At 73.4% G+C, this 48,777-nt stretch carries 43 protein-coding genes and 2 CRISPR repeat arrays; of the genes, 32 read left to right on the top strand and 11 right to left on the bottom strand.

The annotated features are described in order from the left end of the window. Both AB0E96_RS05290 and AB0E96_RS05285 read right to left on the bottom strand, forming a co-directional pair. The coding region (locus tag AB0E96_RS05290) for a YbaK/EbsC family protein (protein WP_359818735.1) at window positions 1-608 on the bottom strand (608 nt) is incomplete at its 3' end. Between the two features lie 47 nt (window positions 609-655). Next, the gene (locus tag AB0E96_RS05285; protein ID WP_359818733.1) at window positions 656-1,540 is read right to left on the bottom strand and encodes a universal stress protein; all 885 of its coding nucleotides are present in this window, start codon (window positions 1,538-1,540) and stop codon (window positions 656-658) included. A 293-nt stretch (window positions 1,541-1,833) separates the two neighbouring features. On the opposite strand from AB0E96_RS05285, the gene AB0E96_RS05280 reads away from it, so the two are divergent. The 10 genes from AB0E96_RS05280 (at window position 1,834) to AB0E96_RS05235 (ending at window position 12,630) form a co-directional block, all read left to right on the top strand. Next, on the top strand, window positions 1,834-3,111 hold the full coding sequence (locus tag AB0E96_RS05280; RefSeq protein ID WP_359818731.1) for an ABC transporter substrate-binding protein: 1,278 nt from the start codon (window positions 1,834-1,836) through the stop codon (window positions 3,109-3,111). Window positions 3,112-3,203: 92 nt separating this feature from the next. Next, window positions 3,204-4,055 (top strand): sugar ABC transporter permease, encoded by an 852-nt coding sequence (locus AB0E96_RS05275; RefSeq protein WP_359818746.1) that lies wholly within the window; start codon window positions 3,204-3,206, stop codon window positions 4,053-4,055. After that, entirely contained in the window at window positions 4,052-4,885 is an 834-nt protein-coding gene (locus tag AB0E96_RS05270; RefSeq protein WP_359818729.1) for a carbohydrate ABC transporter permease, read from the top strand. The genes AB0E96_RS05275 and AB0E96_RS05270 overlap by 4 nt, the downstream gene beginning before the upstream one ends. 48 nt (window positions 4,886-4,933) lie before the next feature. Further along, the gene (ugpC, locus tag AB0E96_RS05265; protein ID WP_359818727.1) at window positions 4,934-6,127 is read left to right on the top strand and encodes a sn-glycerol-3-phosphate ABC transporter ATP-binding protein UgpC; all 1,194 of its coding nucleotides are present in this window, start codon (window positions 4,934-4,936) and stop codon (window positions 6,125-6,127) included. Between the two features lie 86 nt (window positions 6,128-6,213). Beyond that, window positions 6,214-7,947, top strand: a complete 1,734-nt coding sequence (locus tag AB0E96_RS05260) for a multicopper oxidase domain-containing protein (RefSeq protein WP_359818725.1) — start codon at window positions 6,214-6,216, stop codon at window positions 7,945-7,947. 291 nt (window positions 7,948-8,238) lie between these two features. Continuing rightward, entirely contained in the window at window positions 8,239-9,147 is a 909-nt protein-coding gene (locus AB0E96_RS05255; RefSeq protein WP_359818723.1) for a SigB/SigF/SigG family RNA polymerase sigma factor, read from the top strand. A 188-nt stretch (window positions 9,148-9,335) separates the two neighbouring features. Beyond that, window positions 9,336-9,644, top strand: coding sequence for an STAS domain-containing protein (locus AB0E96_RS05250; RefSeq protein WP_359818721.1), 309 nt, complete (start codon window positions 9,336-9,338; stop codon window positions 9,642-9,644). A 25-nt stretch (window positions 9,645-9,669) separates the two neighbouring features. Beyond that, a complete protein-coding gene (locus AB0E96_RS05245) occupies window positions 9,670-10,119 on the top strand; it encodes an ANTAR domain-containing protein (protein ID WP_359818718.1) in 450 nt (149 codons plus the stop codon). Between the two features lie 3 nt (window positions 10,120-10,122). Then, on the top strand, window positions 10,123-12,126 hold the full coding sequence (locus AB0E96_RS05240; RefSeq protein ID WP_359818743.1) for a SpoIIE family protein phosphatase: 2,004 nt from the start codon (window positions 10,123-10,125) through the stop codon (window positions 12,124-12,126). 141 nt (window positions 12,127-12,267) lie between these two features. Next, a complete protein-coding gene (locus AB0E96_RS05235) occupies window positions 12,268-12,630 on the top strand; it encodes a hypothetical protein (protein ID WP_359818716.1) in 363 nt (120 codons plus the stop codon). A gap of 182 nt (window positions 12,631-12,812) precedes the next feature. Here AB0E96_RS05235 and AB0E96_RS05230 read toward each other — a convergent pair whose 3' ends face one another. Further along, window positions 12,813-13,391, bottom strand: coding sequence for a hypothetical protein (locus tag AB0E96_RS05230; RefSeq protein ID WP_359818713.1), 579 nt, complete (start codon window positions 13,389-13,391; stop codon window positions 12,813-12,815). Between the two features lie 324 nt (window positions 13,392-13,715). Here AB0E96_RS05230 and AB0E96_RS05225 point away from each other — a divergent pair, with 324 nt between their 5' ends. The 3 genes from AB0E96_RS05225 to AB0E96_RS05215 all read left to right on the top strand — a co-directional run bounded on the left by AB0E96_RS05225 (window position 13,716) and on the right by AB0E96_RS05215 (window position 16,112). Then, entirely contained in the window at window positions 13,716-14,657 is a 942-nt protein-coding gene (locus AB0E96_RS05225) for a DUF5133 domain-containing protein (RefSeq protein WP_359818710.1), read from the top strand. A 141-nt stretch (window positions 14,658-14,798) separates the two neighbouring features. Then, window positions 14,799-15,248 carry an SRPBCC family protein gene (locus AB0E96_RS05220; RefSeq protein ID WP_359818707.1) on the top strand — a complete coding sequence of 150 codons (450 nt, stop codon included), beginning with the start codon at window positions 14,799-14,801 and terminating at the stop codon, window positions 15,246-15,248. 198 nt (window positions 15,249-15,446) lie between these two features. Next, window positions 15,447-16,112, top strand: coding sequence for a restriction endonuclease (locus tag AB0E96_RS05215; RefSeq protein ID WP_359818704.1), 666 nt, complete (start codon window positions 15,447-15,449; stop codon window positions 16,110-16,112). Window positions 16,113-16,360: 248 nt separating this feature from the next. Here AB0E96_RS05215 and AB0E96_RS05210 read toward each other — a convergent pair whose 3' ends face one another. Beyond that, window positions 16,361-17,287 carry an SMP-30/gluconolactonase/LRE family protein gene (locus AB0E96_RS05210; protein WP_359818702.1) on the bottom strand — a complete coding sequence of 309 codons (927 nt, stop codon included), beginning with the start codon at window positions 17,285-17,287 and terminating at the stop codon, window positions 16,361-16,363. A gap of 91 nt (window positions 17,288-17,378) precedes the next feature. On the opposite strand from AB0E96_RS05210, the gene AB0E96_RS05205 reads away from it, so the two are divergent. The 9 genes from AB0E96_RS05205 to AB0E96_RS05165 all read left to right on the top strand — a co-directional run bounded on the left by AB0E96_RS05205 (window position 17,379) and on the right by AB0E96_RS05165 (window position 29,270). Further along, on the top strand, window positions 17,379-17,819 hold the full coding sequence (locus AB0E96_RS05205) for an Lrp/AsnC family transcriptional regulator (RefSeq protein ID WP_359818740.1): 441 nt from the start codon (window positions 17,379-17,381) through the stop codon (window positions 17,817-17,819). A 152-nt stretch (window positions 17,820-17,971) separates the two neighbouring features. Next, window positions 17,972-18,643: a hypothetical protein gene (locus AB0E96_RS05200; protein ID WP_359818699.1), complete on the top strand. Its 672-nt coding sequence runs from the start codon at window positions 17,972-17,974 to the stop codon at window positions 18,641-18,643. A gap of 272 nt (window positions 18,644-18,915) precedes the next feature. Next, a CRISPR array of direct repeats spans window positions 18,916-19,554; the repeat unit is 29 nt; unit sequence CGGCTGACCCCCGCGGGTGCGGGGAGGAC. 291 nt (window positions 19,555-19,845) lie between these two features. Then, window positions 19,846-20,616, top strand: a complete 771-nt coding sequence (locus AB0E96_RS05195; RefSeq protein ID WP_359818697.1) for an ABC transporter ATP-binding protein — start codon at window positions 19,846-19,848, stop codon at window positions 20,614-20,616. A 5-nt stretch (window positions 20,617-20,621) separates the two neighbouring features. Beyond that, window positions 20,622-22,604 carry a hypothetical protein gene (locus AB0E96_RS05190; RefSeq protein ID WP_359818694.1) on the top strand — a complete coding sequence of 661 codons (1,983 nt, stop codon included), beginning with the start codon at window positions 20,622-20,624 and terminating at the stop codon, window positions 22,602-22,604. Continuing rightward, on the top strand, window positions 22,601-24,052 hold the full coding sequence (locus AB0E96_RS05185) for a sensor histidine kinase (protein WP_359818692.1): 1,452 nt from the start codon (window positions 22,601-22,603) through the stop codon (window positions 24,050-24,052). The genes AB0E96_RS05190 and AB0E96_RS05185 overlap by 4 nt, the downstream gene beginning before the upstream one ends. Further along, window positions 24,016-24,672 (top strand): response regulator transcription factor, encoded by a 657-nt coding sequence (locus AB0E96_RS05180; RefSeq protein ID WP_359818691.1) that lies wholly within the window; start codon window positions 24,016-24,018, stop codon window positions 24,670-24,672. The genes AB0E96_RS05185 and AB0E96_RS05180 overlap by 37 nt, the downstream gene beginning before the upstream one ends. A gap of 83 nt (window positions 24,673-24,755) precedes the next feature. Next, window positions 24,756-25,327: direct repeats of the CRISPR family, unit length 24 nt; unit sequence GGCTGACCCCCGCGGGTGCGGGGA. Window positions 25,328-25,802: 475 nt separating this feature from the next. Further along, window positions 25,803-26,072, top strand: coding sequence for a hypothetical protein (locus tag AB0E96_RS05175; protein WP_359818689.1), 270 nt, complete (start codon window positions 25,803-25,805; stop codon window positions 26,070-26,072). Next, window positions 26,065-26,718 (top strand): DUF6879 family protein, encoded by a 654-nt coding sequence (locus AB0E96_RS05170; RefSeq protein ID WP_359818686.1) that lies wholly within the window; start codon window positions 26,065-26,067, stop codon window positions 26,716-26,718. Before AB0E96_RS05175 ends, AB0E96_RS05170 begins: the two co-directional genes overlap by 8 nt. A 113-nt stretch (window positions 26,719-26,831) precedes the next feature. Then, window positions 26,832-29,270, top strand: a complete 2,439-nt coding sequence (locus tag AB0E96_RS05165; RefSeq protein ID WP_359818684.1) for a tetratricopeptide repeat protein — start codon at window positions 26,832-26,834, stop codon at window positions 29,268-29,270. Window positions 29,271-30,173: 903 nt separating this feature from the next. Here AB0E96_RS05165 and cas6e read toward each other — a convergent pair. The 5 genes from cas6e to AB0E96_RS05140 are packed head-to-tail and all read right to left on the bottom strand — an operon-like array spanning window position 30,174 to window position 35,231. Continuing rightward, window positions 30,174-30,923, bottom strand: a complete 750-nt coding sequence (cas6e, locus tag AB0E96_RS05160; RefSeq protein WP_359818682.1) for a type I-E CRISPR-associated protein Cas6/Cse3/CasE — start codon at window positions 30,921-30,923, stop codon at window positions 30,174-30,176. Then, complete coding sequence (gene cas5e, locus AB0E96_RS05155) at window positions 30,920-31,762, bottom strand: type I-E CRISPR-associated protein Cas5/CasD (protein ID WP_359818679.1); 843 nt, start codon at window positions 31,760-31,762, stop codon at window positions 30,920-30,922. Before cas5e ends, cas6e begins: the two co-directional genes overlap by 4 nt. Then, window positions 31,759-33,120, bottom strand: a complete 1,362-nt coding sequence (locus AB0E96_RS05150) for a type I-E CRISPR-associated protein Cas7/Cse4/CasC (RefSeq protein ID WP_359818677.1) — start codon at window positions 33,118-33,120, stop codon at window positions 31,759-31,761. The genes cas5e and AB0E96_RS05150 overlap by 4 nt, the downstream gene beginning before the upstream one ends. A 4-nt stretch (window positions 33,121-33,124) precedes the next feature. Next, complete coding sequence (casB, locus tag AB0E96_RS05145; RefSeq protein ID WP_359818676.1) at window positions 33,125-33,721, bottom strand: type I-E CRISPR-associated protein Cse2/CasB; 597 nt, start codon at window positions 33,719-33,721, stop codon at window positions 33,125-33,127. Further along, the gene (locus AB0E96_RS05140; protein WP_359818673.1) at window positions 33,714-35,231 is read right to left on the bottom strand and encodes a type I-E CRISPR-associated protein Cse1/CasA; all 1,518 of its coding nucleotides are present in this window, start codon (window positions 35,229-35,231) and stop codon (window positions 33,714-33,716) included. Before AB0E96_RS05140 ends, casB begins: the two co-directional genes overlap by 8 nt. Before the next feature lie 175 nt (window positions 35,232-35,406). Here AB0E96_RS05140 and cas3 point away from each other — a divergent pair, with 175 nt between their 5' ends. The 4 genes from cas3 (at window position 35,407) to AB0E96_RS05120 (ending at window position 41,454) form a co-directional block, all read left to right on the top strand. Continuing rightward, window positions 35,407-38,406 carry a CRISPR-associated helicase Cas3' gene (cas3, locus tag AB0E96_RS05135; RefSeq protein ID WP_359818671.1) on the top strand — a complete coding sequence of 1,000 codons (3,000 nt, stop codon included), beginning with the start codon at window positions 35,407-35,409 and terminating at the stop codon, window positions 38,404-38,406. Window positions 38,407-38,736: 330 nt separating this feature from the next. Next, window positions 38,737-39,558 carry a lipase family protein gene (locus AB0E96_RS05130; protein WP_359818669.1) on the top strand — a complete coding sequence of 274 codons (822 nt, stop codon included), beginning with the start codon at window positions 38,737-38,739 and terminating at the stop codon, window positions 39,556-39,558. A 131-nt stretch (window positions 39,559-39,689) separates the two neighbouring features. After that, window positions 39,690-40,490, top strand: coding sequence for a metal-dependent hydrolase (locus AB0E96_RS05125; RefSeq protein ID WP_359818666.1), 801 nt, complete (start codon window positions 39,690-39,692; stop codon window positions 40,488-40,490). Between the two features lie 175 nt (window positions 40,491-40,665). Beyond that, window positions 40,666-41,454: an SDR family oxidoreductase gene (locus tag AB0E96_RS05120; RefSeq protein ID WP_359818663.1), complete on the top strand. Its 789-nt coding sequence runs from the start codon at window positions 40,666-40,668 to the stop codon at window positions 41,452-41,454. A gap of 50 nt (window positions 41,455-41,504) precedes the next feature. On the opposite strand, the gene AB0E96_RS05115 is transcribed toward AB0E96_RS05120, so the two are convergent. After that, the gene (locus AB0E96_RS05115) at window positions 41,505-42,248 is read right to left on the bottom strand and encodes a TetR/AcrR family transcriptional regulator C-terminal domain-containing protein (protein ID WP_359818660.1); all 744 of its coding nucleotides are present in this window, start codon (window positions 42,246-42,248) and stop codon (window positions 41,505-41,507) included. A gap of 150 nt (window positions 42,249-42,398) precedes the next feature. Between AB0E96_RS05115 and AB0E96_RS05110 the strand changes: the two genes are divergently transcribed. Beyond that, on the top strand, window positions 42,399-42,803 hold the full coding sequence (locus AB0E96_RS05110) for a cupin (protein WP_359818658.1): 405 nt from the start codon (window positions 42,399-42,401) through the stop codon (window positions 42,801-42,803). 234 nt (window positions 42,804-43,037) lie between these two features. Here AB0E96_RS05110 and wecB read toward each other — a convergent pair whose 3' ends face one another. Further along, window positions 43,038-44,186: a UDP-N-acetylglucosamine 2-epimerase (non-hydrolyzing) gene (gene wecB, locus AB0E96_RS05105; protein ID WP_359818655.1), complete on the bottom strand. Its 1,149-nt coding sequence runs from the start codon at window positions 44,184-44,186 to the stop codon at window positions 43,038-43,040. A 371-nt stretch (window positions 44,187-44,557) separates the two neighbouring features. On the opposite strand from wecB, the gene AB0E96_RS05100 reads away from it, so the two are divergent. From AB0E96_RS05100 to AB0E96_RS05080, 5 genes are all read left to right on the top strand, one after another. Next, window positions 44,558-44,785 (top strand): hypothetical protein, encoded by a 228-nt coding sequence (locus AB0E96_RS05100; protein ID WP_359818653.1) that lies wholly within the window; start codon window positions 44,558-44,560, stop codon window positions 44,783-44,785. Window positions 44,786-44,876: 91 nt separating this feature from the next. After that, window positions 44,877-45,494, top strand: a complete 618-nt coding sequence (locus AB0E96_RS05095; RefSeq protein WP_359818650.1) for an archaeosortase/exosortase family protein — start codon at window positions 44,877-44,879, stop codon at window positions 45,492-45,494. Then, entirely contained in the window at window positions 45,491-46,858 is a 1,368-nt protein-coding gene (locus AB0E96_RS05090; protein WP_359818647.1) for a glycosyltransferase, read from the top strand. Before AB0E96_RS05095 ends, AB0E96_RS05090 begins: the two co-directional genes overlap by 4 nt. Window positions 46,859-47,058: 200 nt before the next feature. Next, complete coding sequence (locus AB0E96_RS05085; RefSeq protein WP_359818645.1) at window positions 47,059-47,811, top strand: choice-of-anchor P family protein; 753 nt, start codon at window positions 47,059-47,061, stop codon at window positions 47,809-47,811. Window positions 47,812-48,170: 359 nt separating this feature from the next. Next, window positions 48,171-48,647: a hypothetical protein gene (locus AB0E96_RS05080; RefSeq protein ID WP_359818737.1), complete on the top strand. Its 477-nt coding sequence runs from the start codon at window positions 48,171-48,173 to the stop codon at window positions 48,645-48,647. Window positions 48,648-48,777 lie beyond the last annotated feature (130 nt).

The raw sequence follows: 48,777 nt of genomic DNA, 5'->3' as shown, positions 1-48,777 counted from the left end.
CGCGGAGGCTGAGGCCCTTGCCGCCAGGGTCTTCCAAGTTGCTGTAGTGAATGGACTGCTGCAATGCCGTGGCCGCCGGGCAGCCGCGCCAGCGCCCACCCGGGCAGGATGAGCTTGCCCCGGCGCCGGCCGCTGCCGACCAGGACGTACGGCGCCTCGGCCACCGCCCCGTCGATCAGCAGCGGCCACCCGGCGGGCAGCCCGACGGGCGTGATGCCCCCGTACTCCATGCCGGTCAGCTCGACCGCGGTGTCCATCGGCGCGAACGACGCCTTGCGCGCCCCCAGGTGGGTGCGCACCGCCTTGTTGACGTCCACCCGCGTGGTGGCCAGGGCCAGGCACGCGGCCAGGGTCACCTCCCCGGCACGCTTGGCGGCGACCACCACGCAGTTCGCGGAGAGCTCCGGGGGAGCGTCGTAGGCCGCGCAGAACACGGCGGTGTCCGCCAGCTCCGGATCGGTGTCCACGTAGAGGACCGAGGCGGCCGCCTCCTGGGCGGCCCAGTTCTTCAGCGCGTCGGCGACGGGCGCGGCGAGCTCCGCGCAGACCTCCAGCGCGGGCGCGGCGGAGACGAAGTTCCCGAAGGGCGGGCGTACGGACTCACTCATGGGGCCGGACTGTAGCGCCTTCCCGGAACCGTCAGTCCCGGAACCCGTCAGCCGTACGGGACGACCGCGACCGGGCAGTGCACGTGGTGGATCGCGGCGTGCGCCACCGGGCCGACGTGGTGGTGGCGCAGCGGCAGGTGCCGGATCCGGCGGCCGACCACCAGCAGCCGGGCCGTCGCCGCGGCGTCCACGAGGTCCACCGCGGGCTTTCCCCGGATCAGCTCGGTGGTCACCTCGACGCCGGGATAGTGGACCCGCCACGGCGCCAGGGCCCCGGCGAGCCCGCTGTCCTCGGCCGCGGACGCCTCGCGCTCCAGCCCGCCGATCGCTCCGTAGGACATGTACTCGCTGCCGGCCGGCGGCGACCAGACGTGCACCACCCGCAGCGGCGCCGAGCGCAGCGCGGCGGCCTGGAAGGCGAAGGCCAGCACCGGCTCCGCCGGGCGCCCGAGGTCCAGGCCGACCATCACCTCGCCGTCCGGCTCGTCCCCGCCGGCCCGGACCAGCACCACTGGGCAGGCCGCCCGCCGCAGCACCTCCTGGCTCACCGAGCCGATCAGGAACCCGCGCAGGGTGCCCAGTCCGCGCGAGCCGACCACCAGCACGGATGCGCTCTGCCCGGCGGCCTCCAGCGCCTCGACGGGATCGGCGGCCACCGAGGAGGCGGCCACCTCCACCGCGGGCGCCAGGGGCCTCAACTCGCCCTCGCGTTCGGCGAGTTGCGCCAGCGCTGGGTGGTCGCCCGGTCGGCTCCCGGGGGCGACGTGCTTGGGCCGGGGCCACGCCTGGAGGACGTCCAGGCGCAGGCCGCGGCGCTGCGCCTCGCGGGCGGCCCAGGCGGCGGCGGCCAGGCTCTCGGGCGAGCCGTCGAATCCGACGACGACGGGCCCGGTCACGGCGTGGGGCCCGGTCACGGCGTGGGGTCCGGTCACGGCGTGCTCCTCGGTTCCGGCGCGGCCGGAGGTCTCGGCGCGTGCGCCCAGTATCCGGCGGCTCCCCGGCCCGCGCCTCCCGGACACCCGCCGCCGTCCCGGCTCCGGGAGTCGTCCTGCGCGGCGCACGCACCCCGACGCGCCCTGGTCCGGGGCCGATCGACAGGACGCTCCCCGGGCCGCCGGTTCGGCCGTCCGGCTGATCGCCCGCCCGGCGGCGCGGCACGCCCCCGGCCCGGCCGGGGCGTCGGGCTAGGGTCTCCCGGACCGGTCCGTCCCACTCCGGGAGAACGATGCCGAGGCTCCCCGATCTCCGCTCGCGCTGGGCGAGCGCCGCCGCCGGACTGGCCGTGCTCGCCTCCGCCCTGGCGGGCTGCGGGGGCGGCGGCAGCGGCGGCCCCGTCACCCTGAACTGGTACAACTTCCCGGACGACTCGGGCGCCCTCCAGCAGGCCGCCGACCGCTGCGGGCAGGAGTCCGGCGGCCGCTACACGATCCGCTACAACAAGCTGCCGCGCGGCGCCGACGGCCAGCGCCAGCAGCTGGTGCGCCGGATGGCGGCGCACGACGCCGACGTGGACGTCCTCGGCCTGGACGTCACCTGGCCCGCCGAGTTCGCCGAGGCCGGCTGGATCCGCGAGTGGACCGGGGCGATGCGCGAGCGGGCCACCGCCGACACCCTCGACGCGGCGGTGCGCACCGCGACCTGGCGGGACCGGCTGTACGCGGTGCCGTACAACTCCAACACCCAGTTGCTCTGGTACCGCGACGACCTGGTGCCGACCCCGCCCCGGACCTGGGCGGAGATGCTCTCGGCGGCGAAGGAGCTGGCCCGCGAGGGCAGGCCGCACCTGGTGGAGATCCAGGGCGCCCAGTACGAGGGGCTGACGGTCTGGTTCAACACGCTGGTCACCAGCGCGGGCGGTTCGATCCTGACCCCCGACGCCCAGGCGCCCTCGCTCGGGGCGCCGGCCGTCACGGCCGCCGGGGTGATGCGCGACCTGGCGGCGTCGGTGGCCGCCGACCCCTCGCTGCCGAACCAGATGGAGGACCAGAACCGGCTCGCCATGGAGTCCGGCACGGCCGCCTTCGAACTCAACTACCCCTTCGTCTACCCCTCGATGAAGGCCAACCGGCCGGAGCTGTTCCCGCACTTCCGCTGGGCCCCGTACCCCGCGGTGAGCGCCGACCGGCCCGCCAGCGTCACCATCGGCGGGATCGACCTCGCGGTGGGCGCCTACAGCCGCCACCCCGACCTCGCCGCCGAGGCCACCCTGTGTCTGCGCGACCGGGACAACCAGCTCACCAACGCGCTGAAGGGCGGCCTGCCTCCCTCGCTGCGGAGCCTGTACGGGACGGCCGAGCTCACCGCCAGCTACCCGTTCGCCGCCGACGTGCTGGCCGCCCTCGACTCCGCGAGCGTGCGTCCCCAGACCCCGGCCTACCAGAACGTCTCCATCGCCGTCTCGCACACCCTCTCCCCGCCCGCCGGCATCCGTCCGGAGAAGGACGTGGCCGACCTCCGCGGGCAGATCCAGGCCGCCCTCGGCTCGAAGGGGCTGATCCCGTGACACCGTCCACCGAGGCCGCCGCCGCGGCCGGGCCCGAACCGGCCGGACCGGAGCCGGCCGGGCCCTCGCGCGGGGCCCGCCAGGAGAGCCGGCTGGGCCTGCTGCTGTGCGCCCCCGCGGTGATCGTGATGCTCGCCGTCACCGCCTACCCGATCGGCTACGCCGTCTACCTGTCCCTGCAGCGCTACGACCTGCGCTTCCCCGCGCAGGCGCACTGGGTCGGCCTCGCCAACTACGGTGCGGTGCTGACCTCGCCGTACTGGTGGCAGGCGCTCGGCGTCACGGTGCTGATCACGGTGGCGTCGGTCACCGTGGAGCTGGTGCTCGGCCTGGCGCTCGCGCTGGTGATGCACCGGACGGTCTTCGGGCGCGGCACGGTGCGCACCGCGGTGCTGGTGCCGTACGGGATCGTCACCGTGGTCGCCGCGTACTCCTGGCAGTACGCCTGGACCCCGGGCACCGGCTACCTGGCGGCGCTGCTGCCGGAGGGCAGCGCCCCGCTGACGGAGCAGTGGCCGGCCGTCGGTCTGATCGTCCTCGCGGAGGTGTGGAAGACCACCCCGTTCATGGCGCTGCTGCTGCTCGCCGGCCTGGCCCTCGTCCCGGAGGAGACCGTCCGGGCGGCGATGGTGGACGGCGCGAGCGCGGGCCAGCGGCTGCGGCTGGTGGTCCTGCCGCTGATGAAGCCGGCGATCCTGGTCGCGCTGCTCTTCCGGACCCTGGACGCCTTCCGGATCTTCGACAACATCTACGTGCTGACCAGCGGCGCCAACGGCACCGGCTCGGTGTCGATCCTCGGCTACGACAACCTCTTCACCGCGCTCAACCTGGGCATCGGCTCGGCGATCTCGGTGCTGATCTTCGTCTGCGTGGCGCTGATCGCCCTGGTCTTCGTCAAGCTGTTCGGCGCGGCCGCGCCCGGCGCCGACCCGGAGCACCGGTGAGCGGCCGGCCCGCCCGGGCGCTGACCGGCTGGGGCGTCGCCAACCTGGTGGTCGTGCTCTACGCGCTCTTCCCGGTGTGGTGGATCGTGGCGCTCTCCTTCAAGGACCCGAGCACCCTCTCCGACGGCGCCTTCGTGCCCCGCCGCTGGACCCTGGCCAACTACCGGGGCATCTTCCAGACCTCGGAGTTCACCCGCGCCCTGGTCAACTCGATCGGCATCGCGGTGATCGCCACCACCGTCGCCGTCGTGCTGGGCACCATGGCCGCGTACGCGGTGGCCCGGCTGCGCTTCCCCGGCAAGCGGCTGCTGATCGGGGTGTCGCTGCTGATCGCGATGTTCCCGCCGATCTCGCTGGTCTCGCCGCTGTTCGACATCGAGCGGGCGCTCGGCCTGTTCGACACCTGGCCCGGGCTGATCATCCCGTACATGACCTTCTCGCTGCCGCTGGCGATCTACACGCTCTCGGCGTTCTTCCGGGAGATCCCCTGGGACCTGGAGAAGGCGGCCAAGGTGGACGGTGCCACGCCGTGGCAGGCGTTCCGGCTGGTCATCGCGCCGCTGGCGGCGCCGGGGGTGTTCACCACCGGCATCCTGGTCTTCATCTTCTGCTGGAACGACTTCCTGTTCGCGATCTCGCTGACCTCCACCACCTCGGCCCGGACGGTCCCCGCGGCGATCGCCTTCTTCACCGGGAGCTCCCAGTTCGAGCAGCCGACCGGATCGATCGCGGCCGCCGCCGTGATCATCACGATCCCGATCGTGGTCTTCGTGCTGCTGTTCCAGCGCCGCATCGTCGCCGGGCTCACCGCCGGCGCAGTCAAAGGCTGAACCCGAGTCGATGAACCCGCCCCACCCGGCGGGCCAGGAAGGCGGATCGTGGCCGAGATCGTCCTCGACGGCATCACCAAGCGCTACCCCGACGGCGCCGTCGCCGTCCGCGACGTCAACCTCACCATCGCCGACGGGGAGTTCGTGATCCTGGTCGGCCCCTCCGGCTGCGGCAAGTCCACCACCCTCAACATGATCGCCGGGCTGGAGGACATCACCGAGGGCACCCTGCGGATCGCCGGGGAGGTGGTCAACGACCGGGCCCCCAAGGACCGCGACATCGCGATGGTCTTCCAGAGCTACGCCCTCTACCCGCACATGAGCGTGCGCGACAACATGGGCTTCGCGCTGCGCCTGGCCAAGGTCGACAAGCCGACCATCGCCGCCAAGGTCGAGGAGGCCGCCCGCATCCTGGACCTGACCCAGCACCTGGACCGCAAGCCCGCCAACCTCTCCGGCGGGCAGCGCCAGCGGGTCGCGATGGGCCGGGCGATCGTCCGCGACCCCAAGGCCTTCCTGATGGACGAACCGCTGTCCAACCTGGACGCCAAGCTGCGGGTCCAGATGCGCACCCAGATCGCCGCCCTCCAGCGCAGGCTGGGCACCACCACCGTCTACGTCACCCACGACCAGGTCGAGGCGATGACGCTCGGCGACCGCGTGGTGGTGATGCGCTCCGGCGTCGTCCAGCAGGTCGGCTCGCCGCAGGAGCTGTACGACGAGCCGGTGAACCTCTTCGTCGCCGGCTTCATCGGCTCACCCGGGATGAACTTCCTCGGCGCCACCCTGGAGCAGGACGGCCCGCACACCGCGCTGCGCACCTCCCTGGGCGACCTCCCGCTGGACGACCGCACCCGGCGCGCCCTGGAGCGCGCGGACGCGCCGCGCGAACTGATCGTCGGCATCCGCCCCGAGGACTTCGAGGACGCGGCGCTGGTCGAGGGGCACACCGGCGGGGTCACCGTCACCGTGACCGTCGAAGTGCGGGAGTCCGTCGGCTCCGACGTCTACGTCCACTTCGCGGAGGAGGGCGGACCGGCGGTGACCGAGGAACTCGCCGAACTCGCCGCCGACTCGGGCCGGGCCGACACCGGGATGCGCGAGCACCGGGTGGTCGCCCGGCTGAGCACCGCCACCCGGGCCGCCGAGGGCGGGCCGCTGGACCTGTGGGTGGACACGGCGCGCGTCCACGTCTTCGACCCGCGCGGCGGGGCGAACCTGACACACCCGGAACACCGGTAGCGGGGTACTGCGGAAGGCCCAACACCGCCTCGGCCGACGGTGTGCCTGACCGTAGCCGTGCGGAAGTCGCCCTACATTGCCCGGCTATGAGAGAAAATGCCGGAATCAGTCGCCGATCGGTGCTCAAGGCCCTCCCCGCGGCCGCCGTCCTCGCGGCGGGCTCCGACGGGCTCCTCGCCCGGCCGGCGAGGGCCGCGGCCACCTTCCCGCAGCCGGCCGTCCGGAGCTCCCCGTCGGTCGCCGGCGGATCCTCGGCCGGGGCCTCCGCGGTCACGAGGGCGGTGCTGGAGCAGACGCTCGACGTCCGGTTCACCAGCACCGCCGTGCCCGGCTACGGGACGGTCACCACACGCACCTACAACGGGACGATCCCGGGGCCGACCCTGCGGGTGCGCGCCGGCGACGCACTGTGGCTGCACCAGGTCAACGGCCTGCCGCCGAACCCGCCGGACCCGATGCCCGCCTCCGGCCACGGCGGCCACAACCGGCCGCACCGCCTGAACAGCTTCAACCTCCACACCCACGGCCTGCACGTCTCGCCCTCCGGGGAGGCCGACAACATCCTGCGCGAGTTCCCGCCGCGCACCGCCGAGGAGGTCGCGGCCGGCGTCCCCGAGCCGCGGTACCTGACCACCGTCGAGATCCCCGCCGGCCACCCCGCCGGGACGTACTGGTACCACCCGCACGTGCACGGCGCCACCGCCCAGCAGATCGCCGGAGGGATGGCCGGGGTCCTCATCGTCGAGGGCGACGTCGACGAGGTGCCGCAGATCAAGGCCGCCGCCGACGTGGTCGTCTGCGTCAACGAGCTCCGGCTCAAGGACGACAAGGTCGCCGAGTTCACCGCCGGCGACGCCCTGGCCGCCGCCCAGCCGACCTTCACCGTCAACGGCTCGGTCAACCCCACCCTCACGCTGCGCCCCGGGGAGGTCCAGCGCTGGCGCCTGGTCGCGGCGACCGCCTTCACCGCCTTGAAGCTCCAAGTGATCAGTGGCGAAAAGAAATTGACGATGCATCAGATCGCCATGGACGGGGTGACCTTCCCCGCGGTGGTCGCCGCCGAGACGGTGTCGCTGGCCGTGGGCAACCGGGCCGACGTGCTCGTCCGGGGCGGCGACGCCGGGACGTACGAACTGCGGGCCACCGGGGTGCCCGGCCCGCTGATGACGATCGAGGTGGCGGGAGAGGCCGTCCGGCCGCCGATGGAGCTGCCGACCGCGCTCCCGCAGGGCAAGCCGTTCCTCGACGAGAAGGACGTCGCCGACCCCGACAGCGACCGCAGGATCGTCTTCCACGTCGACGCGGGCGCCTTCCCCAAGCCGTTCCCCAACGCCTACCGCGTCCTCGGCAGCCACCCCACCCCGGCCGCCTACCCGGAGGGCGACCTCACCCGCGACCCCGCCTACGGCCTGTTCGACCCGGAGTACGTCAACCACACCCTGGAACTCGGCACCGTCGAACGGTGGACCCTGCACACCGACGACAGCATGCCCGCCTTCCACCACCCCTTCCACCTGCACACCAACCACGTCCTGGTCACCCACCGCAACGGCGTGCGGCTCGACCCGCCGGTCTGGCAGGACACCGTCGACCTGAGCGGCGGCAAGCCGGGGGACACCGTCACCCTCCTGGTCAGGTACGAGGACTTCACCGGCCGCACCGTCCTGCACTGCCACCAGCTCCAGCACGAGGACCTCGGCATGATGCAGCTGGTCGACCTCGTCCAGCCGCGACGGCCCCGGGGGCCGCGCCGGCAGGCCGGAAAGAACGGGCCCGGTCGGCCCGGGGAGCCGGTGCGGCCCCGTCCGCTCGACCACTGAGCGCTCCTGCGCCGCCCCCGTGGAACCGTCGGCGGAACCGGGGGGCGGAACCGGCGGCGGAACCGGCGCAGGAAAAACATCCGGAACAGGAGTTCGGACCCGCCTCCCGGGGTACAACCAGTCATGCAGCGGCCGTGACCGTTCCGGCTGCTCCCGCACCCGATCGGGTGCCACCGGGACCGCGCTTGAAGAAGCCGGGCACAGGTCCTGGGGGAAGAAGTCCGCGGCGCGCACGAGGTGCGAGCCCGTAGCCGTCGCCGGGCGTCCACCCCGATGTCCTGGAGCGATCACGTGTCCATCCACCTGGAAACGACCGAGACGGAGCCCGCGACCCGGGGCCTGCCGCCCGACCTGCCGCGAAGACCGACGGCGGCCGAGCTGCGCCGGATGGGGAAGACCGAGGCCCGCGAACTGAGCGACGCGCTGTTCGAACGGCTGGCCGCGCTGGCCCGCGAGTCCCACGCCTACAGCTACGTCCGCGGCACGATCATCGAGCTCAACATGCCGCTGGTACGCTTCATCGCCGCCCGCTTCCGCCACCGCGCCGAGGACATGGAGGACATCCTCCAGGTCGGCACGATCGGCCTGATCAAGGCCGTCGACGGCTACGATCCCGGGCGCGGCGTCGAGTTCGTCACCTACGCCATCCCCACCATCACCGGCGAGATCAAACGGTTCTTCCGCGACACCTCCTGGCCGGTGCGGGTCCCACGCAGCATGCAGGAGCTCTACCTCTGCGTCGCCCGCGGCTCCGACCGCCTGGAACAGGAACTCGGCCGCCTCCCGCAACCCGAGGAGATCGCCGAGGACCTCCACCTCACCATCGAACAGGCCACCAAGGGCCTGATGGCCGGCCGGGTCTACCGCCCCAACTCCCTGGACGCCCTGCGCGACCAGGACACCGACGAGAGCGGCAGTGCCCTGTTCGACCGGCTCGGCGGCTGCGACCCCGGCATCGAACTCGCCGACTTCCGGATCGCCGTGCGCCCGCTGCTGGCCCGGCTGCCCGAACGCGAACAGACCGTCCTCAAACTGCGGTTCTGGGACGGGTGCACCCAGTCCCGGATCGCCGAGCGGATCGGCGTCTCCCAGATGCACGTCTCCCGGCTGCTCGGCGCCACCCTGGCCTGGCTGCGGGAGGAACTGGAGGACCGCGACGCCCCCGGCTGGGCCGGCGACGGGCCGGAAGCCCGCGGCTGAGACGGCCGGGCGGCCGGGCGGGCAGGGGGGGGCAGGGGGGCAGGCGGGCGGCCGGGCAGGCGGGCAGGCGGGCGGGCAGACGGGGGCGGAAGCCGCAGGAGCGGGACAGCTCTAGCCTGGAAGGGAGCCCGGGCGGGGGCGGTGACCGGGCCCAGGCATCGAGGGCGGTCCGGATGAAGGACTTTCTGGTGACCAACGGGTGGACGGTCGTCCCGCTCCACGGGGACCTCGACGACTTCTCGTCCCGCGACGTACGACGCCTGTTCGACGCGCTCACGGACGAGGGCGCCACCCGGGTGGTCGTGGACCTCACGGCGGTGGGCTTCCTGGACTCCACCGGCCTCAACGTGCTGCTCGGCGCCGCCCGGCGGGCACGCCTCGAACGGGGCGCGCTGCGGCTGGCCGGGGCCGTCCCCAGGGTGCGGGACCTGGTGGAGCTGAGCGGCGTCGCCACGGTGCTGCCGCTCTACCCGGACGTGGCAGCGGCCTGTGTCTGACGACCGGGCCCCCGGGGAGCCCGCCGTGCGCGACGACACGGCGGTGCTGCGCGAAGCCGTCGACCGGCTGCGGGCCGAGGCCGAGGGCCTGCGGCGGGCGATGCGCACCAGGGGCGTCATCGAGCAGGCCAAGGGCATGCTCGCCGAGCGGCTGGACTGCACGCCGGAGGAGGCCTTCGAGCACCTCGTACGGCTCTCGCAGGACACCAACCGCCGGCTCGTGGACCTCGCCGCGGGCCTGGTCGGGATCGCCGCCCCGCTGACGGACCCGGAGGAGCGGACCGGCCCCGCGCCGCCGGCCGCCGCGTCGCAGGTCTCCGCGCCGCCGCCCCCGCCGCTCTTCGAGCCCCCGCCCCCGTTCCCCGTGCCTCCGCCGGGCACCGTGCCTCCGCCGTTCCCCGTGCCTCCGCCGGGCACCGCGGCCCCGGCCGCCGCGGTGCCCGGCCTGGCCGCGCGCTACCACCTGGCCGCCTAGGCCCTGGCCGGCGCGGAGACGCCCGACGAACTGGCCCGGCTGCTGCACGAGGCGGCCCTCGCCCCGCTCGGTGTCGTCGCCGTGGTGCTGGGCCGGCTGGAGCCGGACGGCGCGCTGATCCTCGTCGCCAGCCACGGTGTGGAGCCCCGCCGGGTCAGCCAGTGGCAGCGCATCCCGCCGGAGACCGGGGTGCCCCTGGCGGCCGCCGCCCACGGCGGCGGCCTGGTCTGGGAGTCCGGACGCGGTCGGCGCGGCGGGCGCTCGCCGGGCAACGGACGGATCGTCCCCGGCCGCAGCGCGTGCGCCGTACCGCTCCGCAGCGGCGAGCGGATCGTCGGGGCGATGAGCCTCGGCTGGGACGTACCCGCCGTCCGGGCCCGTGCGGCGACCCGGTACGTCGACGCGCTGTCCGGGCTCGTCTCCGGGCACCTGCTGCGGTTCGACGCCCCGGGCGAGGGCGGGCCGGTGACGGCGGTGCCCGGCGGCGAGCACTGGTTCCGTGTCGTGCTGGACACCGTGTTCGACCCCGTCCTGGTGCTCTCGGCCATGCGCGGGACCGCCCCCGGCGCTGCGATCAGCGACCTGCGGGTCCGGTACGCCAACACCGCGGCCGGCCTCGGCGCGGTGACCGGCCGGCGCCTGAGCGAACTCCACCCCGGACTGGTGGCGACCGGCGACTTCGGCCGGATCCTGGCGGCCGCCACGAGCGGCACCCGGTACGAGGGGCGCACGGAGGACTTCACCGGCGCCGGACCGGACCGCACGCTCGTCCTGCGGGCGGAGCCGTTCCTGGACGGCGTGCTGCTCACCTGGCGCCCCGGCGACGGAGCCGAGCGCGCGGCCCGGCTCCACCGGGCGCAGCGGCTGGCCGGACTGGGCAGCTTCGCCTGGGCCCCCGGATCGCCGCCCGAGCTGTCCGGGGAGGCCCTGCGGCTGCTCGGCCTCGACCCCGACCGCACCGAACCGGTCACGCCCACTGAACTGGTGGCCCGGGTGCACCCCGCCGACCGCCCGGCGGCCCGGCTGTTCCTGCGCCGCCTGCTGGCCGGGCGCCGGACGGCGGCCCTGGAGTTCGACGTCGGGCGACCCGGCGAGGCCCCTCGCACCGTGCGGGTCACGGCGGAGGCCTCCGGAGACCGGGAGACCGGCCGCCCGCCGGTCATCCGGGGGGTCCTGCAGGACGTCAGCCGGTGGCACCGCACCGAACAGGCCCTCGTCGGCGCCCGGGCCCGGCTCGCCGAGCAACGCCGCCGGGCCGGAGCCGAGCACCGCACCGTACGGGCCCTGCAGAACGCGCTGATGTCCGGGCCCACCGAGCCCGAGCCCGACCCCGCCGTCCTCGACCACGCCGCCCGCTACCTGCCCGCCGGAGACCGCCCCAGGGTCGGCGGGGACTGGTACGACCTGGCGTCCCTCGCCGACGGCCGGATCCTGCTCGCCGTCGGCGACGTCAGCGGCCACGGCCTCACCGCCGCCGTCGGCATGGCGGAGCTCCGGCACGCGCTGCACGGCCTCTGCTACACCGGCCAGGGGCCGGGGGAGATACTCGGACGGCTCAACACGATGCTCTGCCACCAGGGCGGCAGCCGGATCGCCAGCGTGCTGTGCGGACTGCTCGACCCGCGGGCGCGGACGCTCACCTGGAGCGCGGCCGGGCACTCGCCTCCCGCCGTGCTGCGGGGAGCCACCGCCGTCCTCGCCCAAGGCCCCACCGGGACCGTCCTCGGGGCGCTGCCGGAGACCCGCTGCCGCGAGGCCGTACTGCCGCTGCGGCCGGTCGAGGACACCGTGCTGTTCTGGACCGACGGCCTGCTGAACCGCCGGGACGACGGCACCGTCCGCCCGGACCGGCTGCTGCGGGCGGCCGAGGAGTGCGGCGCGGGCGGGCTCGCGGACTGCCTCGACCACATCGCCGCCCGGCTCGGCGGACCGAACCCGGACGACGACAGCTGTCTGCTGGCCGTGCGGCTGGGGGCGGGGGCGGGGGCGGGGGCCGGGCGGGAGTGAGCGCGGGGCGCGGTTGGGGGTTGGGTCGGGGCGGGGCTGGGGCTGGGGCTGGGTCGGGGGGGCTGGGCGTTAGCGATCGCGGATTCGGGGTACTCGCAGCGGGCGGACCACGGGGGACGACACTGCGAGGAGGCGGACGGCATGACCGGCACGGACGGGCGCGAGCGGACGGAGCCAGGCGGAACCGGTCGGCGGACGCGCCGCGACCGCGACCGCGACCGCGACGGCGTCCGGCTTCCCGCCCCGGAGCCGCGGCTGCACAGGGTCCTGCTCGGCCTGCGCGGCCGGGCCTGGGACATGGTGCGCGGCGTGCGGCCGCGGACCGTCCTCGGGCTCGCCCTGCTGTCGCTGGTGCTGCTGTCGCTGGCCCTGCTGGCCGCCGGTCTGGGGGCGTCGGCGGCCCCGTCCCGGTGGGTCCTCGCGGGAGGCTGGGCCCTGGCGCTGGCCGCTGCCCTCGCGGTGCTCCGCGCCTGCGCCGACGGGCGGCGCGGGGAGGAGCGGTGAGGAGCGGTGAGGAGAGCGGTGAGGATCCGACGCCCCTTCGGGGACGTCGAGGAAGCGGGACTCCCCGCTCTCATCTGCGATGAACACATCGACCGACATGCTCATGCGCGAAGCGGACCGTGTCTTCGCGCCAGGTGGTCCACGTGTTTCGCGTCGGCCACTCGAGACCGGCGCAGGCATGGTCACGGGCGAACGGCGCGGACGTGATCGGGTGAAAGGTGGAGCTCGTACGGCAGGCAGCAGTCGGAGCAGAGCGTCGCGACGAGGGTTCCGCAAGCGCACAGCTGGTTCATGCCGCCGTCCGGGGTCGCTCCGCAGCAGGCAGCGGACGCGTGCTGCAGTTCCAGACCGCGAGCGTCATCCGGGTTGATGACGATGTTTCCCCTCGGCCCCTGCGACACCACCGGCTTGCCATCCGCGTCGTAGCGGAGCCCATGGCGTGGCATCACCGGCCCCGGCACCTCGGTGACGACCAGGGGTGCGCCGTACGGCTCCGTCTCGATCGCACAGCGGCCTGAGGGCACGGTCGCCGGCGACGGACCGGGTTCGTCAGCTTCCCACCATGCGTAGGACGGCGCCTCGGGAACCGCAGGCAACCACGTGAGCGGCCCTGTCAGCGGGACGCCACACGTGACGCAGACGAACACCACCGCTTCACCTCCGGCGCCCGTGTCGGCGACATCGCCAGGCAGGGCGGCGGCCTGCCCGCGCTCCGGGCTGTCATCGCCCTGACCCCATACCTGCTCTCGCCGTTCGCGCATGTGCTGACCGTACGCGGCACGCGGCCAGGCACGGCACCCGACCCGGCACGAGGACGACCCGGCGACGCGCGAGGCGACTCCCGACCTCCCCGAGCAGGCCGCGTTCGCCATCCGGCGCAGGCGGTCCTCGTGGGCCCGTGGTGAGCAGCGGCAGAGAGCGGACACCTGAGTCCGGGCCAGGGGGCCGGCAGCAGCACAGTGCTGTCGGGATTCCCAACGGGTCGGGTCGGGTTGGGTCAGGCCGGGTTGGGTCGGTGGGCGGACCGGTGGCGTGGTTTCGCTGCGTGATCGGCGCATACTTTCCGTAAACACACGGAGGTGCTCATGCCCATGGTGGATGTCGCTGCTCTCGGCCGACTGGTCGCCGAGTACGAGGCCCTGTCCCCGTCCAGCTCGCCGGAAGCCGGGCGGCGGCTGCGCGACGTCTGCTACACGATCGGCATCTACACCGGCGAGGCCGACGCGGCCCGCGCCGTCGCCCGGGCCCGCCTGCTGCTGGACCGGCAAAGCCCTGCCGAAGGCGGCGCGGCGGCTCCCGGAACCCCGGCGAGCGACCGGGCCCGCGCGGCACTGCTGGCCGAACTCGGCGACCTCGCGGCCCGTGAGCGGACGCGGTCCACCCCCTTCCCGGGCCTGCACGAGGTGGTGCAACAGACCCGCGTCACCGTCCCGCACTGCGTCGGTGCCGCCGTCAGCACCTGGCACGACGACGGCTCGGTCGAGACCTTCGCGGCGACCCCGTCGTACCTGCTGGCCCTCGAACGCGCGCAGGGCGGAGCCGGGGAGGCGGGACCGCTTCCCCGGCTCCGCCGACAGGGCGAGGGGCAGGTCGTCGTCCGGCTCGACCCGGGCCGCCCGGACCGGTTCGGCGACCGCGCCCGGCGCTGCGGCGTACGCGCCGTCGCCGGCGCCCACCTGCGCACCCACCCGCACGGCTGCACCGTCTTCAGCGCCTACCTGCGCACACCGGTCGAACCCGGCACACCCGCCCTCGGGCTGATCGAGGTGCTCGCCCTCCAAGCGTCGGCCGCCCTCGACCGTTTCGCCCTGTCCAGGGCGGTCGCCGACCTGCTGGACCGCCGGCACGCCACCGGCCTGGCCATCGGCATCACCGCCGAGCGGTTCGACGTGACCCCGCACACCGCACTGAGCCTGCTGGTCGGAGCCGCCCAACGACTGGGCACGGACCTCGACACCGTGGCCCGGCACCTGGCGGACGGCGACCGGCCGCCGTCGGGGCGGACCGGTACGCAGCCGGGGCCGTGACCGGCTTCGCGGCCGATGGCGTGGCCGGTCGCGCGACCGACTGCGCGGCCGGTTGCTTTGGACGACTGCGCAGCCGGTTTCGCACCCGGTCCGTCGCCCCGCCGCCGAGCGGCTCCGATCACACCGAACGAGGAGGACCTGATGAGCATCGTGAAGGAGTCCGTGGAGGTGGCCGTGCCCCTGCACGCCGCCTACCACGAATGGACGCTCTTCGAGGAGTTCCCCCGTTTCATGGAGGGCGTCGACTCGGTGACCCGGCTGGACGCGCGCCACACCCACTGGCGCACCACCATCGACGGGGTCACCCGCGAGTTCGACGCCGAGGTCGTCGACCAGGAACCGGAAGAACTGATCGCCTGGCAGACGGCGGACGGCGGGATCTACCGGAAGAGCACCGTGACCTTCCGCCGGCTCGACGCGGGCCACACCCGGGTCTCCCTGGCCGTCGACCTCCGCCCCGGCGGCGGCGGAGGCGCGGCGAAGCCGACGGCGGAAGCCCGGCGCGCGCTCGACCACCGGGTGAAAGGGGACCTGCGGCGATTCAAGGAGTACGCCGAGGACCGCGCCCGGGGCCGGATCGATCCGGCCTGAGGCCCGTACGACGGGCGTACCCCTCGACGCCCCCCGAGCCGCGGCTCCTCCCCGCACACGCCGGGGTTCGGCCGCCGGTCGCCGGGATCCGGTCAACTGGGCTTCCCGGCCGGTGGAGTTCGCCGGGATCGCCCGCGCCTCGTGACCGCGCACTCCTACGCTCGTGCGCACACATCGGCGTGAGGGGGGGGGAGTGCCGTGGCTCGCAGGCCTGTCCGGCGGCGCAGGTCGACCGCCGTCCGCCTGGTCAGGCTGATCCGGCGGGCACGGCGGAACGCGCCGCTGGCGGGCGCGGCAGCGCTCGTCGTGCTCGTCGTGGCCCTGCTGGTGGTGCAGTGGATGGCCCGGCACCTCCTCCTGGTCGCCGCGCTGCTGGTCGTTGCCGCCGTCGTGGGCGCGGCCGTGGGGGCCGCCGTGCTGCGGTCGCGAAGGCGGGCCGACCGGCGGGAGCTGGACGCGCGGACCGCCCAACTGCGGCACATCGGGCCGTTCCTGGCGATGACCCCGAAGGCCTTCGAGCACGCGCTGGCGGACCTGTGCCGCCGGGACGGCTGTACGAAGGTGAAGGTGGTCGGCGGGGCCGGCGACCTCGCGGCGGACGTCCTCGCCGTCACCCCCACCGGGCAGCGCATCCTCATCCAGGCCAAGCGGTACGGGCCGCGGACCTTCGTCGGCTCCGACGACGTCCAGAAGGTCAACGGCACCTACCGCGACGTACACCGCTGCGACCTGGCCGCCGTGGTGACGACCAGTTCCTTCACCAAGCCCGCCGCCGCGTTCTGTTCACAGGTCGGCATCCGCGCCGTCGACCAGCGGGCCCTCGCCCTGTGGGCGGACGGGCGAGGCCGACCGCCCTGGGCCTGAGCCACGGCTCTCGATCTCCAACTCCGTTAGGGAGAGCAGGAGCCGGCGCCGCTCCCGGTCGATGTCCGCGACGAGGACGGCGAGTTCCTCGCCGACCCGGAACGCCGCCCCCGGCGGACCGCCGTCGCCGCCGCGCGACGACGCGAGGTCCCGGACGGGCACATGGCGGTGTGGAGCCCGTCCCGGGACGGCCCGGGACGGCCCGGGACGCGCGCGTCGGTGGGCCGGCGCGGGCAACGGCCTTGCGGCTAGCGGTGGTTACGTACCCTGGGGGTTCCGGTCACGGCCATCACCAGGGAGTACACGGACGTCGTCGCGGTGATGAAGAGCCGGTTGTTCTTCGCCCCGCCGAAAGTGAGGTTGGAGACGTCCTCGGGCACGAGGAGGCGGCCGATGAGGGTGCCGTCCGGGTCGTAGCAGTGGACGCCGTCGCCGAAGGCCGCCGCCCACAGGCGCCCGCCGTCGTCGAAGCGGATGTTGTCGAAGCCGCTGTCCGGCGCCTGCGCGAAGACCTTGCCCTCGTCGAGGGTGCCGTCGTCCCGGACGTCGAAGACCCGGATGTGCCGGGCGCGGCTGTCCGAGACGTACAACTGCCGTTCGTCCGAGGAGAAGACCAGCCCGTTGGGGCCGGCGAAGCCGTCCGCCACCACGCGCACGCCGCCGTCGACCGGGTCGATCCGGTAGACGTCGCAGGAGCCGATCTCGGGCTCGGCCCGGTGGCCCTCGTAGTCGCTGGTGATGCCGAAGTCCGGGTCGGAGAACCAGATCGACCCGTCGGAATGCACCACCGAGTCGTTGGGGGAGTTCAGTCGCTTGCCCCGGTACCGGTCGGCGAGGACGGTGAGCGACCCGTCGTGCTCGGTACGGGTGACCCGGCGGTTGCCCTGCTCGCAGCTGACCAGACGGCCCGAACCGTCCAGTGTATTGCCGTTGCTGTGGCCGGCGGGAGAGCGGAAGACACCGACGGTGCCGGTGACTTCGTCCCAGCGCAGCATCCGGTCGTTGGGGATGTCGCTCCAGATCAGCTGGCGCCAGGCGGGCAGGTAGACCGGGCCCTCGGCCCAACGGCAGTCCCCGTACAGCCGCTCCAGCCGGTAGTCGCCGCCGGCGCACTTTCCGGTACGGAAGCGCTCATCCAGAATCTCGTACAGCCCATGCCTGACTTCACCGGACACCGTCAACTCCCGATCGCCATATGCCGAACCATATTCGGAGCTGTTCGAGTATGGCAGAACCGAATATGGTGGCGCCATGGCATCGGAGAACCTGGACGACATAGACCGTCAGCTGGTGGCCCTGCTCCAGCAGGACGCGGGACAGGCCTACGCCGCACTTGGCAGGACGGTCGGACTCTCGGCGGGCGCGACCCACGAACGGGTCCGCAAACTGCGGGAACGCGGAGTGGTGCGCCGCACGACCGTCGAGGTCGACCCCAAGGCGCTCGGGCTCCAGGTGCTGTCCTTCGTGATGGTCGACTCGTCGACGTGGATGGGCGAGTCGGCCGAGGCCTTCGCCGCGATCCCCGAGATCGAGGAGGCCCACGTCATCGCGGGCAGCGCCTCCGTCCTGGTGAAGGTGCGTACGGCGACCACCGAGCAACTGCAGGACGTCCTGCGGCGGCTCTACGCGATCGACGGGGTGAGCGGCACCCAGGCGACGGTCGCCCTGGAGACCTTCTTCGAACGCCCGCCCTCAGCCATGGGCTGACCGGCGGCGAGCCGGACAGCGGAACGGGGCGGACGACGTCGTCGCCGACGGGCCAGCGGGCGACGAGGCGGCCCGGGCCTGGCCCGGGCGGCGGGCTGGGGGGAGGCGGCTGACCAGGCGGAATGTCAGAGGTGCGCTGTTGACTGTGCGCCATGTCCGTTCACGACCTCATAGCCGTCCTGCCCGAACCCCGCGAGCTGCGGGCGCGCTGCCGTGCGGTGGCGCTGCTCGACACCATCGCCTCCGTGCCCTACGACCCCAGCCTCGCGTTCGTCTCCGACTGGCGTCCGGGCGTGGATCTCGCGGGCATGGACAACGGCTCCGGGGACCAATACCACATCGTCTTCGACCCGGCCGGCGTGTTCCTCTACGGCTTCGACCACGAAAGCGACGCCACCCCGTGGCGCGAGAACGACCGCGCACACTGGCCCGGCCTGCTCGACGGGCTGCCGGCCCCGCTCGCCCACTACGCCCAGGCGCCCGAGTTCCAGTTCGACGGGTTCTTCGACGCGACCGTGTGCGCCTGGTACGAGACCGGTGCCGGTGGTGGTGGCTGGCAATGCGGCCCGGTCGAGTTCACCGACGGCGACACGGACGGCGCCGACTGGATGTTCGACGTCCTCACCGGTGCCGACTCGACCCAGGCATTCCTCGAGTACGCGGAGGACTACTACGAGCGGGCCTTCGACAGGGAGGCCGTGAGTGCCGTCCTGAAGGGCGCCCCACTCGACCGCCGCATGGTTGCCGCACTGTCCGCCACCGCGAACTTCGACGCCATCGCGACGCAGGCACGGGCGCTGGGCTGGACGGTACTGGACAGCTGACCCTGTCGGGGCCTACGTCGGCGGAGCCGGGTCGGCGGACGGATCCCGCCGGAGTGCCAGGTGCTCCGTGGGATCCTCAACTGCCACGATGTCGTCCGGCACCGGCATCCGAGGGTGCGCCGGCAGCCTGGTGGGTCCACGGGACCCAAAGCCCCGCGCGCTGCGCCACCGGCCCTGCCGGTCGCGCGGGATCCTGTCGCTCACGTACTTCTCCTCGTGGTGTCGGGGACCCGTATTGAACCGCATCGCCCCGGCGGCGCGCTGGGCGCCGAGCGGCCAGCCCCGCAGGTGCGGGGAGGGCCAGATCAGTTCGACTGCTACGAGGTAGTTGGACGGCTGACCCTCGCGGGTGCGGGGAGGACGCCACCCCGAAGACGGACTTGCCGTTGATCAGCGGCTGACCCCCGCGGGTGCGGGGAGGACAACATGGTCTGCAGGGTGGCGTCGACGATCGCCGGCTGACCCCCGCGGGTGCGGGGAGGACTCCGGCGACAAGGTCGCCTGCGGCGAGCGCACCGGCTGACCCCCGCGGGTGCGGGGAGGACTTGAGCGGCTTGTCCTTGCCCTCTTCGGTGGCCGGCTGACCCCCGCGGGTGCGGGGAGGACCTTCCCGGCCTGCGCTGGGTCACCCCGGCCGACGGCTGACCCCCGCGGGTGCGGGGAGGACAGCGTGATCGTCCACGTGCCCGCGGCCAGTGCCGGCTGACCCCCGCGGGTGCGGGGAGGACTACCCCGGCCTGCACTCCCACCAGTACGAGGCCGGCTGACCCCCGCGGGTGCGGGGAGGACGTCATCCTCCGTGCGGCGAACAGGTCCACGTTCGGCTGACCCCCGCGGGTGCGGGGAGGACGACGAAGTCCGGGCCCGCGACACGCAGGCCGGCGGCTGACCCCCGCGGGTGCGGGGAGGACCCTTTGCGACCTGGGGTGATTTGGCGGCTTTGCTCTTTCTTTGCCTTGGCATGCTGTCGTACTGACCCGGCTGCGATGCCGAGGTGTTGAGGTGTCAAAGAGCGTGTTCATCATCCCACGCATCAGCGCAACGCAACTCGCGGCGGGTGTGCGGCCCGAGCGGCCCCGGGGGTGGGTCCAGCCCCACCCTCGGTGGGGGTGCAGGTGGATTCTGCCGTCGCCTCGCCGTCCCTAGCGTGATCATGTGCCGATCGGGGCCGATCGGCACATGATCACCACCAGGAGGTCGAGGTGCTGGAACAGGGTGGGGCCCCAGCGCTCCAACTGTCGGGCCTGAGCAAGCGGTTCGGGTCCCGCGTCGCCGTGGACGGCGTGGACCTGGTCGTCCCGCGCGGGTCGTTCTACGGGCTGGTCGGGCCGAACGGGGCCGGCAAGACCACCGCGCTGTCGATGGCCGTCGGGTTGTTGCGTCCGGATGCCGGGGGTTCGGCGATCCTTGGCGTGGACGTGTGGAGCGATCCGGTGCGGGCGAAGTCGCTGGTCGGGGTGTTGCCTGACGGGATGATGCTGCCGGAGCGGCTGACGGGGCGCGAACTGCTGTACTACCTGGGCAGGTTGCGCGGTCTTCCGGCTGCCACCGTGGATGCCCGGGCCGGTGAGCTGCTGGCTGTTCTGGAGCTCGACGGCGCCGAGCGCACTCCCGTCATCGACTATTCCACGGGGATGCGCAAGAAGATCGGTCTGGCCACCGCTCTGCTGCACGCGCCTCGGTTGCTGGTGTTGGACGAGCCCTTCGAGGCGGTCGACCCGGTGTCGGCCGCGACGATCCGGGTCATTCTGCGGCGCTTCGTCGAGTCGGGCGGCTCGGTGGTCCTGTCGAGTCACGTGATGGCGCTGGTCGAGCAACTCTGTGACCACGTGGGTGTGATGGCCGGGGGCCGGGTGCTGGCGGCGGGCACGGTGGCGGAGGTGCGGGGCGGGCGGGGCCTGGAGGAGGTCTTCGTGGAGCTGGTCGGGGCCCGGGCCGGGGGAGTGGGGGGCCTGTCGTGGTTGGCCTCCTGATCGGGATGAAGCTGGCTGTGCTGCGGCGTTCGATGTCCGGCCCGCGGGCCGCGAGTCTGCTGCTCGGGGCGTTCACCGGTGGTCTCGCGGCCGCCGGTACCGTCCTGTTGGGGCTGGCGGACTTCCCGACCCCCGAGGCTGGGGTGACCGTGGTCGCCGCCGTGCTGGCGGTTTGGACGGCCGGTTGGGCGCTCGGTCCGACCGTCACGGGTGGCGATCCGACCCTGCGGCTCGACTACTTCACGCTGTTGCCCCGGCAACACCGGTCCCTGGCAGTCGGGTTGCTCGGTGCGGCGTTCGTCGGGGTGACGCCGCTGGTCACCCTCATCGCCCTCTCCGTGCTGATCGTCCTCGGGGCGGGCTTCGGTGGGCTGTTGCCCGCGCTGGTCGCCGTCCCCGCGTTGCTGCTGCACCTGCTGTTCGTACTGGTGCTGTCGAAGCTGACCCTGCAGAGCCTCGGTGGTGCGGCCCGCTCGCGGCTGGGGTGGGAGCTGTCGGCGTTGCTGGTCGGTCTGGTCACCGGCTTGCTGAACACCGGCTGGTTCGCGATCGGCTTCTTCGTCCGGTTGCTCACCGGAGAGTGGGCCGACGCCGTCGGCACCGCCGTACGGGTGCTGCCTTCGGGCTGGTCGGTGGTGGCGGTCGACGCCGCCCGGCGCGGGGACTGGCTCCTGGTGGCGGCCTGCCTGGGCGGGCTGCTCGCGCTCTCGGCGCTGCTGTTCGAGGCCTGGACCGCCCTGCTCGCCCGGCAGTTGGCCCGCGGTACGGCTCGCGGTACGGCCCGCAGTACCGCGAACGGTGCGGCCCGCGGGGGTGGGGTGGGGCACCGGGTCTCCCGGAGGGTCATCCGGCTGCCCGTCGTACCGGACACCCCCGGCGGCGCCGTCCTCGGCAAGGAGCTGCGCCTGTGGGCCCGCGACCCGCGCCGGGCCAGGATGCTGCGGATGGCGCTGTGGACCGGCGTGTTCACCGGCCTGCTGCCGCTGCTCGGCGGCTTCCCGGCCCTGGTGCCGTGGGCCGGGGTGGTCGCCGCCCTGTTCGCCGGCGCGCTGGGCTCCAACCTGTACGGCCTGGACGCCGGGGCGCTCTGGCTCACCCTGGTCGTGCCCGGCGCCGAGCGGGTCGACGTCCGGTCGCGGCAGCTCGCCTGGCTGCTGGTCGTCGCCCCGGGCTCCCTGCTGCTCACCCTGGCCGCGGGCGCCGCCGCCCGAGCCGGCGGGACCTGGCCGTGGGTGCTCGCCGTCCTGCCCGCCGTGCTCGGCGCGGGGGCGGGCCTGGTGCCGCTGGTGTCCGTCCTCGGCCCCGCGTCGTTCCCGGACCGGCCCGGCGGCAACCCGCTGGACGGCTTCAGCGACGAGAACGCCGACCAGGCCCGGCTGCAGAGCATGGTCGTCCTGCTGCTCCAGGCCCTGGGCGCGCTGCCCGCCGCCGGCGTCGTCCTGACCGGCACGCTGCTGCACAGCGAGCCGCTGCGCTGGACCGGGGTGGCGGTCGGCCTGGGCATGGGGCTGCTGTACGCCGTACTGCTCGGGGCGGGAGCCCGGCACCGGCTGGAGACCCGCGGGCCGGAGCTGCTGGACGCGCTGCGCAAGGGCGTCCGGCGGGCGACGGAGCCGGCCGGGCCCGGCGGCCGGGACGGGGGTTCGGACGGCGGCTCGGACGGGGGCTCGGACCGGCTGCCGCCCGGTCGGGCCGTGGCGGCCGGGCTGCTGACCACGGCCGGAGTGCTGGCGGTGGCCCCGCAGGGGGCGGTGGCGCTGGGGATGGCGCTCTTCGCGCCGGCCAACCGGAGCTGGTTCCTGGCCCTCCACCTGCCGTCGGTGTGGCGGGTGCCGGTGGCGGTCGGGTTCGTGCTGCTGGGCGCGGGCTGCCTCCTGGGGACCTACCGGCTGACCCGCGATCAGCGACGGGTGCTGGGGCAGGAGCCGGAGCAGTCGGCTGCGATCATGAACGGCCCGCACCACCGCACCCGACCGGAGGCCCCGTGAGCAGCCCGCAGACCCCAGCAGCCCGCGAGCCGGGCGGTACGGTCGACGAAGCGGGTGGTGCGGTCGACGAACGTAGCGGTGCGGTCGACGAACGGAGCGGTACGGCGGGCGGGCCCATCCGTACGGTCCGCGACCTGCGCGCCGCCGCCCGGGCCCTCGGGCGGCTCGCCGTCCTGACCCTGCTGATACCGGTCGGCGTGGTGCTGATGACGGTCTTCCTGCTGTCCTTCCTGCTCTGGGGCTGCCTCGGCATGTTCCCGCTCTTCCCGGCCGTCACCCGGATGGTGCGCTCCGCCGCCGGCGCGGGCCGGTGGGTCGCCGGCCACTGGTCGGACGTCCCGGTGCCGCCGCCGTACCAGCCGCGCCCTGCCCTGGAACGCACTCTCCACGGCTGGTTCTGGACCGGCCACGACTACCACAAGAACCGCTGGTTCGCGGGCATGGCCCTCAACATCCGCTGGCTCTGGAACGACCCGGCGACCTGGCGCGACGCCCTCTGGCTGATCGCCGATCCGCTGGTCGGCGGCGCAGTCGCGGCGGCGCCCGTCCTGCTCGTCGGCGCCGGCTTGTACGGGATCGTCCAGGCACTGCTGCCGTACGGTCTGCCGTACGACCTGCCGTTCGGCCCGTCCTCCGGCGGCCCGGCCGCGCTGCTCCTCGGCCTCCTCGGCCCCGTCCTCCTCGGTCCTGTCCTGATCGCCGCCGGGCTCGCCCTCGCCCGGCCCGCGCTGCGCCTGCACGGCCGGTGGACCCGAAGCCTGCTCGGCCCCACCGAGCGCTCCCGGCTCGCCCGGCGGGTCGAGCAGCTCACCGAGATCCGGCTGGACGCCACCGAGGCCCAGGCCGCCGAACTGCGGCGGATCGAAAGGGACTTGCACGACGGAGCCCAGGCCCGGCTGGTCGCGGTGAGCCTGCGGCTGGGCGCGGTCGCGGCGCTGATCGACCGCGACCCGGAGCAGGCGAAGCGGGTCGTGACGGACGCCCAGGAGAACGTCACCCAGGCCCTCCAGGAACTGCGCGACCTCGTCCGGGGCATCCACCCGCCGGTGCTCGCCGAACGCGGCCTCGCCGAAGGCGTACGGGCACTGGCCCTGGACGTCCCGCTGAAGGTCGAGGTCCGGGCCGAACTGCCCGGACGCGCCGAGGCGCCGGTGGAGTCGGCGGTCTACTTCGCCGTCAGCGAGGCGCTCACCAACGCCGTCAAACACGGCGGCGCCCGGCACGCCGCCGTCCACCTCGACCACGCCGCCGGACTGCTCCGCGCCGAAGTCACCGACGACGGCCGCGGCGGCGCCGACCCCGACCGGGGCAGCGGCCTGCGGGGCATCCGGCGCAGACTCGCCGCGTTCGACGGTACGCTCACGCTGACCAGCCCCCCGGGGGGTCCGACCCGGCTGATCATGGAGCTACCGTGCGTGTTGTCCTCGCCGAGGACCTCGTCCTGCTGAGGGACGGCCTCTCCCTGCTGCTCAGCGCCCACGGGCACGAGATCGTCGCCGCGGTGGAGAGCGGGCCCGAACTGGCCGCCGCCATCGCCGAACACCGCCCCGACATCGCGGTCGTCGACGTCCGCCTGCCCCCGACGTACACCGACGAGGGCCTCCAGGTAGCGCTCGCCGCCCGCCGCGAACGGCCCGGCCTGCCCGTCCTCGTCCTCTCCCAGCACGTCGAACAGCTCTACGCCCGGGAACTGATCGCCGACGGCACCGGCGGCGTCGGCTACCTCCTCAAGGACCGGGTCTCCAAGGCCGACCAGTTCGTCGACGCCGTCCACACCGTCGCCGCCGGCGGCACCGTCATGGACCCCCAGGTCATCTCCCGCCTCCTCGCCCGCAACGCCTACGACCAGCCCCTCGCCCTCCTCACCCCGCGCGAACGCGACGTCCTCGCCATGATGGCCGAAGGCCGCTCCAACGCCGCCATCGCCCAACGGCTGCACTTCAGCGAGGGCGCGGTCAGCAAGCACACCTCCAACATCTTCGCGAAGCTCGACCTCGGCGCCTCCGACGACGACAACCGCCGCGTCCTCGCCGTCCTCGCCTACCTCGACGGCACCCGCACACCTTGACGGTGGGTCCGGTGGGCCCGGTGGGTCCGATGGGTGGGCGGCGGGGAGGACGCCAAGTGGGCATTCATCCTCGGCTGTTACGCCGGCTGATCCCCGCGGGTGCGGGGAAGACCGGCGCTGGGTCGAAGCCACCGCCACCGTGGTCGGCTGACCCCCGCGGGTGCGGGGAGGCCATCCTCACCCCGCAGGCGTCCCTCGGGAACGGCGGCTGACCCCTGCGGGTGCGGGGAGGACTGCTTGCCGTCGCTCGGCGGCGGCGTGGAGACCGGCTGACCCCCGCGGGTGCGGGGAGGACGCCGTCTCGTCGGGGAAGGATCTTGGCCAGGGCGGCTGACCCCCGCGGGTGCGGGGAGGACATACCCGCGTCGCGGTTGACTCCGTCGCGCTGCGGCTGACCCCCGCGGGTGCGGGGAGGACTCCAGCAGGAACGGGTTCCCGCTCGCGATCGCCGGCTGACCCCCGCGGGTGCGGGGAGGACGACATACCCTCCGATGCGCTACATCTCGACGTCGGCTGACCCCCCGCGGGTGCGGGGAGGACGCGTGGAGCGGGAGGTCGGCCGGCTTGAGCGGCGGCTGACCCCCGCAGGTGCGGGGACATCTCCCGCGACGACGAGGCGGGTCCCTACGGGGGCTGACCCCCGCGGGTGCGGGGACCCTTCGCGACCTGGGGCGATGCGGGGGCTTTGCTGTTTCTTTGCCCGCCTGGGCTTGCTGGTGCGGCGGCCTGGCGCCCGATGAATTGTTGAGGTGTCAAGGGGCCGTCGCATCATCCCACGCCCCGGCGGCCGCGGGCAGCCGCCAGCGCATGGGCCGGCCGGAGGGTGAGTGGTCGTCGGCGATCGGTGTGGCGGGGCGGGCGTTGCGTGCCGGGGCTTTGTCGGAGCCGTTTGTCATCCGGGGTGCCACCGTTCGTGCGCCGTGCGCCGCCGTATCGCTGGCATATGCCGTGCGCGCCCCTTTTCCCGCCCCGTAGCCGATGAATACTGTCGCAAATGATGCCAATGTGCTGCGATGGTGATCATCTGGGAGTAAATTGCGACCGTACTCCACATTCCCCTGGCGTTCCGTCAGGTGTAGGATGGTAAAAACAGTGATCTGCGCCGAACGTATTACTGATCGGGGGCGGGCATGGCTCGTGGATGGGAAGCCGATCCCTCCGCTTTTCTGGAGAAGCGTCTGGGGAAGTCGGCGAAGGAGCTCGGGACGTCCGAGAACCGGGATGAATGCCCGGACATCTGGCAACTCTCGAACGGCGATATCGCCGTGATCGGCCGGGACCTCACCGACAACTACCGCAACCACCTCCCCGGGGACGTCGCCCTGGGCCCGGGTGAGCGGCTCGTCGTCATCCCCGGCATCATGCTCAGCACGGCGAAAGCGGACATCGCGGATGCCTGATCGGCTGCCGGCTCAGCACGCTCCCGAGCTGCGTCCCGAGTGGGGTGAGATCCTCACTCGGGACGACTATCGGCGCGACTTCCGCGAGCGGGACGCGCTGGTACGTGGCCGGGACTCCTGGAAGCTGGAGCGGCGTCAGCACTTCGAGGAGCAGGGCAGCCCGAGTTGGGAGGCGGCCCGGCGCGGCGACTGGGATGAGGCGCTGCGCCTCCTGGAGGGCCGGCGCGAGGCGTTGCGCGAGATCGGCCGGGAGGACGTGGAGCGGCAGTCCTTCTTCCACCGCATTCGGGTGGTCGAGCAGCCGCTGACGACGTATCTCCAGTGGGAGCTGCATTCGCTGCGGATCCGGGCCGAATGCGGCGAGCGGATCCGTATCGTCGGCACCGCGGTCCTGGCTGATTCCGAGGAATTCGATCAGTTGCCGGAGATTGTCGTTCTCGGTGGCCGTACGCTCTATCAGGTCCGGTATTCGGAAAAGGGAATTCCCGCCGGGGCGATCAGATTCACCGACCCCGATCTCGTCCGCCGTTGGGAGGGCTACCTCGCGGACCTCCACCGGGCGGGCGAAGACGTCCTGGCGTACTTCGACCGCGAGGTGGCGCACCTCCTCCCACCCACGTGGAAATCGCAGCGGGACGTCGAGTAGGAATCGTGGAAGGAAGCCGCACGGGACCCGTGCCGGAACCCGGACAGGAACGGAGCGCTGTGGCAGACGAGCGCGGCGGGAGCGCCGACGGTCCCGGAGGCACGCGCTCCAGCGTGTCCGGGTCCTCCGCCCAGGACGTGGTCCAGGCCAGGGACGTCAGCGGAGGCATCCACTTCCACCGCGGACCCGGTGGGCCGGACGGGCCAGGAGGGTCAGCCGGACCAGGCGGGCCCGACCGGTCGAGCGCCACCCCGACCCCGCGCCAACTCCCCGCCGACGTCCGAGGATTCGTCAACCGCACGAGCGAACTCCACCAGCTGGACGCCGCCCTGGCCGGCGAGGAGCGAGCCCCGTCCGGCACCAGCGGCACCCCCGGTACCGTCGCCCCGGCCACCTCCGCCGCCGTCGTCGTGATCGCCGGGACCGCCGGCGCCGGGAAGACCTCGCTCGCCCTGCACTGGGCCCACCAGGCCCGCCACCGGTTCCCCGACGGCCAGTTGTACGTCAACCTCCGCGGCTACGACCCGGGCCGGCCGGTCACCGCCCAGGAGGCGCTGCACCACTTCCTGACCTCCCTCGGCGTCGGCGCCCAGTCCGTCCCGCACGACCCCGACGCGGCCGCCGCCCTCTACCGCTCCCTGCTCGCCGAACGCCGTGTCCTGGTCGTCCTCGACAACGCCGCCAGCGCGCACCAGGTCCGGCCGCTGCTGCCCGGCAGCGCGGGATGCCTCGTCCTGGTCACCAGCCGCAGCCGACTGTCCGGCCTGGCCGTGCGCGACGGCGCCCACCGGCTCACCCTGCGGACCCTGCCCGAGGCCGAGGCCGTCGCCCTGCTGCGCGCCGTCACGGCCGGGTACCGGCCCCAGGACGACCCGGCCAAGCTCGCCGAACTGGCCCGCCTCTGCGCCCGGTTGCCGCTGGCCCTGCGCATCGCGGCCGAACGCGCCGCCAGCCTGCCCCACATGGGTCTGGACGACCTGATCGACGAGCTGCGCGACGAATCCGCGCTCTGGGACGCCCTCAGCGTGGGGGACGACGAGGACGCCGACGCGGTCCGCACCGTCTTCGCCTGGTCCTACCGTGCCCTGCCCGAGCAGGTCGCCCGGCTGTTCCGGCTCCTCGGCCTCCATCCCGGGCCCGACTTCGGGCTCCACGCCGCGGCCGCCCTCGCCGACCTCACCCCCAACCGCACCCGGCAGCTCCTCGACTCCCTGGTCGGCGCCCACCTCGTGGAACAGAGCGCGCCCGACCGCTACCAGTTCCACGACCTGCTGCGCGCCTACGCCACCGACCAGGCCCAGCAGCAGGAATCGCCCGCGCAGCGCCAGGCCGCGCTGCGCCGCGTCCTCGACTGGTACCTGCACACCGCCGACGCCGCCCAGCAGTGGCTGCGGCCCGCCGAGGACCGGCTGCCGCTGGACCCCGCGTCCGACGGGCTCCGGCCGGCGGCCTTCGCCGACTACAACTCCGCCGTGGACTGGTCCGAACGCGAACGTGCCAACCTCCTCCAGGCCGTACACGCCGCCTCCGTCGCGGGCGAGGACCGGCGGACCTGGCAACTGGCCGCCGTCCTCTGGAACGCCCAGGCCCCCTCCGCCCCGGGCACGGACTGGCCGGCGGCAGGCCGGCTCGGGCTGGCGGCGGCCGAACGCCTCGCCGACGACACCGCCCGCGCCCTGCTCCTCACGGACCTCGGCATGGCGCACACCCGGGTCAACTCCCTCGACGAGAGCCTGGAGTGCCACCGGAACGCACTGGCGCTGTGGCGCGAACTCGGCGACCGGCCCAACGAGGCGCACTCGCTGAACCTGCTCGGACTCGTCCACCTGCACCGACGGCAACTGGACGACGCCGCAAGGCACTTCGAGCAGGCACTCGCCGCCTTCCAGCAGCTGGGCGAGGCCCACTGGGAGGCGACCACACTCGCCAACCTCGCCAGCACCCACTACCGCGCCGGACGCCTGCCGCAGGCCGAAGCCGCCGTCGGTCAGGCGCTGACGGCCCACCGCGCACTGAAGAACCAGCGGGGCGAGGGGAACGCCCTGCGCCTGCTGAGCGACATCCGACGCGAGAACGGCGACCCGGCCGGCGCGCTCGCCCCGGCACACGCCGCACTCGACATCGCCCTGAACCTGCGCGACCACCGCCTGGAAGGCTTCTGGCTCATCACCCTCGGCGACGCCCAACGGTCGGACGGGCAACTCGCCGAAGCCCTCGACTCCTACCAGCGCGCCGCCGTCCTCCACCGCCGCCTCGGCGACCGCAGCCGCGAAGCCCTCGCCTGGCACGGCACGGGCGAGACCTACCGCGCCCTCGACCGCGCCCCGGAAGCCGCCGCCTTCCTCCGCCGCGCCGCCGCCACCCAGCACGCCCTCGGCGACCCCTGGCACGAGGCCCTCGCCCTCGACGCCCTGGCGGCAGCACTGTCCACCGACGACCCCCAGGCGGCCCGGCACCACTGCACGGAGGCCCACACCCTGCTGGCCGGACACGACAACCCACGGGCGCTCGGCGCACGGGAACGGATCGCACGACGGCTGGCGGAGGGCTGACGGTCCCCACCAGCGCGCGCCAAGGCACGCGACCGCCCCGCGGATCTGCGGTGTACGCCGGGGCGGCCGTCGGCGCCACGACGGACCCCTGCAGGCGTGGAGACGGGGGCACGCTGGAGCTGGCGGTACCGGTCCGGCGACGGCTGACCCCTGCAGATGCGGGGAGGAAGCCCACTTGGCGTAGGCGTCCGGGTAGCCGGGCGGCTGACCCCCGCCGGTGCGGGGAGGAGTCGCGAGGGTGCCCGCATTGGCAGCTGGCTGACCCCCGAAGATGCGGGGAGGAGTTCGAGAACTTTGCTTGGCAGCGGCCGTCTCGGTGACAGTTCAGTTTAGGGGAAGAGGTGGTTAGGTCACGCAACTGGATTTTAGGACTAGCTGAAATGCGGTCGAATCGACTCGTCAATGATGGCCTTCTGGTGGGGGGTGATCCGTGCAGGTATCAACATTGACGCATCTGGTCAGATGTGTCGCGCAGCATTAGCAGCCTTGCTGCTTGAGAGGTGAGGGCGTGTGGGCCTTGGAGACAAGCTTCGTTCGCATGGGAATGGCTCTGATGTGAGGCTTCGCGAGGTACCTGAGGCAGAGCCAGGAGGCAGGCCCCTAGGGAGCGGAGAGGGGGTCGGCGTCGAGTTCCACTAGGCTCGCGACAAGGGGGAGTTGGGGAGAGCGGGTGGTGAACGCCAAGGAAGAGAGGAGGAATCCGGGTGGAAACCCTAGGGAGAAGACCGCTGAGGCGGGAAGCGGCTCGTAGCTGAGTGCCAGCCCAGCTACGAGCCTGATCTCCGCACCGGCCGCTGCCTATCCCTCGGTGAGAGTGCGTGGGCAGCGGCCTTTTGGGGCCGTGGCCGCGCCTCGGGATTTACGCGCCGTACTGGGGCCGTACCCGTGGAGACGGGCAACAGCCTACGCGGTCGGCGACTGTCCACTCGCCGTCGGGCGGATCAGCAGCAGGCCGGCGCTGTAGGAGCGGGCGCGGCCGATGCCGGTGGTGAGGGCGTCGGCGAAAGCCGGAGGGTCGGTGACGGTGAGGGTGCCCTTGATCTCGGCGCGGCCGATCCTGGTGCCGGGGTGCTTGGCGGACAGTCCGAGTTTGGGCAGCACGCGGATCGCCATGGTGGCGGGGTCGCCGTCGGCCCCGATGCGGCGGACGCCGCCCGGGCCGGTGCGGTCGGCGCCGGTCGGCTGGAGGCGGGCGGCGATCCAGTCCTTGACGTGGCGGGGGGAGGTGTCGGAGAGCCGTTTGCGGACGAGGCTGCCGTCGTCGGCGCGGGTCTGGCGGTCGCGGGTCGGGTTCACGACGATCCGGAAGCCGTAGGTCGCGCCGGTGCGTACGGTGGTGTCGACCTGGAGGAGGGCGATGCGGTCGGCGAGCGCGGCCCGGGGGATCGAGGACCAGTCGGGCTGGACGCGCGACTGGACGATCACGACCAGGCTGTTGTTCTTCAGGTCGAGCGTCCAGGTGTTGAGGATGCCCATCTGGGCTCGCGGGTCGGTCTCGCCCGGCTCGGTCCAGCCGTAGAAGCCGGACATCACCAGCCGGTGCATGACGTGCGGGTCGAGGATGGCCTTCTGGGCCAACGTGTGTGTGGCGTCGAGGTGGAGGACGCTGTGGCAGGCCACGAAGCGCGAGGTGTCGGTGGAGGCAGCGGTCACAGCAGGTGGTCCCATCCGATGGTCGCGCCGGGTTCGATGCGTACGCGTTGCTCCCAGCGGGGTGCGTAGGACCGGTGCACGGTGTGGAAGGTGAGGGGATGGTCGGCGACGGGGGATGCCCCGGTGGTGCCGGCGGGCACCTCGAGCCACGTCCACGGGTGCTCGTTGGTGGCGTGCGGCAGCAACGCGGTCCGTGCGAGCACCTCTTCGAGGCTCCCGGGGTGGACGTCGCCGCAGATCTCGCCGGCGGGCGGGCAGTTCTTGCGTCCGAGCCAGAGCAGGCGTCGGGGTTGTTCGAGAGCGCCGGCCAGTTCGTCGAGCAGGTGCCGGTCCGGGTGTTCGACGGCGGCGACGAACTTGGCGTCCGCCAGGTAGCTGCGACTGGTGATCATCGGGTCGCGGCCGACCCTGCGGGCCAGGAGGGGGCCGCCGGCGGGGTCGGGGGCGATGCCCTTGGGCGCTCCGTACCAGCCGGTGAGGGCACGGGCCGGTGCTGTGCCGAACGTCGGCCCGGTCGCGGCTTCTAGGGCGACGGAGGCCTGGTGGGCGCGGCGGTGGTCGGTGATCAGGTCGCGGGGGCGCAGCGGGTACCGGCCGCCGCCGACGGTGTGGTAGTCGCGGACGGGGGTGCCGGGCCGGTCGACGCGGACGGCGAAGCGGAGCTCGTCGAGGGGGTGGAGGGAGTCGTCGCGGGAGTGGCCGGCGGCGGCCGCGAGCAGGCCGAGGAAGCCGGACTTGGTCGGCCGGAGGTGGGTGTCGCGCCGGTCGAAGCGGGAGACCAGGCCCCAGGCCTGGAGTGGTCCGGCGAGCCGGGCCAGGAGCACGTGCGGCTGGGTCACGGGGCGGTCAGCTCCTCGGCGGTGTCGGCTTCGGTGGCGGCGAGGGTGCCCGCGGCGTCGAGTTCGTCCAGGAGGTCCTGGATGCCGAGGTCGTAGGTGAGGACGCGGCCTCCGGCGATGTCGGCGCGTTTGCGGGTGACGAGGCGGTGGTGCTTCAGGAGCCTCATGGCGGCGGCGCGGCTGACGCCGCCGTCGGCTTGTTCGTCGATGGGCTCCTCGAAGACGGCGGAGTAGTTGAAGGGGCGTTTGCCGTCGAAGGCGAGGATCAGCTTCGGCAGGGAGCCTGTGGAGGCGGTGGTGTTCTTCTTGGCGGCCGGCATGGCGTCGATGAATGCCTCCACGAACTGGCGCTCGGCGGCGATGGCGGCTTGGTCGGCGTCCCCGGCGCTCATGCCGCCGGCCATCAGGTTGACGCGCAGTTGGACGCGGTCGAGGGCGGCGTGGCGGTAGAAGGTGCCGGAGACGAGGGACTGGTAGCCGGTCATGCCGGCGCCGGCGTCGTCGGCGGCGTCGAGGAAGTCGAGGGCGTTGGCCTTGCGGCGGATCTTGGAGTCGTCGGCGGCGCTGTAGAAGTCGTCGATCTGGGTGGCGGCGTGGACGGTGAAGGCGGGGCCGGTCATCACGGCGCCGTCCACGTTCGGGGAGTCGGCGATCTCGGCGAGGAAGCGGCCGTAGAGGGCGATGTCGATGGCGTCGCGGGGTGCGAGGGCCGCCAGCACGGCGGTGCGTACGGCCTTGGGCAGAGCGGGAACACCGGTCTCGCCGGTCGTCTCCTCGAGCTCGACGGGCAGGGTGTCCTCGTCGGCTTTCGCGGGGCGCTTCCTGCCCTTGGCCCTGGCGGTCTCGGCGACCTTCCGGGCCTCCTCGAACTCCCCGGTCCAGGAGACGATCTCGTCCCGATGGGTGTCGATGAACTCCGCCAGCTTGCTCCCGGCGTCCTCGGGGGCGAACAGCAGCACCTTCGTCAGGTTGCGGGTGCGCTCCTTGTCGCCGAACTTGAGGCCGACGCCCTCCAGCACCGCCTTGGCGACCGGCAGTGCGTCCTGTTCCTCCCACCCCCGACCGCGTAGCGCCTCCGACGTGAGCAGTGCCCACTCGCGGGTGCGGATGCCCATGGTGTAGCCGGCGAGGGCGCCTTCGCCGGCGTTGGCCTTCTCCCGGCTGAGGGTGCGCTCGGCGCGGCGGCGGGCCTGGGAGGTGATCAGGTTCCTGGTCTCGCCGCCGAACGGAATGGTCTTCGCCATGCCGTTCTCGTCGCGGACCGGCAGGACGGCGACCAGGCTTTCGAGGGCGTGCAGGGAGAGGAACTGATGGCCGGTGAGACGCTCGGACACAGCACTGGTGCGGATGATCGTCATGTCGTCAGCCGTTCTTCTTCGCAGGGTATTCGGGGGTGTAGAAGTCGCGGGCCCAGCCGTACGGTGTGGCCCGGCCCTTGGTCTTCCACGTGGACAGGTCCCTGGTGAGCCGGTCCCAGGAAGGCGGTGCCACCTCGCAGGCCCGGGCGCGTTCGACTGCGTGCTGCAGGTGGCGTACGGGCAGTTCGCGGGAGGCCACCAGCCGGTCGAGGAGACGCCTTGCACCCGGGTCGTTCCTTCCCCGGCCGGCGGGCGACCCGATGCGGCGCAGGGCGTCGCCCATCGAGCCGAAGCCGGCCTGGGGCACACTCCGGCCGGCGTGGTAGCGGGCGAAGAGGAAGGCGACCTTCTCGAAGACGGGCCGCTGCTCCTCCTCGGGGCTGAAGGAGGCCGCGCGCAGCCTGGGTTCCGACAGGGCCTCGGGGCGGCGCAGCTCGGCGAGGCGGCCGTAGTCGTGGGACCACACCAGGCCGCACAGCCAGCTGGTGAGGAGCCGGCCGGGGGTGCGTTCGGCCGCCGGTGCGTCGCGGGGGGCACGGTCGGGGACGGCGTCAGGCTTGAGGACGTCGCTCAGGTCCAGCCACAGCTGCTCGTCAATCACGAGGAGGCTCCTTCAGGTACGGCGGGCAAGTGGAGCTCGCCAGCATCTTCTTCAACGTCTGCTCCGCCTGGGCCCGGGCATTCATCCCCCGCCCGCCTGGCGGCAACGATGCCAGGCGGGCCCGGAGGACCTGCCCGGTGAGCTCGCGGATCTCCCGGCCGAATTCCGCCAGGGGACCCTTGTCGACGTCGGTTCCGGCGCTCACTTCCGCGATCAGGAACGAGAAGTGGTCGGCCGCGCCGGCCCACAGTTCCGGTTCGGCGTGGAAACGCTTGAGCAGGGACGCCTTGTCGGAAGGCTTCGGGTTGGGGTAGGCCTTGTCGCGGGCGACGACCGCGGCGGCGTAGAGGGACTTGGCGGCGTACTCGCAGATCAGTGAGCCATCGTCGGCGGCCCACTTGAGCTGCTTCCTCCGTACGGGCACGTAGGGGAAGGTGTCCGAGACCCAGGCCGTGGCCTTGGCCTGGTGGGAGATCAGGCCGACCGCGGTCAGGTCTACCCGCCGACCGTGCAGGCCGGCGAGGCGGTCGTAGAGGTCTCTGCCCTTCGCCAGATCCGCGTCGGCCCTGGAGGTAGCCGCGTACACCGCGTGGGACTCGCGCCAGAGTGCGCGGTCCTCGCTCGGCCGCAGGGGTTCCGCGTCGCCGCCCTTCCTGCCCGTCACCAGGACGGCGTCCTGGAGGTGGTCGGGCGCCAGCGGGTCGAGGATCTCGCCGGCGGCCCGCAGGACCCGGTCGACCGTGATCTCGCCGTCGACCAGGACGGGGCGAAGGAGGATCGACCGGCCGAGGAAGGAGTGGAGGTCGGCCGGCCCGTCCGGCAGCCGTGTCTCCTTCCGGCCGCGGAAGGTACGGCGGCCGGTGCGGCCGTCGGTCCAGGAGTAGTTGAAGGTCCCGGTGTCGGTAGGCTTGCACGGCGTGATGTTCAGCCGCAGGGTTTCACCCAGGGTCCGCCCCCGGGCCAGCACGCGGATGCGGGTGCCGAGTCGGCCCACCGCCTGATAGGTCAGTTGGGGGCCCAGCCAGTCGGCCTTGGCCATGGCCCGTCCGCCGAGTCCGTACGCGTGCTGCGTCAGCAGGGCCCGGAACGCCGCGTCCGGCTTCATCGGCTCTGGGTCGTGCAGGTGCACCTTGTCGAAGAACTGGTTGTAGTCGCCGGTGCGTTCGATGACGAGCTGCGCCGGGCCGACGCCGCCCGCGGCCATGAACGGGGCCAGCAGTGCGTTCTGGCCCAGTGGACGCTCGGGGTGGAACAGGTCCCAGTGCTCGGGTGGTTCCTTCTCCAACCAGGCCGCCGCCTCCTCCAGGGAGCGTGCCTCGTTCACCCACTGGAGCCACTCTTCGGGCCCGGGCGGGACATGCCCGGCCGCGTACATGATCGCCATCAGGTATTCGAGCACGGCGACTTCCTCGCCCGGCGTCGAGCTGATCAGCGCGGTGAAGTCATCGGCGCTTCTGAGGAGTTCGACCAGCCCGGCCCGGTGTACCCCGGCCGGACGCGCGGCCGGCACTTTCCCTTCCCCCGGACGGTGCGATCCGGGCCGTGTCAGGACCGGCTGGCACGCTTCCGTCCGCGGGTCCCAACTCGGCCATGTGTCCTGATATCCGAGGAGATCTCGTGACATCCTCAAGTTTTGATGGTTCGTCACGGAGCGGGACCCTACTGACCTCGGGAGCGGCCAAACGATGGAACTTCAGGAAATCACCCGTGCGGGTGTCACGGTCTGGGGCAAGACCGACCAGTTCAAGATCAGCGAGAAGCGGGGCGGTCCGTCCTGGAACCCGCTCCTGGCCCACCTGCTCGACACCGCCGCCTGTGCCGGGGAACTGTGGGACCACTACCTCGCGACGCCCGTCCGTGACCGTCTCGCCGAGGCCCTGGGTTCCGGGGATGCCGCCGTCGCCCGGCGGAACGCGATGTTCTACGCCGGCCTCCACGACCTGGGGAAGGCCTCCGCGGGCTTCCAGCTGCAGTTCTTCGACACCGACCGGGGCCATCTCCGCAAGGCCGCCAAGGAGTGGCTCGCGCTGGCCCGCCGGAACGGGGTGCCGCTCCCCGGCGACCTCCGGGCTGCCCGTCGGCTGCGGCACGAACTCGTCACCGCCCACTGCCTGCCACGGCTCCTCGGCTGCAGGTGCGCGGACTGCGGGGGCGGGGGAGCCCCGCACCTCGGCCTCCACCGGGTGGCCCTGCTCCTCGGCGGCCACCACGGTCACGTTCCGGGCCCCGACCTCGTCGGTCGGGCGCCGACAGCGGCCCCACCGAAGGACTGGGACGGCGTCCAGCGGTTCCTCATCGAGGCCGTGGCCTCGTGCCTGGGCGTCGACCTGGAACGGCTGCCGGACCGGACCTCCTTCGAGCGCCCGGCGGCGAGGCCCCTGTTCGCCGGTCTGGTCGTCCTCGCGGACTGGATCGCGTCCGACGTCAACCGTTTCGAGTTCCGTGACAAGGGGGGTGTCCGGCAGTGGTGGCACGACGCGAAGAAGTCTGCGCGCACCGCGGTGCACGACCTTCGCCTGCGCGGTTGGGAGCCGAAGCCCGAGCCGTGGGCCCGGCTCTTCCCCGGGACCCCGCAGCCCAGGCCGTTCCAGTCGGCAGCCATGAGCATCGCGCCGGAGGAGGGGCCGGCCCTGGTCGTCATCGAGGCCGGCACCGGATCGGGGAAGACCTCCCTGGCCCTCTGGTACGCCCATCACCTGGCCCGCACCAACGGCTACCACGGCTTCTACACGGCGATGCCCACCCGGGCCGCCACCGACCAGGCCGCGATGGCACACATCGAGTTCCTCGCCCGCGCCTTCGGTCGGCCGGGCGATGCCAACCTCGCGGTCGTCCACGGGGCCGAGGAAGCGACGGACGCCGTGCACCGGCTCATTGACGCGGGGGAGGCCCCCACCCGGTCCGACGACCTCACCGACCTCACGCCCTTCGCCGAATCCACCCTCTGCGACCGCCCCGATCGGGACACGACCGCCGACGTGGTCCTTGACCCCTGGTACCTCCGGCGCTGCCTCGGCCTGGTCTCCACCTTCGGTGTCGGCACCGTCGACCAGGTCACCCTGGCCTCGCAGCGGTCCGCGCACTGGTTCCTGCGACTCTTCGGCCTCGCCAACAAGACCCTCGTCATCGACGAGGCCCATGCCTACCAGCTCTTCCAGGAACGGATGTTGGGGGCGGCGGTCTCCTGGCTCGCCGATGCGGGAGCCTCCGTCGTGGTCCTCTCCGCCACGCTCCCCGCAGCCGCCCGCGAGGCCCTGATCGCAGCATGGTGCCGTGGCCACGGCACCGTCCCCCGGCCCACCGACGCGAAGGGCCCGGTCACCCTCGTCGACCGGCACGGCCGCATCACCCGCGCGACCCCCGACGAACCGCCGACCGAACTCCACACCCGGCTCGACCTGCTGCCCGACCCGGGTGCCGCAGCCCTCGCCGACCGGCTGCTCCGCGAAGCCTCCACCGGAGGCATCGTCACAGTGATCCGCAACCGGGTCGGTGCCGCCCACGAGCTCTACACCAGGCTGGTCGCGCGGGCGGAGGGCCACGGGTGGCGCCGGGACGAGATCCTGCTGCTGCACGGCCGGCTCGCGCCCCGCGATCGGTTGCCGAGGGAAGCCGAGATCCGCCGGCTCCTGGGCCCGGGGGAAGACCGGCTGATGGTCAACCCGCGGCGCCCGGCCCGCCTGCTGGTCGTCGCGACCCAGGTGATCGAACAGTCACTGGACCTGGACACCGACCGCCTCTACAGCGACCTGGCCCCCGTCGACCTGCTCATCCAGCGACGCGGCCGCCTCCACCGGCACGCCGTCAACGACGGTGCCGGCATTCGCCCTGTCGGCATGCGGATCCCTCGCATGACCGTCCTGTGGCGGCCGGGTCAGGGGCAGTTGCCGCTCGTCGAGCCCCCGGCCGGCCGGACCCAGGGCAACCGCGACGGCTTCGTGTACGCGCCCTACGCGCTCGCCGCGACCTACCGTCGGCTCGCGGAACGCGCGGCCGGGCCGGCCTGTCCGGACTGCGAGGAGGCCCGGCGGGCCGATCCGGCCACCCGAATCGCTTGCCTGTCCACGCCCCGCGACAACGAGGCCCTGATCGAGTCCGTCTACGCTCCGGAGCCGTTCCCGCAGACCCCCATGGGGGCCCTGCTATCGACGGCCTGGGACGGTTGGAACGCCGAACTCGAGAGGCACGCGAACGCCGCCAAGGCCTACGCCCTGCATCCGTACCACCCCGAGGACGGAGCTCCCGGTGACATGCACCTCTTGGAGAGCGGACGCGCGAACGGGAACGGCAACGACGGAACTCCCGGTCTGGCGGCCCGGTCACGCCTTGCGGAGCCCTCCGTCGAGGCCGTCCTGCTCTACCGCCAACCCCTGGCCGGCGAACACATCAGCAAGCACTACAGCTACGACCGGGAAGGCCGGATCAGGGCGGACCTCAAGCGGTACGGCCGCCGCGCCGCGGAACGTGCCGCCCGACGGGCCCAGCAGCGGAACCTGATGCTCAACACGGTCTCCGTTCCGGCCGGTTGGCTCGACCACCTGCCGCCCCTCGAGTACTGGGAGAACCCGGGCATCGGTGTCCTGCGGTACCGCCACGTCATCGTCCTGGAGCCGGACGGCACGAGCGGGCTGAAGCGGCTCCGTTACGACCAGACCCGGGGCCTGCACCTCGCGTTCCGGGCCTGAGCCGGTGGCCCTGCCCGAAGTGGTGGCCGGGCATGACTCGGTTGCCGGGCGAGAGGCGGTAATCTGCCTGTCCCTGCTCCCGGTGTCCGCGGGGATGGGCCGGATGTTCCGAGTTCTCCGATCCGATGTTCCCCGCGTCAGCGGGGGAGCGGCCGACCAGCCTGCGGTCACCGCGCTCACGGCGCGGGGTCCGGTGTGGCTGGGGCGTGCGGGGTGGGGGGCGGGGTAGCGTCACTGCTGGTCACCAGGGCGTCACGGTGGGCGCCCTGTGGGGGTGGCGCCGGGCGGGTGCTGGGGCCCACCCTCCGCCGGACCGACAGGAGCGCCGTCATGGCCGTACCCACCGTCTTCGAGCAGCACGTCAGCGGCTACAGCCTGCCGCACGCCTACTGGATGGCGAGGGCCGCCGACCTCGCCTACAAGGACGAGGCCACCATCGAGGAGCAGGCCCACGCCTGGGGTTTCGGTACGGTGCGTCACCACCGGACGGCGTTCACTCCGCCGTTCCCGTTGCAGGACACCCAGGCGTACACGATGGCCGGCGACGACATGATCGTCACGGCGTTCCGCGGCACCGAGCCCGCGCAGCTCCGGGACTGGCTCACCGACGCCAGCACACCGCCCTGGCCGGGCCCCGCCCGGACGGGTTATGTTCACTACGGCTTCGCCGAGGCCCTGGACTCCGTCTTTCCCGATGTCGCCAAGGCCATTTCCGATCTGCGGACCGGCGACCAGACCGTCTGGTTCACCGGCCACAGCCTGGGCGGTGCGCTCGCCATGCTGGTCGCCGCCCGGCTCGACCTGGAGGATCCGCGGCTGGCGGCCGACGGCGTGTACACCTTCGGCCAGCCCCGTACCTGTGACCGGATCCTCGCCGCCGCGTACGACAAGGGCCTGAAGGGGCGTACCTTCCGCTTCGTCCACGGCAACGACATCGTCCCCGAGCTGCCCCCGGAGCCCGCCTTCACCCATGTCGAGTCGCTGCGCCACATCGACTCGGCGGGCCGTGTCAAGGAGCGGGTCGGGTTGGTGGCAGGGCTGAGCGACCGGGCCAAGGGGCTGGGCGCCGCGGCCTTCTCCCCGGACGGCGAGGGGATCCGCGACCACTTGATGCGGAGCTACCTCGCCGCGCTGGAGAAGGCGCTGGCCTGATGCTCGCCCGGCCGGGCGACCGACGGGCGACCGACCGGCCGCCCCGGTCGGTGATCATGGACGGATAGGCTGCCGTGATGTCAGGTCCTCGCGGTGAGGACGGAGCTGATGAGGATCGGTGGTGTACGGACATGATGGGACCGGCGCATTCGCTGTCGGGTGCGGCCGCGTGGCTGGGGGTGGGCGCGGTGGCGGCCGGCATGGGGGAACCGATGCCCTGGCCGGTCCTGCTCGCGGGGGCGCTGATCTGCGCGGGCGCGGCGCTCGCGCCGGACCTGGACCACAAGGCGGCGACGATATCCAGGGCGTTCGGGCCGGTGTCCCGGGCGGCCTGCGAGGTGATCGACAACCTCTCGTACGCGGTGTACAAGGCCACCCGGGGCAAGGGTGACCCTCGGCGCTCGGGCGGCCACCGCACGCTGACCCACACCTGGCTGTGGGCGGTGCTGTGCGGGGCGGGCGCCGCGGCGGTGGCCGTGTTCGGCGGCCGCTGGGGCGTGCTGGTGGTGCTGTTCGTGCACATGGTGCTGGCGATCGAGGGCCTGCTGTGGCGGCACGCGCGGGTCTCCAGCGACGTCCTGGTGTGGCTGCTGGGGGCGACCAGCGCCTGGATGCTCGCGGAGGTCCTCGACAAGCCCGGGAACGGCTCGCAGTGGCTGTTCGAGGAGCCCGGGCAGCAGTACCTCTGGATCGGGCTGCCGATCGCGCTCGGTGCGCTGGTGCACTGTCTGGGCGACGCGCTGACCGTCTCGGGCTGTCCGGTGCTGTGGCCGATCCCGATCGGGCGCCGGCGCTGGTACCCGGTCGGGCCGCCGAAGGGCATGCGGTTCCGGGCCGGCAGCTGGGTGGAGATCAAGGTGCTGACCCCGGTCTTCATGGGGGCCGGCGGGGTCTGTGCGGCGGGGGCGCTCGGCTTCTTCGGCAACGGCTGAGGCAGCGGGTGGACGAAGAGGGGGGGGCGGGGCGGCGGGTGGGGTCAATCTGGCTCCGGGGACGGCGAGTTGATTGGGCGCCGGCCGGGTAGGAACCGGTCGGCGCGGGGCGGGCCCGGCCTCCGGTGCCGGGAGCAGGAGTCCGGTGGCCCTCGCAGCCGCGGGAGTGTGGCAGATGGCGTCCGTGCCGGGAGTGTCCGTGCCGGGAGGGGTGGCGATCGTCACCGGGGCCGCCAGCGGGATCGGGCGGGCGGCGGCGCTGCGGCTGGCCCGGACGGGCTGGGCGGTCGCGGCGGTCGACGTCGACGCGGCCGGTCTCGACGCGTTGGCGGAACAGGCCCCCGGGGTGCGCCCGTTCGTCTGCGACGTCACGGAGCAGGAGGCGGTCGGCGCCCTGGTCCGTGAGGTCGGCCGCGAGCTGGGCCCGCCCCGCCGGCTGGTGCACTGCGCCGCCGTCGCGGACATGGGGCGGCTGCTCGACGCGGACCCGGCGGACACCCTGCGCCTGATGGAGGTCCTGTACGGGGGCACGCTCCGGACGGTCCGGGCCGTGGTGCCGGCGATGGCCGCCGGGGGCGGGGGCCAGCTGGTGCTCCTGGGGTCGATCGGCGGCTGGGTGCCCGTGCCGCTGGGTGGCGCCTACGGCGCGGCCAAGGCGGCCGTCCACTACCTCGCCGAGATCGTCGCGGCCGAGCACCGCGGTGACGGCATCCGGGTGCTGTGCGTCTGTCCGCCCGCGGTGGAGACCCCGATGCTGGCGCGCATCCGGCGGGACAGCCCCGAACTGATCGGCAAGCGGCGGGGGTTGAGCCCGGAGCAGGTGCTGGACTCGATGGACCGGGCCCTGGCGCGCGGCCGGGCGTGGGCCTTCCCTGGGCGCGGCACCCGGGCGTTGTGGACGGCCCGGCGGCTGGCGCCGCGTGTGCTCAGCGGCCTTCTCGGCCGGGTCGTGGTGGGGAAGTAGGAAGCAGTGGTTCCTGGCGGGGAGGCGGCGGCTCCCGGCCGGGGCTCCGCTCAGCGGGCCGCGAGCAGGCCGTCCACCAGGGCGTCCAGGCCGTCCCGATAGGTGTCCCGGGCGGTGAGCGGTGCCCAGCGGTCCGCGAGCCGGGCCAGGCGGGGGAGCCGTTCCGGGTCGAGTTCGGCGAAGACCTGTTGCCGGTGGGTCGGGCGGTCGTCGGGGGCCGGGCGGCGGGCCGCCGACGCGCGGACCATGATCTCGCCGGCCGTGTAGTACCAGACGGCGCGGTAGCCCTGGACGGCCCGCTCCGGGGAGAGGCCGCCGGCGATCAGGCCGTCGACGATCTGCTCCACGAACCACAGGGAGTGGGCGGACATCAGGCTGTCCCCGGTCAGTACCTCGACGATCCAGGGGCAGGCGGCGAGCGCCTCGTGGATCGCGGCCGCCGCGGCGACGACGCGTTCGCGCGGCTCGGCCGGCAGGGCGGTCGGCCGCAGCGTCCGTGCGGCGTAGTCGTCCAGCAGCAGGACGAGCAGTTCCTCCTTGTCGCGGACGTGGTGGTAGAGGGCCATCGGCGTGCTGCCGACCTCGGTGGCCAGCCGGCGCATGGTCAGCCGCTCGACGCCCTCCTCGTCCACGATCCGGCGGGCCGCGGTCACGACCTCCTCCCGGGAGATGCGGGGTGGCCGCCCGGTGGCCTTGCGCGCGGCGCGGCGCGGTCCGGCGGGTTGCGGTGCGGACGGCGGCTGCGGTCCGTCGGGTCGCGGTGCGGAGGGCTGCGGGGCGGGGGGCTGCTGCATGGCTCCATCATCGCTCGGGACTCGACAGCGGGGATCGCTCGGGGCTAGTTTCTATACGCGTACAAAAATAGTCCGGCCCGGGTGGCGGCCGGAGGCGCACAGCCCCCGGCCCCGCTCACCCCGTCGAGAACCCACTGGAAGGAACCGCTCATGACGACCACTCCGCTCGCGGCCCTGGACCTGTTTGCCTCGGCCCTGCAGATCCACCCCGGCGGCGACGTCCGGGCCACCGGGCGCCGGATGGCCGGTGGCGACCCCGGGGTCTGGCAGATCGCGACCTTCCACGTGGAGAGCGACGCCGACGTCCACGCCGACCACTGGGAGATGCACCCCGAGGCCGAGGAGGCGGTCTGCTGCCTGGCCGGTGGCGTCCGGCTCCACCTCCGCCCGGTCGAGCCCGGCGCGGCCGAGTCCGTGGTGCGGCTGACGGCGGGCACCGCCGCGATCGTGCCCCGGGGCCGCTGGCACCGACTGGAGCTGGACGCCCCCAGCGACCTGATGTCGATCACGCTGCGGTCGGGCACCCGGCTGGAGCGGCGGGCGGAGGCCGGGTGACGGGTGGACGCGCGCTCCGGCAGGGCGACGGGCGTGGGGTGCGGGCCCGCGCTGTTCACGGGGATTCGCCGGCCCGGCCGGGAGGGCGGGGCGGGGGCGCCGGGCACCGGTCGGTGATCGAGCGGCCGTACCGTCGAGCCGTCGAGCGGCCGTGCCGTCGCGCCGTCGCGCCGTGCGAGGCGCCGAGGCGTGCGACGCGCCCGTGGAGCCTCGGCGGGGCGGCGTGCAGCCCCGTCAGACCAGCCCCAACTCGGCGAGCGGCAGCGCGGGTTGCCCGACAGCCGGGCCGGGGGAGAGGTAGCGGTCGCGGAGCGCGGCGACGATCTCGGCGCTCGCCTGTCCGCTGCCGTAGGGCGAGGGGAGCCGCGCCAGCCGTTCCGCGGCGGCCTCGTCGGCGAGCAGTTCCCGCAGCGCGCGGGCGAGTTCGTGGCCGGGGCGGGCGAGCCGGGCGAAGCCGGCCCGGACGGCCTCGGGGCGCTCGGTGGAGTTGCGCACCACGACGAGCGGGCGTTTGAGCACCGTGCACTCCTCCTGGACCCCGCCGGAGTCCGAGACCAGCAGCCGGCAGTGCCGGGCCAGGGCAAGGAACCCGGCGTGGTCCAGCGGCTCGATCCGGCGCAGTCGCGCGCTCGGGCGGCGCAGGCCGAACGCCTCGACGGCGGCCCTGGTCCGGGGGTGCAGCGGCAGCAGCACCGGCAGGTCGAGGGCGGCGAGCTGGTCGAGGATCTGGGCGAGCCGCGCGGCGTCGTCGGTGTTCTCCGGGCGGTGGATGGTGGCGAGCAGGTAGCCGCCGGGGATGACGGCGTGTTCGGCCACGATGCGGCGGGCCTCGGGCTCGGCGGGCAGGGTCTCCAGGGTCGCTTCGACGACGGTGTTGCCGGTGATGATCACCCGGTCCGCGTCGATCCCCTCGCGCAGCAGGTGGGCCGCGGCGGTCGCGGTGGGGGCGCAGTGCAGGTCGGCGAGCGGGGCGATCAGGCGGCGGTTGGCCTCCTCGGGCATGTCGGGGTCGAAGGAGCGCAGGCCGGCCTCGACGTGGACGACGGGTATGCCCGCGCAGTGTGCCGCGAGGGCGCCGGCGGCGGCGGTGTTGGTGTCGCCCTGGACGACCACGGCGGCCGGCGGGCGGGCGGCGAGGTGGTCGCTCAGCGCGCTGACCATCCGGCCCATCTGGCGGCCGCGCGGTTCGCCGCCGACGCCGTTGAGCAGGTGGTGCGGCCGGGGGAGGCCGTACTGGGCGAAGAAGGCGGTGGTGAGGGCCGGGTCCCAGTGCTGCCCGCTCCAGACGATGCGGGCCCGCGGGCCGAGGAGGCGGGCCACCCCGGCGAGTTTGACGATCTCCGGCCGGGTCCCGAGGACCAGGGCGATGTCGGTCGAGGACATGGCGCTCCGAAGGGGGCGAAGGGGTGAGATGGGGGAGTAACAGCAGACGATATGAGGGGATTCGCAAGAAATATCCACAAGCGGGAGCAATGTCACCCACTTGGCGGATAGGGGGTGGACCGGGCTCGAGCGGTCCGGCGTTGGTTCGTATGCCGGTGCATCAAAAAGCCCCGCGTCGCGCCGACTTGGCCGGAGGAGGTCCGCGTTCGGCGTACCGGCGTCTCGGCGATCCCGCGCGGTCGGTTACGGCAAACGGGTGATTTCCACCCGAATGGGCGCGGCGCACCTATCCGATCATCCGATCGGCCCAGCAACATACGGCTCCAGATCGCAAAGATCGGGACAACCCGGCCCCCACGAGAGGAACCACCATGTACGGACCCATAGGCGGCGGACTCCCCCCGACGGCGGCCGGCGGCGGCGTGCTCGCCTCGACCGGCTCGCCCGGCCTCGGCGTCGCGGCCGCGGCGGGCACCGCCCTGGTACTGGTGGGAGTCGCCCTGCTGCGGCGCAGCCGGCTGGCCGCCGACCGGGGCGAGCGGACCGACCGCGCGGACCGGACCGGCGGGACCGGAGGCCGGGAGCCGGACGGCCGGTAGCCCCGGTACCGCCCATCCCCCCACCGCCCCACCGAACCGCCACCGCCCCACCGCCCGCCGTCAACTCGCGCCGATCCCAAGGGGTTTCCTCGTGACCGCAGACGTCCACCCGCAACCCTCCCGGCCACCGGGCCCGGCCCGCTCGCCGCTGTCGCCGGCCGGAGGCGCCCCGCTGTCCGGCCGGGTGCTCGCCGGGGTGGCCGGGTCGCTGCTGCTGGGCCTGGGCGGGGCCCTGATCGCGGGTGAACGTGCCTACCGGTTCCAGGAGATGGCCGGTGCGCAGTGGTTCGTCTCGCACGCGCTCGGCCTGCGGACCCTGCTGCTCGCGGCCCCCGACGCGCCGGTGCTGTACGCCGGCGACGCGAGCGGCTTCGGGCGCGGGATCGCCCTGACCACCGGTTGCAGCAGTGCCCTGCTGATCGCCCCGCTGGCCCTGCTGGCCGGAGTGCTGCTGCTGTTCGGCAGTCGCGGGCCGGCCCGGGTCCTGCTCGGCTTCGTCCTGGCGGCCGCCCTGGTCCTCGCCGCCAACCTGGGCCGGCTGACGCTGATCGTCGCCATGCAGAACCGCTACGGGGACGAGGGGTTCGGCTGGACGCACGTCCTGTTCGGCTCGGTGCTGATGATGGCCGCCGGTCTGCTCGCGCTGCTGCTCTTCCTCTTCCTGATCACCCGAACGCCCACCCGCGACGCGGAGGCCGATGCGCCGTGACCCTGCTCGACCTGTCCGTCTCCCTCTCCTTCGTGCTGGGGATCGGCTTCCTCGCCTACGTCTCGGTGATCGTGCGCAACTTCCTGCGGGCCGGCCCGGACGCCCCGGGCGACCCGAGCGGCTTCGACTGGCACTTCCTCATACCCTGCCGGGACGAGGAGGCGGTGATCGGCACCACTCTGGACTACCTCGCCCGGCACTTCCCCCGGGCGCGGGTCTGGGTCGTCGACGACCACTCCGAGGACCGGACCGCCGAGGTGGTGCGGGCCAGGGCGGCCGAGGGGCGGCCCGTTCACCTGGTCGGCCGACGGCTTCCGCGGGCGCGCACCGGCAAGGGCGACGCGCTGAACGACGCCTACCGGGCGCTGGACGCCTGGCTGCCGGAGTCCGCCGACGCCGACCGGGTCGTCCTGATCGTCCTGGACGCGGACGGGCGGCCCTCGCCGGGGATGCTGGACACCTTCGCCGGGCCCTCCTTCTTCGGTGATCCGGCCATCGGCGCCGTCCAGGTCGAGGTCCGGATGTCCAACCGCGACGTGGCCGTTCCGCTGCCCCACCGGGGGCGGCTGGCCAACCGGTTCGCCCGGCTGCTGGCCCGGCTCCAGGACATCGAGTTCCGCGGGCCGATCTCCGCCATCCAGATCACCCGCCGGCTCACCGGCACCGTCAACGTGGGCGGCAACGGCCAGGCCAACCGGCTCAGCGCACTGCGCTCGATCGACGGGGGCGGCGGCGAGCCCTGGGGCCGGGCGCTGCTGGAGGACTTCGAACTCGGGCTGCGGATGATGCTGGCCGGCTGGCGCAACGGCTACACCACGACGGCCTGGGTGGACCAGGAAGCCCTGTGGAACGTGCGGCAGTTGATCACCCAGCGGGTCCGCTGGGCACAGGGCTCGATGCAGTGCGCGCCCTATCTGCGCCGGGTCTGGTGCTCCCGGGAGTTCACCACGCTGGGTTTCCTGGAGGTCCTCTACTTCATGGTCCAGCCCTGGCTCCAGGTCCTCGGCCTGGTGGTCTACACCGTGCCGATCGCCGCCTTCGGCTACAACATCCTCGTCTACCCGGAGTTCGTGCTCGCCTTCCTCGGCCAGGGCGGCGCCGTGCTGATCGCGCTCTACCTGGTCCTCGGGGTGGCCGAGTTCGCGCTCTGGGGTCCGCTGTACCGGCGCCGCAGCGAGCCGGGGATCACCCGCCGGGCCGCGCTCGGTCACGGCCTCGCCCTCGCGGTGTACGCCGCGACCACCTACCTCGTCGCGGTCCGCGCCTTCTGGCGGATCGTGCGGCGCAAGGGCTCCTGGCAGAAGACGGCCCGTACGGCCGAGCCGCCGCCGGCGCCCGCCGCCCAGGAGATCGCCACCGCCTGAGCGGCCGAGACTTCTCCCCGGCCGGTGGGGCCGCGGCCGAACGCCGTGGCCGGCCCGCGGAGTCGACGCACCACCAGCACCACCCCCGCACCGTCCCCCTTGGCGCCACGTCCTCGGCACCACCATCCCTGAACCACCCCCTTCCTGCCCCCGCACCGCCGACACCCACGTCCGCCGTGCCCCGTCCGAAAGGCCCACCCGTGAGAACTCGCACCCGCAACCGTGTCCTCGCCGGCACCGCGCTCGCCGTCGGAGCCCTCGCCGTGGCATCCCCGGCGTACGCCGCGCTGCCCGCCCCCACGGCCGACGCCTACGTCGTCTCCACGGAGGCACTGGGCGGGATGGTCGCCGTCGCGCCCTCGCCCGAGTCCGCCTACCCGTCCGGCGGCACCCGGACCCTGGTCGGCCTGAACGTCGGGCCGGTCGCCACCGACGCCACGCTCACCGCGACCACCGCGGGGAACCCCGTCGACGGCACCGCGTCGGCCTCCGCGACGGTCGAGAAGCTCGGGCTCGACCTCGGCGTCGCCTCGGTCGCCCTGACCGGCGTCAACTCGACCTGCAAGGCCACGCCCACCGGGGCCACCGGCAGCGGTCTGATCGCGGGCGGGTCGGTCACGGTCGGCATCCTGCCGGTCAACCTCCAGGCCAACGCCCCCGCCAACACCAAGGTCGACATCCCCCTGGTCGGCTCGATCGTCCTCAACGAGCAGACCACCGGCGCCAACGGCGTGCTGACCGTCAACGCCGTCCACATCACCCTGCTGCCGTCGTTGAACGGCGCCGACCTGGTCATCGGCCACGCCGAGTGCGGTGGGGCCGAGCCCGCCGCCTCGGTCCCGATGATCGACCCGTCCGTGGCGGGGATGGGCGGCGGCGCGGTGCTCGCCGGTGTCCTCGCCACCGTCTACGTCCGCCGTCGCAACGCCGGGTCCGCGGCCTCGGCCGGCTGACAGGGCGGGAAGGAGGTAGGAGGGGGCGGCTGGCCGGAGCGCGAGCCGGCCGCCCCCCGGCCCCAGCAGTCAACCCGGCTTCCAGTGGCTCGCCCTGACGTGTGGAGAGCCGATTCCGGTTGACGCGGGTCGGGCGGCAGGCCCCCACTGACCGCCCCCGCGCCGCCCCGGCCCCACCCGGGGCGGCCTTCGCGCACCGGCACTGCGGGGCGCTTCCGGCCGGACCCGTCGGTCCCCTCCCGGTCGGACGCCTACCCTACGAACGGACCGGCCGTACCGGCCGTGGCCGCTCTAGGAGGAGTCCTGTGCCGTCCTGCGACCCCCGACACGCTCCCGTCGGCGATGTGAGCGCAGCGCTCATGGTGATCGACTCCCGGCTCAAGGCCGTCTACGACGGCAGGGCCGGGACGGATCCCGAGCACCAGCGGATGGTCGACCAGCTCACCGCGTCCTTCGGCCCCGCGGAGGCCGAGGCGGTGGTGGAAGGTGCCTGCACGCTTGTCTACATGTACATGAACTGGCTGTGCAAGGCCTTCGAGCAGCACGAGGAGGACGTGATCGAGCACGCGATCCCGAGCCTGGTGACCACCATGCGGATGATGCCGAGGACCTTCAGCCCCGAGGTCGTCCCCACCATGGCTGGGCTGCTCACCGCGGCCGGCACCGGCCTGAGCCCCAACCTGTGGCGCGCCCAGTACGGACCGTGGACGAAGGAGGAGATGAACCCCCTGGAGGCCACCGCGGTCCTGCTCGCGGAGTACATCAACCGGATCTCCGGCAAGGGCCAGGACTTCGCCACCAAGCTGATCACCGACGCGCTCTCCCAGCTGGACTAGCGGACTGCCGGACTGCCGGACTGCCGGACTGCCGGACCGCCGGACCGCCGGACCACGGACCAACGGACCGGCGCCGGACGCGCCGGTGGCGCCCCCCCCCAACAGCGGGGGCGGCCCCCCCCGGCGGGCG

Origin of the sequence: Kitasatospora sp. NPDC036755 (assembly GCF_040636595.1) — a bacterium.
Lineage (GTDB): Bacteria > Actinomycetota > Actinomycetes > Streptomycetales > Streptomycetaceae > Kitasatospora.
Note: the sequence above shows the minus strand (reverse complement) of the source record. Positions and strands in the feature narration are given on the sequence as shown.

Coding starts and splice junctions, on each gene's coding strand:
- AB0E96_RS05280 (WP_359818731.1), top strand. CDS start 1,834: ATGCCGAGGCTCCCCGATCTCCGCTCGCGCTGGGCGAGCGCCGCCGCC.
- AB0E96_RS05260 (WP_359818725.1), top strand. CDS start 6,214: ATGAGAGAAAATGCCGGAATCAGTCGCCGATCGGTGCTCAAGGCCCTC.
- AB0E96_RS05235 (WP_359818716.1), top strand. CDS start 12,268: ATGACCGGCACGGACGGGCGCGAGCGGACGGAGCCAGGCGGAACCGGT.
- AB0E96_RS05230 (WP_359818713.1), bottom strand. CDS start 13,391: ATGCGCGAACGGCGAGAGCAGGTATGGGGTCAGGGCGATGACAGCCCG.
- AB0E96_RS05225 (WP_359818710.1), top strand. CDS start 13,716: ATGCCCATGGTGGATGTCGCTGCTCTCGGCCGACTGGTCGCCGAGTAC.
- AB0E96_RS05220 (WP_359818707.1), top strand. CDS start 14,799: ATGAGCATCGTGAAGGAGTCCGTGGAGGTGGCCGTGCCCCTGCACGCC.
- AB0E96_RS05200 (WP_359818699.1), top strand. CDS start 17,972: ATGTCCGTTCACGACCTCATAGCCGTCCTGCCCGAACCCCGCGAGCTG.
- AB0E96_RS05190 (WP_359818694.1), top strand. CDS start 20,622: ATGAAGCTGGCTGTGCTGCGGCGTTCGATGTCCGGCCCGCGGGCCGCG.
- AB0E96_RS05175 (WP_359818689.1), top strand. CDS start 25,803: ATGGCTCGTGGATGGGAAGCCGATCCCTCCGCTTTTCTGGAGAAGCGT.
- AB0E96_RS05170 (WP_359818686.1), top strand. CDS start 26,065: ATGCCTGATCGGCTGCCGGCTCAGCACGCTCCCGAGCTGCGTCCCGAG.
- AB0E96_RS05150 (WP_359818677.1), bottom strand. CDS start 33,120: ATGACGATCATCCGCACCAGTGCTGTGTCCGAGCGTCTCACCGGCCAT.
- cas3 (WP_359818671.1), top strand. CDS start 35,407: ATGGAACTTCAGGAAATCACCCGTGCGGGTGTCACGGTCTGGGGCAAG.
- AB0E96_RS05130 (WP_359818669.1), top strand. CDS start 38,737: ATGGCCGTACCCACCGTCTTCGAGCAGCACGTCAGCGGCTACAGCCTG.
- AB0E96_RS05125 (WP_359818666.1), top strand. CDS start 39,690: ATGATGGGACCGGCGCATTCGCTGTCGGGTGCGGCCGCGTGGCTGGGG.
- AB0E96_RS05120 (WP_359818663.1), top strand. CDS start 40,666: ATGGCGTCCGTGCCGGGAGTGTCCGTGCCGGGAGGGGTGGCGATCGTC.
- AB0E96_RS05115 (WP_359818660.1), bottom strand. CDS start 42,248: ATGCAGCAGCCCCCCGCCCCGCAGCCCTCCGCACCGCGACCCGACGGA.
- AB0E96_RS05110 (WP_359818658.1), top strand. CDS start 42,399: ATGACGACCACTCCGCTCGCGGCCCTGGACCTGTTTGCCTCGGCCCTG.
- wecB (WP_359818655.1), bottom strand. CDS start 44,186: ATGTCCTCGACCGACATCGCCCTGGTCCTCGGGACCCGGCCGGAGATC.
- AB0E96_RS05100 (WP_359818653.1), top strand. CDS start 44,558: ATGTACGGACCCATAGGCGGCGGACTCCCCCCGACGGCGGCCGGCGGC.
- AB0E96_RS05080 (WP_359818737.1), top strand. CDS start 48,171: ATGGTGATCGACTCCCGGCTCAAGGCCGTCTACGACGGCAGGGCCGGG.